Origin of the sequence: Streptomyces sp. NPDC006872 (assembly GCF_040635845.1) — a bacterium.
Lineage (GTDB): Bacteria > Actinomycetota > Actinomycetes > Streptomycetales > Streptomycetaceae > Streptomyces.
This window is the reverse complement of the sequence record NZ_JBEYIL010000010.1, coordinates 345,292-401,435: the sequence shown is the minus strand read 5'-3', so window position 1 is coordinate 401,435 and position 56,144 is coordinate 345,292. Positions and strand designations below refer to the sequence as shown.

Annotated in this window: 53 protein-coding genes and 8 pseudogenes (1 of these 61 running past the window's edge); 32 read left to right on the top strand and 29 right to left on the bottom strand. The window is 69.3% G+C overall.

Annotated elements, in window-relative coordinates; all coding sequences use genetic code 11:
- Both ABZ725_RS29580 and ABZ725_RS29575 read right to left on the bottom strand, forming a co-directional pair.
- A protein-coding gene (locus tag ABZ725_RS29580; protein ID WP_143614845.1) for a peptidase E crosses the window boundary here: on the bottom strand, positions 1-307 show its 5' end (the start). 362 nt of this gene lie to the left of the window's left edge; only the first 307 of its 669 coding nucleotides appear in the window; it begins with the start codon at positions 305-307; the stop codon falls past the left edge of the window.
- 716 nt (positions 308-1,023) lie between these two features.
- Positions 1,024-1,392: a hypothetical protein gene (locus ABZ725_RS29575; protein ID WP_358805570.1), complete on the bottom strand. Its 369-nt coding sequence runs from the start codon at positions 1,390-1,392 to the stop codon at positions 1,024-1,026.
- Positions 1,393-1,712: 320 nt separating this feature from the next.
- Between ABZ725_RS29575 and ABZ725_RS29570 the strand changes: the two genes are divergently transcribed.
- The 3 genes from ABZ725_RS29570 to ABZ725_RS29560 all read left to right on the top strand — a co-directional run bounded on the left by ABZ725_RS29570 (position 1,713) and on the right by ABZ725_RS29560 (position 4,652).
- Positions 1,713-2,546 (top strand): PIG-L family deacetylase, encoded by an 834-nt coding sequence (locus ABZ725_RS29570; protein WP_358805569.1) that lies wholly within the window; start codon positions 1,713-1,715, stop codon positions 2,544-2,546.
- Between the two features lie 739 nt (positions 2,547-3,285).
- On the top strand, positions 3,286-3,852 hold the full coding sequence (locus ABZ725_RS29565) for a hypothetical protein (protein WP_358805568.1): 567 nt from the start codon (positions 3,286-3,288) through the stop codon (positions 3,850-3,852).
- A gap of 212 nt (positions 3,853-4,064) precedes the next feature.
- Entirely contained in the window at positions 4,065-4,652 is a 588-nt protein-coding gene (locus tag ABZ725_RS29560; RefSeq protein WP_358805567.1) for a hypothetical protein, read from the top strand.
- Positions 4,653-5,561: 909 nt separating this feature from the next.
- On the opposite strand, the gene ABZ725_RS29555 is transcribed toward ABZ725_RS29560, so the two are convergent.
- A complete protein-coding gene (locus tag ABZ725_RS29555) occupies positions 5,562-6,182 on the bottom strand; it encodes a TetR family transcriptional regulator (RefSeq protein ID WP_358805566.1) in 621 nt (206 codons plus the stop codon).
- 102 nt (positions 6,183-6,284) lie between these two features.
- Between ABZ725_RS29555 and ABZ725_RS29550 the strand changes: the two genes are divergently transcribed.
- Genes ABZ725_RS29550 through ABZ725_RS29540 form a run of 3 tightly spaced genes read left to right on the top strand, consistent with a single transcriptional unit; the run spans position 6,285 to position 7,401 of the window.
- A complete protein-coding gene (locus tag ABZ725_RS29550; RefSeq protein ID WP_358805565.1) occupies positions 6,285-6,521 on the top strand; it encodes a hypothetical protein in 237 nt (78 codons plus the stop codon).
- On the top strand, positions 6,491-6,718 hold the full coding sequence (locus tag ABZ725_RS29545) for a hypothetical protein (RefSeq protein ID WP_358805564.1): 228 nt from the start codon (positions 6,491-6,493) through the stop codon (positions 6,716-6,718). Before ABZ725_RS29550 ends, ABZ725_RS29545 begins: the two co-directional genes overlap by 31 nt.
- Positions 6,715-7,401 carry an SDR family oxidoreductase gene (locus ABZ725_RS29540; RefSeq protein WP_358805563.1) on the top strand — a complete coding sequence of 229 codons (687 nt, stop codon included), beginning with the start codon at positions 6,715-6,717 and terminating at the stop codon, positions 7,399-7,401. The genes ABZ725_RS29545 and ABZ725_RS29540 overlap by 4 nt, the downstream gene beginning before the upstream one ends.
- A 30-nt stretch (positions 7,402-7,431) precedes the next feature.
- Here the strand turns inward: ABZ725_RS29540 and ABZ725_RS29535 are convergent, their stop codons facing one another.
- Positions 7,432-7,623 carry a hypothetical protein gene (locus tag ABZ725_RS29535; protein WP_358805562.1) on the bottom strand — a complete coding sequence of 64 codons (192 nt, stop codon included), beginning with the start codon at positions 7,621-7,623 and terminating at the stop codon, positions 7,432-7,434.
- An 87-nt stretch (positions 7,624-7,710) separates the two neighbouring features.
- Between ABZ725_RS29535 and ABZ725_RS29530 the strand changes: the two are divergent.
- Together ABZ725_RS29530 and ABZ725_RS29525 are read left to right on the top strand one after the other, a co-directional pair.
- A pseudogene (locus ABZ725_RS29530) lies at positions 7,711-7,908 on the top strand (IS256 family transposase); the annotation flags it as partial.
- 333 nt (positions 7,909-8,241) lie between these two features.
- Positions 8,242-10,650 carry a pentapeptide repeat-containing protein gene (locus ABZ725_RS29525; RefSeq protein ID WP_358805561.1) on the top strand — a complete coding sequence of 803 codons (2,409 nt, stop codon included), beginning with the start codon at positions 8,242-8,244 and terminating at the stop codon, positions 10,648-10,650.
- 592 nt (positions 10,651-11,242) lie between these two features.
- Here the strand turns inward: ABZ725_RS29525 and ABZ725_RS29520 are convergent.
- Positions 11,243-11,722 carry a hypothetical protein gene (locus ABZ725_RS29520; RefSeq protein ID WP_358805560.1) on the bottom strand — a complete coding sequence of 160 codons (480 nt, stop codon included), beginning with the start codon at positions 11,720-11,722 and terminating at the stop codon, positions 11,243-11,245.
- The gene (locus ABZ725_RS29515) at positions 11,716-12,309 is read right to left on the bottom strand and encodes a TIGR03086 family metal-binding protein (RefSeq protein WP_358805559.1); all 594 of its coding nucleotides are present in this window, start codon (positions 12,307-12,309) and stop codon (positions 11,716-11,718) included. The genes ABZ725_RS29520 and ABZ725_RS29515 overlap by 7 nt, the downstream gene beginning before the upstream one ends.
- A gap of 115 nt (positions 12,310-12,424) precedes the next feature.
- On the opposite strand from ABZ725_RS29515, the gene ABZ725_RS29510 reads away from it, so the two are divergent.
- Positions 12,425-13,876, top strand: coding sequence for a PLP-dependent aminotransferase family protein (locus ABZ725_RS29510; RefSeq protein ID WP_358805558.1), 1,452 nt, complete (start codon positions 12,425-12,427; stop codon positions 13,874-13,876).
- Between the two features lie 106 nt (positions 13,877-13,982).
- Here ABZ725_RS29510 and ABZ725_RS29505 read toward each other — a convergent pair whose 3' ends face one another.
- The 3 genes and pseudogenes from ABZ725_RS29505 to ABZ725_RS29495 all read right to left on the bottom strand — a co-directional run bounded on the left by ABZ725_RS29505 (position 13,983) and on the right by ABZ725_RS29495 (position 15,894).
- Entirely contained in the window at positions 13,983-14,606 is a 624-nt protein-coding gene (locus ABZ725_RS29505; RefSeq protein WP_358805557.1) for a histidine phosphatase family protein, read from the bottom strand.
- A gap of 214 nt (positions 14,607-14,820) precedes the next feature.
- Positions 14,821-14,973 (bottom strand): annotated as a pseudogene (locus ABZ725_RS29500) (IS5/IS1182 family transposase); the annotation flags it as partial.
- A gap of 69 nt (positions 14,974-15,042) precedes the next feature.
- Positions 15,043-15,894 carry a class I SAM-dependent methyltransferase gene (locus ABZ725_RS29495; protein WP_358805556.1) on the bottom strand — a complete coding sequence of 284 codons (852 nt, stop codon included), beginning with the start codon at positions 15,892-15,894 and terminating at the stop codon, positions 15,043-15,045.
- Between the two features lie 334 nt (positions 15,895-16,228).
- Here ABZ725_RS29495 and ABZ725_RS29490 point away from each other — a divergent pair, with 334 nt between their 5' ends.
- A complete protein-coding gene (locus ABZ725_RS29490) occupies positions 16,229-17,590 on the top strand; it encodes a hypothetical protein (protein WP_358805555.1) in 1,362 nt (453 codons plus the stop codon).
- Here the strand turns inward: ABZ725_RS29490 and ABZ725_RS29485 are convergent.
- The 7 genes from ABZ725_RS29485 to ABZ725_RS29455 all read right to left on the bottom strand — a co-directional run bounded on the left by ABZ725_RS29485 (position 17,568) and on the right by ABZ725_RS29455 (position 24,711).
- The gene (locus tag ABZ725_RS29485; RefSeq protein WP_358805554.1) at positions 17,568-17,969 is read right to left on the bottom strand and encodes a hypothetical protein; all 402 of its coding nucleotides are present in this window, start codon (positions 17,967-17,969) and stop codon (positions 17,568-17,570) included. The genes ABZ725_RS29490 and ABZ725_RS29485 overlap by 23 nt on opposite strands.
- Before the next feature lie 34 nt (positions 17,970-18,003).
- Positions 18,004-18,351 (bottom strand): hypothetical protein, encoded by a 348-nt coding sequence (locus ABZ725_RS29480; protein ID WP_358805553.1) that lies wholly within the window; start codon positions 18,349-18,351, stop codon positions 18,004-18,006.
- 305 nt (positions 18,352-18,656) lie between these two features.
- Positions 18,657-20,159, bottom strand: coding sequence for an NAD(P)/FAD-dependent oxidoreductase (locus ABZ725_RS29475; protein WP_358805552.1), 1,503 nt, complete (start codon positions 20,157-20,159; stop codon positions 18,657-18,659).
- Positions 20,160-20,744: 585 nt separating this feature from the next.
- Positions 20,745-22,418, bottom strand: coding sequence for a hypothetical protein (locus ABZ725_RS29470; protein ID WP_358805551.1), 1,674 nt, complete (start codon positions 22,416-22,418; stop codon positions 20,745-20,747).
- A 684-nt stretch (positions 22,419-23,102) separates the two neighbouring features.
- Positions 23,103-23,474 carry a fic family toxin-antitoxin system, toxin component gene (locus ABZ725_RS29465; protein WP_351918693.1) on the bottom strand — a complete coding sequence of 124 codons (372 nt, stop codon included), beginning with the start codon at positions 23,472-23,474 and terminating at the stop codon, positions 23,103-23,105.
- The gene (locus ABZ725_RS29460; RefSeq protein ID WP_358805550.1) at positions 23,471-23,728 is read right to left on the bottom strand and encodes a hypothetical protein; all 258 of its coding nucleotides are present in this window, start codon (positions 23,726-23,728) and stop codon (positions 23,471-23,473) included. Before ABZ725_RS29460 ends, ABZ725_RS29465 begins: the two co-directional genes overlap by 4 nt.
- A 350-nt stretch (positions 23,729-24,078) precedes the next feature.
- Positions 24,079-24,711, bottom strand: coding sequence for a TetR/AcrR family transcriptional regulator (locus tag ABZ725_RS29455; protein ID WP_358805549.1), 633 nt, complete (start codon positions 24,709-24,711; stop codon positions 24,079-24,081).
- A gap of 76 nt (positions 24,712-24,787) precedes the next feature.
- Between ABZ725_RS29455 and ABZ725_RS29450 the strand changes: the two genes are divergently transcribed.
- The 8 genes and pseudogenes from ABZ725_RS29450 to ABZ725_RS29415 form a co-directional block, all read left to right on the top strand.
- Entirely contained in the window at positions 24,788-25,483 is a 696-nt protein-coding gene (locus ABZ725_RS29450; RefSeq protein ID WP_358805548.1) for an alpha/beta hydrolase, read from the top strand.
- Between the two features lie 269 nt (positions 25,484-25,752).
- Positions 25,753-26,037, top strand: a complete 285-nt coding sequence (locus ABZ725_RS29445) for a hypothetical protein (protein ID WP_358805547.1) — start codon at positions 25,753-25,755, stop codon at positions 26,035-26,037.
- Between the two features lie 94 nt (positions 26,038-26,131).
- Positions 26,132-26,395: a hypothetical protein gene (locus ABZ725_RS29440; RefSeq protein WP_358805643.1), complete on the top strand. Its 264-nt coding sequence runs from the start codon at positions 26,132-26,134 to the stop codon at positions 26,393-26,395.
- A pseudogene (locus tag ABZ725_RS29435) lies at positions 26,334-26,549 on the top strand (hypothetical protein); the annotation flags it as partial. The gene ABZ725_RS29440 and the pseudogene ABZ725_RS29435, both read left to right, overlap by 62 nt.
- Positions 26,470-26,664, top strand: coding sequence for a hypothetical protein (locus ABZ725_RS29430; RefSeq protein WP_358805639.1), 195 nt, complete (start codon positions 26,470-26,472; stop codon positions 26,662-26,664). The pseudogene ABZ725_RS29435 and the gene ABZ725_RS29430, both read left to right, overlap by 80 nt.
- 46 nt (positions 26,665-26,710) lie before the next feature.
- The gene (locus tag ABZ725_RS29425) at positions 26,711-27,382 is read left to right on the top strand and encodes a LysR family substrate-binding domain-containing protein (protein ID WP_358805546.1); all 672 of its coding nucleotides are present in this window, start codon (positions 26,711-26,713) and stop codon (positions 27,380-27,382) included.
- Between the two features lie 378 nt (positions 27,383-27,760).
- The gene (locus tag ABZ725_RS29420) at positions 27,761-27,982 is read left to right on the top strand and encodes an MBL fold metallo-hydrolase (RefSeq protein WP_358805545.1); all 222 of its coding nucleotides are present in this window, start codon (positions 27,761-27,763) and stop codon (positions 27,980-27,982) included.
- Positions 27,900-28,422: pseudogene (locus ABZ725_RS29415) on the top strand (RNA-guided endonuclease TnpB family protein); the annotation flags it as partial. The gene ABZ725_RS29420 and the pseudogene ABZ725_RS29415, both read left to right, overlap by 83 nt.
- A gap of 396 nt (positions 28,423-28,818) precedes the next feature.
- Here the strand turns inward: ABZ725_RS29415 and ABZ725_RS29410 are convergent.
- Positions 28,819-29,586 (bottom strand): alpha/beta fold hydrolase, encoded by a 768-nt coding sequence (locus ABZ725_RS29410; protein ID WP_358805544.1) that lies wholly within the window; start codon positions 29,584-29,586, stop codon positions 28,819-28,821.
- Positions 29,587-29,650: 64 nt separating this feature from the next.
- Between ABZ725_RS29410 and ABZ725_RS29405 the strand changes: the two genes are divergently transcribed.
- Complete coding sequence (locus ABZ725_RS29405; RefSeq protein WP_358805543.1) at positions 29,651-30,082, top strand: MarR family winged helix-turn-helix transcriptional regulator; 432 nt, start codon at positions 29,651-29,653, stop codon at positions 30,080-30,082.
- Between the two features lie 254 nt (positions 30,083-30,336).
- Here the strand turns inward: ABZ725_RS29405 and ABZ725_RS29400 are convergent.
- Positions 30,337-30,440, bottom strand: a pseudogene (locus ABZ725_RS29400) (IS5/IS1182 family transposase); the annotation flags it as partial.
- A gap of 121 nt (positions 30,441-30,561) precedes the next feature.
- A complete protein-coding gene (locus tag ABZ725_RS29395; RefSeq protein ID WP_358805542.1) occupies positions 30,562-32,103 on the bottom strand; it encodes a protein kinase in 1,542 nt (513 codons plus the stop codon).
- Positions 32,104-32,756: 653 nt separating this feature from the next.
- On the opposite strand from ABZ725_RS29395, the pseudogene ABZ725_RS29390 reads away from it, so the two are divergent.
- The 5 genes and pseudogenes from ABZ725_RS29390 to ABZ725_RS29370 all read left to right on the top strand — a co-directional run.
- Positions 32,757-33,133, top strand: a pseudogene (locus tag ABZ725_RS29390) (phosphotransferase); the annotation flags it as partial.
- Positions 33,134-33,616: 483 nt separating this feature from the next.
- Entirely contained in the window at positions 33,617-33,967 is a 351-nt protein-coding gene (locus ABZ725_RS29385; protein WP_358805541.1) for a hypothetical protein, read from the top strand.
- 491 nt (positions 33,968-34,458) lie between these two features.
- Positions 34,459-35,103, top strand: a complete 645-nt coding sequence (locus ABZ725_RS29380) for a GAP family protein (protein ID WP_358805540.1) — start codon at positions 34,459-34,461, stop codon at positions 35,101-35,103.
- 338 nt (positions 35,104-35,441) lie between these two features.
- Positions 35,442-36,812 (top strand): Fic family protein, encoded by a 1,371-nt coding sequence (locus ABZ725_RS29375; protein ID WP_358805539.1) that lies wholly within the window; start codon positions 35,442-35,444, stop codon positions 36,810-36,812.
- Position 36,813: 1 nt separating this feature from the next.
- Positions 36,814-36,948: pseudogene (locus tag ABZ725_RS29370) on the top strand (phosphotyrosine protein phosphatase); the annotation flags it as partial.
- A 306-nt stretch (positions 36,949-37,254) separates the two neighbouring features.
- Here ABZ725_RS29370 and ABZ725_RS29365 read toward each other — a convergent pair.
- The 4 genes from ABZ725_RS29365 to ABZ725_RS29350 all read right to left on the bottom strand — a co-directional run bounded on the left by ABZ725_RS29365 (position 37,255) and on the right by ABZ725_RS29350 (position 43,776).
- Positions 37,255-38,619 carry a glutamate decarboxylase gene (locus tag ABZ725_RS29365; protein WP_358805538.1) on the bottom strand — a complete coding sequence of 455 codons (1,365 nt, stop codon included), beginning with the start codon at positions 38,617-38,619 and terminating at the stop codon, positions 37,255-37,257.
- A 170-nt stretch (positions 38,620-38,789) separates the two neighbouring features.
- A complete protein-coding gene (locus tag ABZ725_RS29360; protein ID WP_358805537.1) occupies positions 38,790-39,182 on the bottom strand; it encodes a hypothetical protein in 393 nt (130 codons plus the stop codon).
- Between the two features lie 552 nt (positions 39,183-39,734).
- A complete protein-coding gene (locus tag ABZ725_RS29355; RefSeq protein ID WP_358805536.1) occupies positions 39,735-41,747 on the bottom strand; it encodes a M36 family metallopeptidase in 2,013 nt (670 codons plus the stop codon).
- 52 nt (positions 41,748-41,799) lie between these two features.
- Positions 41,800-43,776 carry a M20/M25/M40 family metallo-hydrolase gene (locus tag ABZ725_RS29350; RefSeq protein ID WP_358805535.1) on the bottom strand — a complete coding sequence of 659 codons (1,977 nt, stop codon included), beginning with the start codon at positions 43,774-43,776 and terminating at the stop codon, positions 41,800-41,802.
- Positions 43,777-44,314: 538 nt separating this feature from the next.
- On the opposite strand from ABZ725_RS29350, the gene ABZ725_RS29345 reads away from it, so the two are divergent.
- From ABZ725_RS29345 to ABZ725_RS29330, 4 genes are read left to right on the top strand one after another with little or no spacing between them, the layout of a single operon-like run.
- Entirely contained in the window at positions 44,315-45,472 is a 1,158-nt protein-coding gene (locus ABZ725_RS29345; RefSeq protein ID WP_358805534.1) for a tyrosine-type recombinase/integrase, read from the top strand.
- Positions 45,469-47,544, top strand: a complete 2,076-nt coding sequence (locus ABZ725_RS29340) for a hypothetical protein (protein ID WP_358805533.1) — start codon at positions 45,469-45,471, stop codon at positions 47,542-47,544. Before ABZ725_RS29345 ends, ABZ725_RS29340 begins: the two co-directional genes overlap by 4 nt.
- Positions 47,545-47,548: 4 nt before the next feature.
- Complete coding sequence (locus ABZ725_RS29335; RefSeq protein ID WP_358805532.1) at positions 47,549-47,878, top strand: transposase; 330 nt, start codon at positions 47,549-47,551, stop codon at positions 47,876-47,878.
- Between the two features lie 8 nt (positions 47,879-47,886).
- On the top strand, positions 47,887-48,411 hold the full coding sequence (locus ABZ725_RS29330) for a DUF6262 family protein (protein WP_358805531.1): 525 nt from the start codon (positions 47,887-47,889) through the stop codon (positions 48,409-48,411).
- A gap of 90 nt (positions 48,412-48,501) precedes the next feature.
- On the opposite strand, the gene ABZ725_RS29325 is transcribed toward ABZ725_RS29330, so the two are convergent.
- Positions 48,502-48,948, bottom strand: coding sequence for an Lrp/AsnC family transcriptional regulator (locus ABZ725_RS29325; RefSeq protein WP_358805530.1), 447 nt, complete (start codon positions 48,946-48,948; stop codon positions 48,502-48,504).
- A 250-nt stretch (positions 48,949-49,198) separates the two neighbouring features.
- Between ABZ725_RS29325 and ABZ725_RS29320 the strand changes: the two genes are divergently transcribed.
- The 4 genes from ABZ725_RS29320 to ABZ725_RS29305 all read left to right on the top strand — a co-directional run bounded on the left by ABZ725_RS29320 (position 49,199) and on the right by ABZ725_RS29305 (position 51,920).
- Positions 49,199-49,588 (top strand): Rid family hydrolase, encoded by a 390-nt coding sequence (locus tag ABZ725_RS29320; protein WP_358805529.1) that lies wholly within the window; start codon positions 49,199-49,201, stop codon positions 49,586-49,588.
- Between the two features lie 44 nt (positions 49,589-49,632).
- Positions 49,633-50,379, top strand: coding sequence for an AzlC family ABC transporter permease (locus ABZ725_RS29315; RefSeq protein WP_358805528.1), 747 nt, complete (start codon positions 49,633-49,635; stop codon positions 50,377-50,379).
- Entirely contained in the window at positions 50,372-50,704 is a 333-nt protein-coding gene (locus tag ABZ725_RS29310; RefSeq protein ID WP_358805527.1) for an AzlD domain-containing protein, read from the top strand. Before ABZ725_RS29315 ends, ABZ725_RS29310 begins: the two co-directional genes overlap by 8 nt.
- A gap of 235 nt (positions 50,705-50,939) precedes the next feature.
- Complete coding sequence (locus ABZ725_RS29305) at positions 50,940-51,920, top strand: NADPH:quinone reductase (protein WP_358805526.1); 981 nt, start codon at positions 50,940-50,942, stop codon at positions 51,918-51,920.
- A 251-nt stretch (positions 51,921-52,171) separates the two neighbouring features.
- Here the strand turns inward: ABZ725_RS29305 and ABZ725_RS29300 are convergent, their stop codons facing one another.
- From ABZ725_RS29300 to ABZ725_RS29280, 5 genes and pseudogenes are all read right to left on the bottom strand, one after another.
- A complete protein-coding gene (locus tag ABZ725_RS29300; protein ID WP_358805525.1) occupies positions 52,172-52,501 on the bottom strand; it encodes a hypothetical protein in 330 nt (109 codons plus the stop codon).
- A 132-nt stretch (positions 52,502-52,633) separates the two neighbouring features.
- Entirely contained in the window at positions 52,634-53,269 is a 636-nt protein-coding gene (locus ABZ725_RS29295; RefSeq protein ID WP_358805524.1) for a peptidoglycan-binding protein, read from the bottom strand.
- Positions 53,270-53,290: 21 nt separating this feature from the next.
- Positions 53,291-53,983 (bottom strand): transglycosylase SLT domain-containing protein, encoded by a 693-nt coding sequence (locus tag ABZ725_RS29290; RefSeq protein ID WP_358805523.1) that lies wholly within the window; start codon positions 53,981-53,983, stop codon positions 53,291-53,293.
- 189 nt (positions 53,984-54,172) lie between these two features.
- A complete protein-coding gene (locus tag ABZ725_RS29285; RefSeq protein WP_358805522.1) occupies positions 54,173-55,042 on the bottom strand; it encodes a peptidoglycan-binding protein in 870 nt (289 codons plus the stop codon).
- 720 nt (positions 55,043-55,762) lie between these two features.
- Positions 55,763-56,144: pseudogene (locus ABZ725_RS29280) on the bottom strand (hypothetical protein); the annotation flags it as partial.

Genomic DNA, 56,144 nt, shown 5'->3' with positions numbered 1-56,144 from the left:
CGGTGATGCTGCGCGCGAGGTGGTAGTGGCTGCCGCCCTCGACATAGATGACGTCGGCGTGGAGCAGCCGGTCGAGCACCATCTGCCGGGGCAGGCCGTTCAGCTCCAGGACGTCGAACTCCCGCCAGCCGAGGCCGTGCAGTCGGTTCATGTCCGCGACGAACCACCCGTGGTCCCCGGGCTCGGCGACTGACGCCGTGGGAACGAACACGACGTTCGCCGATCCGAACGGCTTTCCCAGCATGTCCCGCAGCGCATCCCGCAGCGTCTCGTTGCGCAGGCCACTCGCCGTCAACAGAAAGTTCATCGGGCGAGCCAAGCACGGCTGACGGGCGCGCGCAACGACCCAAGGATCCCACCAATACCGTCATGGCACGGCCACATCAGGAACAGGCGCCAAAGGGCTTCGTCTCCTCCCCGCCGGCTACGCGGGCCGCGAAGGGCCCGAACAGGACGCAGCAGGCCTTCCAGCGCGGCCTGGGCGGCCCTCGTACGTTGAGTGGAACGAGGAGGCGCCCACGGGCCGGTACGTGCAGTCACGCTGAAGAGATCGCGGTCGACGGCGAGGCAGAGCCCGTGGAGGGGCGTCCCGGATGCGGTCCTCGCGGCGGGCGCGGTGGCGGTGCCGCAGTTCCGGGGCTGTGATCGCCTGGCCTCGCTTTTCACGGTTCCTGTTCCGGGGTGCCCGTCGGCTCAGTCTCTTCGGCCTGGCCTTGCTGTCCAACCTCCGCCGACCCGACGCGCTGGCCGAACACCCCGAGTGGGACGCCGCGTTGAAAGGGATCGATCCGGAGCCGACGTCACGGTGGTCGTGGACGACGAGGAGGAGCCGGACGACTTGGGGGCGCCGCTCTGACCCTCGTCGGAGTCGAACAGGTCGGCGCGGAACAACAGGAGCACGGCGTCCACGCCGAGCAACAGCCCGAGGAGAGCGAGGAGGCCGCTGAAACAGCCTCCCGGGGTCTCGCTCTTCATGGCCGGACCGGGTACCGAGTCCACCCGGGCCACGGCGGCCGCTGTCACTCACAGGCGTCTCAGGGTGAAAGAGGTTTCGGAGGGGTCCACGACTGCCGAGAAGCGGGCCCCGACCTGGAAGCGCTCCTCGTAATCGCCCCTGTATGCCGCTTCGAAGGACGGGACGTCCGCGCCGCTGATCCGCAGAGTCCGCACGAAGCTGTCCGCCGAGCCGTCCGCGGGATCGATCCGTTCCGCAACGATGATCTCCGTCACCCCAGGCCGCCCCGACTGACGTAGTCGTGTGGTGTGCTCTTTCGCCTGAGGGGCGGCGGACCACATGAGGAAACCGAAAAGGCCAAGGAGCAGGGAGAAGAACGAGAAGGCCCAGTGGAGATCGCCGAAGACCGCCTGGACAGGCAGGTACAGGGCGGACACCCAGCACATCACACCGCCGACACGGTTCCCTGTCCGCGAGACGGCGCCGCCTCTGGTCGCCAGTCGGGCTGTCCCGGCATCACTGAGACTGGACAACCTCTACTTCGTTCGCGTTGAAACGCCGACGCCTGGAAGGCCAAGCGGCCGGCCGGGAACAGCCGACCCGGCCCGCACGGTTGCATCGACCGAGGGACCGGCGCCGCACGGGCGGGGAACACGGAGGCCGCAGGTCGTCCGCCCCACCAGGATCCGGGCCCCGGGATCGTGGTACGCCTGCCGCGCATTCGGACCAAGACGTATTTCTGCAGGAGGACTGTTTCATGACTGACCGGCCCTTGACGCTCATGGCAGTACACGCCCACCCCGACGACGAGGCCACCGGAACCGGAGGGGTCCTCGCGCGGTACGCGGCGGAAGGCATCCGCACGGTGCTCGTCACATGTACCGACGGCGGTTGCGGTGACGGACCGGGGGGTGTCAAGCCGGGCGATCCCGGGCACGATCCGGCGGCGGTCACCCTGATGCGCCGTCAAGAACTTGAGGCGAGCTGTGACGTCCTGAAGGTCAGCGATCTGGAGATGCTGGACTATGCCGACTCCGGGATGATGGGCTGGCCGAGCAACGACGCCCCCGGATCCTTCTGGCAGACCCCCGTGCACGAAGGCGCGGCCCGCCTCGCGGAACTCATGCGGCACTACCGACCTGATGTGGTCGTCACCTACGACGAGAACGGCTTCTACGGCCACCCCGACCACATCCAGGCCCACCGCATCACGATGGCGGCGCTGGAGATGACCGCGCTGACACCGAAGGTGTACTGGACCACCATGCCCCGCTCGGCGATGCAGCGGTTCGGCGAGATCATGCGCGAGTTCGGCGAGGACATGCCGGAGCCGGATCCTGCCGAGGCCGCCGCGATGGCGAAGATCGGCCTCCCCGACAATGAGATCACCACGTGGGTGGACACCACCGCGTTCAGCGGTCAGAAGTTCGACGCGTTGGCCGCGCACGCCAGTCAGGGCGAGAACATCTTCTTCCTCAAGATGGGCGAGGAGAGGTTCGGCGAGTTGATGGGCGTGGAGACCTTCGTACGTGTCCAGGACGCCACCGGCGCAGCCGTACCCGAGAACGATCTCTTCGCCGGACTGCGCTGATCCGCCCGTCCGACCGGCCGGGAAAGCGCATCGACCGCACGGAGCGATCCCGCGCGTCACACACCCGGAAGCTTGTCCGCGCGAGTCCCGCTCCGGCAGCCCGCGTCCAGTCCCCGCACAGGTGGGAGAACTGCGGGCTGCCGGCTCGCAAGGTGCGCGACAGCCCAGGTCACTAGCGCGGCGGTCTGCTCCGATCAAGACAGACCGCCGAGCAAGCGGCACGAAGCCGAGGCTCCGAGGTCCGACACGCCGTGAGGCAACGGAAGAAGCAGCAGGTCACGGGGGCGGTCTCCGACGCCAACCGCAAGACCCTGCAACCTCTTGGCCGCAGCTGCGTGTCATTTTCCCGTCGCGATTGCATCTGATGGCATTCATAGCCCCGCCCACCCCGTCATGTCGGCGAGGTGGCAGGCGCTCTCGACGGCTGTCTCGCAGTAGTGCTCCATTCCGGGTACGACTCTCGAGGACGGCTTCATGCCCCGGTCAACGATGTGGTGGCACGCCGCATGAGCGGTGGGAGCCTTCGCCCCCGAGTTCGCCGGGCACCTGAACCTCGGCTACACCACCTGGGAGCGGCCGCGTGCGGCGGTGAGCTGTCGGGCGTCGGCCTGGACCGGGGCGCGCGACTCCCCGCGATGCGCCGCCTACGGAACGCGCGCTCCGTCCTAGCAATGTTCTCTCGGCACGTCGGTTGCGCAGAACTGCTTTCCCACGGGACGGTTCCCTCTAGCCTCGGACCATGGATTGGTTCTTGGCGGCGGTGGTTGGAGCGGCCGGCGGCGCCTCCATGGAGGCCGTCGATATCATCAAGGCCATCAAGTGGCACCGTCAGATGCCGTGGAACGTTCAGTCGGACACGATCGATCCGCCCCAGCGCAGAGCTGACGTACGGCCCGGCGAGGAGTGCCTGCCCGCACCCGGCTGGAAGGCGTACTGGTTCGCCGGGGTGCTGCGGCTGTTCGTCAGCGGATCCCTGACCGGTGTCGTGGCAGCCAGCTATCCGCAGAGCACGAATCCGTTGGTGGCCTTTCTGATCGGGCTGGGCGCACTGTCCGCTGTCCAGCAGGTGACCACGCTGGTGCCACTGATGGTCAAGAACGCAGGTCGCGCTGCTCTGGGCGGCGTGGTGGAGGAGGCGCAGCAACAAGCGCAGGCCCTCCAACAGAACGGGCAGCCGACTGGTCCTGGGCAGTCGAATGGTGCTCTGGCGGGGCCCGGAACGGCTAGTCCTTCGTCGGGGAATCCACAGCCGCACACGGGCGTTGCCGCACAACCGGACCCGACGGGCGGAGGAGGTGCGGCGTGACGATTCCTGCCGAGTCCTTCGCGGGCCGTGTCCTGGCCGTGCTCTCGCGTCGTTCTCCTGGCCTCCGACCTCCCAGGAAACCTTCTGGCCTGCTGGAGACTCCTCAGACCGCTCCGCCCCAGGACGACATGACGGTCCTGAGTCTGGCCGATGTGACGACTCGCTGGAAGTCCGTGTCTCCACAGGAGCGGCTCCGACGTCGCAAAGGCCTTGTGGAAGTCGCAGAACTTCTGGAGGCCGCTGCCGCATACGACGCCCTCGACCGCGCCCCCGCTCTCACTCTCGCCGTCCACCGCGCCCTCGGCCTGGCCGTCGATCTCGCCGTCGATCTCGACCTCGATCCCGCCCGCGACCTCGCCCACGCCCTCAACCTTGCGCACACCCTTGAACGCGCTCTCGCCGTCGATCTCGACCGTGCTCTCGACCGCGCTTTCGCCCTCGCTCTCGCCCGCGACCTCGCCCACGATCTCGATCTCGCCCTCGCCCTCGCTCTCGATCTCGCCCGTGTCCTCACCCTCGCTCTCACCCTCACCCATGACCTCGACGTCATCGAAGCTCGTGACAATCTGATGGACGCGGCAAGCAACTTCGCCGGCACCGACCTCACCACCGTGAGCCTTGCTGCGATCGACCTCGCGGGGATCAGCTGGGACAACGGCACACGGTGGCCCACCCCTGAGTGGGCGGCTCGCATGCGCAGCGCATCTGTGGAAGACCCTCCTGGATCCGGGGTCTTCATCGTCCTTCCCGAAGAGGGTCGCGACTTTGCCGATCGCGGTTCCCTGGCACCAGTCTCATGAGCCGGCACACCTGGCGGAGGCCGGCCCGTCCGAGACGGCGCGGGCGGCGGCCAGACACGGCGCGCTGGACGCGCGCACCGCTGTGGGCGAAGCCCTTGATCTCGCCCGGGCCGCGCACAACGCCTTCCTCGGCACCGCCCCGTTCGTACGGGCCTGTGACCCCTCTGCTGGTGGCTCTGGGGCCGGTCGCGGGGTGGTGAGAGCGGCTGTCCGGCCGGCCGCAGCGGGTCGAGGCGGCGGTGAGGGCGGAGCCGTCCCGCCGGCGGGCACTCTGATGCGACTGGGGACGGCACGGCAGCTGCTGGCCGACCGGTTCACCGACCGGGTGGCGGAGACCGACGGCAAGGCCTTCGTCGACCGCCCGTACCCGTGGCTGATCCGAGTGGGACTGGTGCAGCGTCAGGAGTGCTCGGATCCGCGGTGCGACGACGGGATCCGGCTGGACACCGGCGGCGAGTGCCGGACTTGCGGCAATGTGGTCCAGATCCGGCGTGCCCGGCGAGCGGAGATCGCGGCGGAGGTCGACCGGGGGCTGCCCGGCCTGACCGACTGCGAGCGCCGCCAGGCCCTCGAGGAACGGCTGCACGAGCAGGCGGCCATCGAGGCGGAGACTTTGTGCGGCGGCGTGGCATGCTCTGCGGGATGCGGCCTGTGTGGCTGCCCGGGAGCGGGCGGAGCGCGAGCGCCAGACCGCGGGCCGCACCCGCGCCACCATCCTGGAACAGCTCACCCGACTACGCACCACCACCGACCTCGCCCGCCAACTCGCCCTGGCAAAGTCCTCCGTGTCCGAACACACCAAGGCCCTCCGCGCCGCCCACTCACCACCGCCCACCGCGACGGCAAGACCGTCTGGCACTCCTGCACCCCATGTGCGGTCAGGCGCCGGTGGCGCCGTCATTGCGACGGTCAGCCGAAGAGGATCTGCCGCAGTATCCGGGTGAGGTGTTCGGCGAGTTGGTCGGGCGGCATCGAGGCGAGGGGTTCGGTCCGCGCGATGTACCGGCTGAACGCCACCCCGATCATCTGCGCCCCTACCAGCGCCACGCGCGCGTCCAGGTCGTCGTCGGGCGTCGTGGGTGCACCGGTTGCACCGGGTGCGAGGACGGACCGGTATACGGCGGCGCTGTGCTCCTGCATCGCGACCAGGAGGTGGGCGGCGGCGCGTTCGTCGGATGCGGCACTGCGCATGAGGATGATCAGCGGGTCGTTGACGGCGTCGGTCTCCAATCGCCGTACGAAAGCGTGGGCGATCCGGTCGGGCAGCGTCTTCGGGTCGCCGGCCGCGACGCGTTCGAGGTCGCGATTGCCCGGCACCGCCGCGAGGAAGAGCCTTTCCTTGGACGCGAAGTGACGCGTGATCAGGCCATGCGTGACACCGGCCCGGCGCGCGATCTCACGCAACGTCGTACGAGCGTAGCCGCGCTCGGCGAAGGTGTGGCGGGCCGCCTCGATGATGGCCGCCCGGTGTCCCTCGGGATCCCGACGGCGCCTGCGCGGCGGCTCGTCAGCCGGCTCTGCGTCGTTCACGGCACCTCCTTCATGTGATCACCCTACGGCCCGGCAGCGCGGTGCCGACCGCCGCTGCTACGTTAGTATCCATGTGGATATTAACTAGCGATGGAGCCTGTAGTGAGCGTTGATACGCCCGAAGGCGCGGCGGTCGTCGAGACCCGGCTCCTGCACAAGATGCACAGGGCTGCGACGTCCCTGCTGACGGAAGCCGCGCAGAGCAGTGCCGCCCCCGCTGCCGCGCTGGAGGAGTTGCGTGACTTCCTCGTCGCGGCGCCGAGGCACTGGCACGAGAGCGAAGACGATGTGCTCTGGCCGCAGTTCCTGTGCGGGACGTCGACGATCGGGCGGTACTGATCGCCTCGGCCCCGCCTGTCGGCGCACACCTCAACATCGGCTTCTTCGAGCAGGTCGGCACCCCCGCCGAACTCGCGGCCGTCACGGCGAACTTGCCGCATGCCGCCCTCCACCTCGCCCTGGCCATGCGCGAGCAGGCCCGAGCCACTCTCAGCAGCCTGAAGGCCACCGAGCACCGAAGGACGGTCACTGCATGACCAGCACACTCATCATCGGCGGCAGCGGCGGGCTGGGCAGCGTCATCGCCGAGCACTTTGCGAGCCGCGGCGACGACGTCATCGTCACCAGCAGGGACAAGGCACGAGCCGAGACCGTAGCCGCGCGGATCGGCGGCCGCACCCGAGGGCTGGCCCTCGACCTCGCCCGACCCGAGACGATCAGCGCCTCGCTTGCGGACATGACCCAAGTCGACCACCTCGTGATCACCGCGGTCGGCCAAGCGGCCAACACCTTGGCGCAGTTCAGCATCACGGACGCCGTCTCCGCCGTGACCATGAAACTCGTCGGCTACGCGGAAACCGTCCGCGTGCTGCACGACCGGTTCACCCCGGATGCCTCCGTCGTCCTGTTCGGCGGACTCGCCAAGGAGCGCCCCTACCCCGGCTCGACCATCGTCTCCACGTTCAACGCCGGCATCACCGGCCTGGTCAGGACGCTCGCGGTGGAAATCGCCCCGCACCGCGTCAACGCCCTGCACCCAGGCCTGATCGGCGACAGCCCCAAATGGCGCGACGTCCCCAACCCACCCCACTCCGCCCAGACACCGATCGGACGGCTGGTCAGCATGGCCGAAATCGCCGACGCCACCGACTTCCTGCTCCGCAACACCGGCATCAACGCCCACGACCTCCACATCGACGGCGGCCTCCTCGCCACCTGACCTCACCACACGACAGCCACCGTCCGGCCGTCATGTGGTGGCACACGTCCAGGTCCAGTCGGCCAAGGCGTTCTCGTCGAAGCCTTCGGCGGCCTTGGCCTGGGCGGAGTGGTCCTGCAGGACCGGGGCGACCATACGGATGCCCTGTTCCGGGGCGGTGGTGATCAGGTCGGCGGAGGGGTAGCCGGAGTCGAGGCACCGGTGCCGCCAGTCCGACGCCACGCGCGAGGCCGCCCTGCGCCGGGCCCGGCAGGAACGCCCGCGCCGCACCGAGGTGCCGGCGGTTGGTCAGCAGGCCGAGACCTAGGCGTCGTCCAGGCCTTCCCCAACCCCGCAGCCCTCGACCGGCTCGCCGCCGCGGTCCTGGCCGAATTCCATGACGAATGGCAGGTCTTCGACCACCGCCACCTCTCCGAAGCCTCCATGGCCGAACTCCTCATCGTCGAACCGAACGAGGACGACCACCAGCTTCCACCACAGCCGAAACCGAATCAGCTCGGCCAGTGACTACACCACCCGGCAATACACCATCGGGATTGCCGGCACGGCGTTTTCGTGAACATCCGGCGAGGGCTTGCTGCGCAGTGGCAGAGTGTCGTTGGTGACGGCTGAGCAAGTGGGAATGAATTGCCAGGAGCAACCAGCGGGGACACAGCCAGCAGTGTGGTGGCTGGAGCCCACAGAGCGGGAATGCGTCTGGGGATTGTTCGGAATTCCTAGGCCGTGAGCACTCCACCGGTTCCCGCGCTATCAGCGCCTCCGTGGCCGTACTGCGCTCAGGGTGCAAATCCGACCACCGACCCCATCGGCTGCACCGGCATCCACGTCCCGGGCCACACCGTGTGTCTCGCCCACCTGGGCGACGCCGACCGCGACGCCTACCTCGCCGGCTTGGCCCCCGGCGCCGACGTCGACCACCGAGGCACCCGCTTCAACGCGCGTCTTTTCAACGCCCTCCGCCGAGCCCTCCGGGACCCCGCCTCCAGAAGAATCCAATTCGGCACCGCCCGGTTCCAGGATGCGCGGTTCTCCGGACCCGCCCGATTTGGCGAGGCGAAGTTCTCCGGACCCGCCCGGTTCGATAGGGCGCAGTTCGCTGCCGAGGCCCGGTTCGACAAAGCAGAGTTCGCTGCCGAAGCCCGGTTCGACAAAGCACAGTTCACCCGTCCCGCCTGGTTCGCCGAGGCGCAGTTCTCCAGCACCGCCCAATTCGTCGAGGCACAGTTCTCCAGCGATGCCAGGTACGACAGGGTGCAGTTCTCCACCAACGTCTGGTTCAGCTTGGCGCAGTTCTCGGCCGGCGCCCGGTTCGGCGAGGCCCAGTTCTCCGGCGAGGCCGGATTCGACAAGGCGCGCTTCTCCGCCGACGCCTGGTTCAGGGGGGCACGCTTCTCCGGCACCGCCTGGTTCAGGGAGGTGCAGTTCGCTGGCACCGCCTGGTTCAGGGGGGCGCAGTTCTCCGGCGACGCCCAGTTCAGCTTGGCCCAATTCTCCGGAGACGCCCGGTTCGAAGCCCAGTTCTCCGGCGTCGCCGGATTCGACAGGGCGCAGTTCTCCGGCGACACCCGGTTCGACAGAGCGCAGTTCTCGAGCGCCACTTGGTTTGGCTTGGCACAGTTTTCGGCCGACGTCCGGTTCGTGGATGCGCAGTTCTCCGACGACACCCAGTTCAGCCAGGCTCTGTTCTCCGGCAATGTCCGGTTCGACAGTGCACAGTTCTCCCACACCGCTTGGTTCATCCATGCGCAATTCGACGGCCACGCCGGATTCACCGGGGCACAGTTCGCCGGCGACACGGACTTCGGCGCGGCGCAGTTCAGCGAGGCACAGTTCTCCCACGGCGCCGGATTCGGCGGGGCGCAGTTCTCCGGAAACGCCCACTTCAACAGGGCACAGTTCTCCGCCGACGTCCGGTTCAGCAGTGCACACTTCTCCCGCACCGCCTGGTTCATGGAGGCGCAGTTCTCCAGCACTGCTGAGTTCCACCTAACGCGGTTCTCCGGTCCCGCTCGGTTCCAGCGGGCGCAGTTCTCCGGTACCGCCCGGTTCGACGAGGCGCGGTTCTCCGGCGACGCCCAGTTCAATCAAGCGCGGTTTGCGGTGCCGTCGTGGTTCGGGCCAATGGTGGGTGCGGGGTTGGTTGATCTATCCGGTGCGGTGTTCGAGACGCCTGTGACGCTGGAGATCGCGGCGCGTACCGTGCGCTGTGAGAGGACCCGGTGGGAGTCGACGGCGACCGTGCGCCTGCGCTACGCCACCACGGACCTCGATCACGCGGTGCTGTCCTTTCCCGTGGCGGTCACCACCCATCCGGGCCCCTTCACCACCACGGCCAACGGGGCGCTGGACGAAAGCCTGCTTGCAGACTCTGACAGCAGGGTGCGGGTGGTCTCGGTACGCGGAGTGGATGCCGTGCACCTGGTCCTGGCCGACATCGACCTGAGCGACTGTCTGTTCTCTGGTGCCTTTCATCTTGACCAACTCCGCCTCGCAGGCAAATGCACCTTCGCCCCCACCCCAACCGGCCTCCACCACCGCCGCTCCGTATGGCCGTACTGGTGGACCCGTCGGCGTACCTTGGCCGAGGAACACCACTGGCGCGCACTGGCAGCCGGTCCACCCGCCACTCCTTCTGAGGAACGTTCACCCCGCGATTGGCGCAGGGGACAGCACCATCCCAATCGCCGCCTGACACCGGCCCCTGAGGAAGTGGCCACGCTTTACCGGCAGCTGCGCAAGGCCTACGAAGACGGCAAGAACGAACCCGGTGCTGCGGACTTCTACTACGGCGAGATGGAAATGCGCCGCCACGACCGCACCGGCACCCCGTCAAGCGAGCGAGGCCTGCTGTGGGCGTACTGGCTGCTCTCCGGCTACGGGCTACGCGCCTCACGCGCTATGGGTTGGCTGCTGGTCGCCGTGGCGGCCACCATCCTGCTCATGTTGGGGCTCGGCCTGCCCGATTCTTCTCCCCGGCAGATAGCCACCGGTACCGTCCCGGCCGGCGGCGGGCGAGTGGCTTTGACCGTGGACAAGCAAGACCCCCAGCTGACACTGCCCGCCGACGACCGGTTCACCGCAGAACGCTTCGACCAGTCACTGCAAGTGGTGCTGAACTCGGTCGTATTCCGTTCCAGCGGCCAAGACCTCACCACCTGGGGCACCTACACGGAGATGGGCAGTCGCTTCACCGAACCCGTCCTGCTCGCGCTGGCCATCCTCGCCATGCGCAGCCGCATCAAACGATGATGCCTACAACCGCCCCCGCCCATTCGGTCAGCAGACCGAATGCCGTACAGGTGTCTCCTGTGTGCCGCGCTCCCAGAGAGCACTGATCACGCAGCCTTGACAGCGGCCGCAGGCCGTGGGGGCGCGGCGTTGGGCGGACAGGTCGGCGGGTGAGCCGACGGGTCATGAGCGTGACGGCCGCGAGTGGGACACTCGCGGCCGAAACGACCCTCGCTCACTTCGCTGGCCTGGGAGTTCACGAAACTGCGGGCAGAGCCGGTCAAGGTCTGGCACCGGCTCGGTGACGGCCACCCCGACATCGCCACCGCCGGGCGGGCCGTGATCGCCCGCCACCGCCGGGCGCAGGCCCGGTGTCGCCTGCCGGGGCATGGACGCCAGTCCCAACTCCTCACACACCTCGGTCGTCATCGAGAGCGTGTCAGGTGCCCCGGCCGCCATGACGCGCCGGTGAAGGCGGACAGTATCCAGGGTTGCAGGTTCGCGTTTCTGCTGGCCTCCATCGGTGGCCTGACCTTGGACCTTAGGTTCGTCTCACTCGTGGACCAGTCAGACTCTGCCTCATGATCCTGGCCCTTGAGCTGAGCAGGCGTTGTCAGCCGCTCTGCCGTGGCGCCCCCCGCGCGGCACGGCAGCGATCGTCCGACATCAGCCATGCCTCCGCGTCCCGCCGGATCCGCGCCGCGTCGAAGTTCTCGTACTCCAGGATCACCGACCTGGTCGTGCCTCGCTCGCGGTACTCGTCCATGATCGCAACATGCTCCGGCAGGCGTACGAACTCCGCCAGGGCCCGCCGCCCGGTCCACACCGAGACCGCTCCGCAGCGCCGGGCCGAGGGCATGACCCACAGCCACATGCCGACCGCCCCGTCGAGATGCGGCCAGCGGCGCCGCAGCGCGAAGCCTCGACGCGCGATGCCGGGGAGGGCGCGGTATACGTCGCTGGTGAAGTCGGTGACGCTGACGATCAGCGGCCCGCTCCGGCGACCGCGCACGCCGCTGTCGACGCCATTCACCGCGGCGCGGTCGCCAAGGGAGTCCCCGGCCGTGCCCTGGCACCAGCGGCTCCTCAGCATGGCGCCGGCGTCCAGGACGGGTCGCGGCCGAGCAGGGCGAGCAACCGGTCGCCCGGCGGGGCGTCGTCGGGGACGGCGGTCCGTGGGCGGAACGCAGCACCGGGCCCGCGGCCCTCGTCCGGGACCAGGGCGGCGACGCGCAGGGCGGCGGCGGTGAGTTCGGCGGCGGGCTCCCACGGGGCGCCGATCGTCACCGCGACGTCCCAAGCGTGCGCCACGTAGTCGAGCAGGTGGAAGCCGATCGCGATCCGCCCGGGGACAGCGAAGCCCTCCCCCACCTCCGGCAGCGCGAACCGCCGCTCCAGCACTTCGTCGTCCGCGAACGCCGCGGTGACCTCGCCCGCCGACGCCTCGTACGCTCCGGCCGGGTCGTCGCCGAGGTCGCCGTCGCGCCATACGGCCCACGGCTCACCCGCGCCGCGGGCGGAGGCGGCGAACCCCTCGTTCTGGCTGACCAGATGGCGAAGCAGGCCGTACAGGGTCCAGTCCGCGCACGGTGTCGCCAACCTCAAGTGGTCGGTCTTCACCCGGGAGACCACCTCCCCGGTCAGCAACAGCGCCTGGCTGTCCAGTCGTCGTATGTCCATGGCCGGAGCGTAAAACCGCACTTCGGTCCAACTCCAGAGCCAATAAGCTGCTGATCGATTGAGCCAATTGCCGGGCCGAAGCCGACAACAGCCGAGCCGGAAACGGAAAACCGAGATGGACGTGCACGTCAGGCTCGACGGTCAGCGCGACCTGTCCGGCCAGATCTACCGCCAGCTGCGCACCGCGATCCACGACGGGCTGTTACGGCCCGGCGATCCGCTGCCCCCGACCCGGGAGTTGAGCCGCCGACTCGCGGTGGCCCGCAACACCGTCGGCGTCGCCTACGAACGGCTCGTCGCCGAGGGCTACGCGGACAGCAGGGTCGGCTCCGGGACCTATGTGCGTACGACGGGCCTGCCCACGGGCGAGGCCGCGCCCGCCACCGACACCACCGGCCCGGGACTGCGCCCCCGCGCCCTGTGGGCGCGCTTGTCCCCATGGGCGGCCCCGGAGACCACGGGACCGACCACGGCGGACCACGACTTCCGGGTCGGTCTGCCGGACGCCCGGCTCTTCCCGTACGAGGCCTGGCGTCCCCTGATCGCCCGGGAACTGCGCCTCTCGGCGGCCGGGGCGGTCGGATACGGCGATCCGGCCGGCCACGCCGGGCTCCGGGCCGCACTTGCCCGGCACATCGGACTCTCCCGCGGCGTGCGGACCGGCCCGGACGACGTGCTGGTGACCACCAGCACGCAGCAGGCCCTGGACCTCATCGGGCGGGTGCTGCTCGAACCGGGCGACCGGGTGGCCGTCGAAGAGCCCGGTTACCCACCGGCCCGGCTGCCGTTCCTGGCGCAGGGCGCCGAAGTCACGGGCGTACCGGTGGACGCCGAGGGCCTGCTGGTGGACGCCATCCCGCCGAACACCCGCGCCGTGTACGTCACCCCCGCCCACCAGTTCCCGCTCGGCATGCCGATGTCGCTGCGGCGCAGAACGGCGCTGCTGCGGTGGGCTCGGCGGCACGGTGCGGCGGTGATCGAGGACGACTACGACAGCGAATTCCGGTTCGGCGGGCGGCCGGTCGAGACGCTGAAGAGTCTGGACCGGGACGGACACGTCATCTATGTGGGGTCGTTCTCCAAGGTGATGCTGCCCTCCCTGCGCGTCGGCTTCCTGGTGGCGCCCGCCCCGCTGCGCACAGCACTGCGCACCGCCAAGTACACCGCAGACTGGCACACGGCGGTCCCCACGCAGGCGGCGCTCGCCCGCTTCGTCGACGACGGGTTGCTCGCCCGGCACATCCGCCGGATGCAGCACACCTACGCGACCCGGCACCTGGCCATCGCCCGCGTGCTCACCGACCACTTCGCGGACCTGGCCGAGCTGGTGCCGTCCGCCGCGGGCCTGCACGTGACCGCATTCACCCGAGGCCACCTCGCCGACCCCGACGCCCTCGCGGACCGAGCCAGCCGGGCCAGGTCATCCGGCGTGGCGGTCTACACGCTGGCGGAGGTCGCCGCGAATCGCTCCGCGCGCCCAGGCTTCGTCTTCGGGTACGGCTCGATCAGCGCCCCGCACATCGAGCCGGGCCTGCATCGCGTACTCGGCCGGCCCGAGGACCACTGAACGCGGTAGGAAGCGCCCGTACACGGCTCGCCCAATTCAGCACCAGCACGACGATCTCCTGTCCGAAGCAGGTCCGCAAGGTGATCCGGGGGAAGCGGTCCGAGCCTCAGACGTGGAGCTCCTGAGGGAAGCCGGTCCAGCGGAGCTCGGCGGGGAGGTGGCCGGTGTCGTTGAAGAGGAGCACCGCCGGGGGGCGACCGGGCGCGTAGCGGATGACAGTCAGTGCCGCGTTGGCGTGGTTGATGCCCATCCAGCGCCACTTGGGGGCGTCGAGGGCGGCTCGGACGAGCCAGCCGACAAGAAAGTTGTGGGTGATGACGAGTTCGTGGCAGGGCTCGTCGCCGACGACGGGTCCGGTGAACTCCGCGAGCGCCGCTGCCGCGAGCCCGGGCCCCTGCTCGCGTTCCTCGGCCGGAAACTGGCCCAGGAACCCGAGCATGGCGTCGGCCGTCTCCGGCGGCAGCTCCTCTCGCGGCGGCAGGTACGGAATGTAGTCGCCGGCCGCGTCGGATCGCCGCAGGGGGATGCCGTCGAGCCGTTCGCCGACCAGCCGGGCAGTCTCTTCGGCGCGGGCCAACGGTCCGTGATGGATCGCCGTCAGCGGAACCCCACGGAGCCGTTCCCCGAGCAGGGCGGCCTGGTGGCGGCCTGCGTCCGTCAGCCGACTCTCGTCCGACGACGCCTCGCCGTGCCGGGTGAGGTAGAGGTAGCGGGCGGCTGTGCCGGTCATGGGCAGGTCCTCCATGGGAGTCGATCTTGCTGGCTCCTGGAGGACGGCGACCGGCGCGGACCGGTTCCACGAAGGGCTGGGATCTGCCTTCAGGCGGATCGGCGCGTCGCGCGCCCCAAAACTCGGAGGGCAGGTCCTTGACGGGCCTGTCAGCCGTCGGCCGGCGCTGGTTGCCTCGGCCGGCTGGAGGTGGCGCCTCCCGGGCGAGGCGTCAGGTCATGAGGGAGGTGGCAGCCCAGGTGATCAGGGTCTCGGAGCGCTGGATGAGACGTCCGTAGTCCCTTGCGTGGCCGCATGCGTGCATCATCCGCGCAAGTCTGCGTTCGACAACCCACCGGCGGGGCGGTACGACGAAGCGGAAGGTGTCCGGACGCCCGAAAATCGCCCGGCCGAAACGCGCCCTTGGAATCGATCATCCAGGGAACCGGAACGCGCTCTACCGGCGGACCGCCGAGATCAGTCCGCCGGGCCGGTCCTCGCGCTGCGGCGGAGTGCTGATCGGGCGGCCGTAGGCGGCAGCGCGCTCGCGCAGGGTGTGGCTGTCGGCCTCCCAGCCGTGCCCGGCCAGCCAGCCCACCGGGTCGTCGGGCATCTCCGAGACCCACATGGACGCCGCCGATCCCGGCGCGGCGTCCGCGCCGAAGCGCTCGATCACGCCGCGCGAGCCCAACGTCAGCCCCATCCGACTGCCTGCCGCCGACTGCGCGCTGATCCGGGCCAGCAGCAGCTCCACCGCATCCTCGGGCAGATAGATCAGCAGCCCTTCGGCGATCCACGCGGTCGACACGGCCGGGTCGTGCCCTGCGGCGGCCAGCGCGCCTGGCCAGTCCTCACGCAGATCCACCGCGACGGTGATCCGCTCGCAGCGTGCGACGGCCCGTTCCTGGCGCAGCACCGAAGCCTTGAAGTCCAGTGGCGCGGCGGTGTCGACCTCGAACAGCCGGGTGCCCTCGGGCCAGTCCATCCGGAAGGCCCGACTGTCCATGCCGGCGCCGAGCAGCACGATCTGCCGGACCCCGGACGCGGAGGCCTGCTGCAACAGGTCGTCGAGGAACTTCGTCCTGATGACGATGGAGAACGACACGGCCAGCCGACGGCGTCGTGCGGCCTCGTCATCGGGCAGCGGCGGCGAGGAGGGCCACAGGCCGCCGGCGGTGGCGAAGGCCTGTGCCAGTGGGTCGCGGAACAGCGCGTTCTCCCGCTCGGTCTCCAGCGCCCGCACCCTGGCCACCCCCACCGCCGTGGCCCACACTCCCGACGGCTGCACCCACTCCTGCTCATCAGTCACCGCGCCAGCCTAGAAGGTCGATTCCAAGGGGCTGATGAGGGGAGCCGACTTCATGCGCGGCCAGCCGGTCATGCGCGCGCTGACCGCCTACGACCACTAGAACCACCATTAGGCGAAGATCAACAGTCACCCTGAGCACGCGACCACACGAAGTGCACCAGAGCCTGAAGACGGAGAGCAGGTGTCGGCGCGTTCCGGCATCAGCTCTTGATCGAGATGCCGGCAGATGTCGGCGAGAGCCGAGGGCATCCGCAGACCGCATGGGATCGTCGGGAGCCGACGGCGTAGGGCAGCCGGGCGAGGGCGGCTGGTGCAACTCGGCTAGCGTGGGCGCATGGTGCATCTCAAGCAGCCGCAGTTGTCCGGGCTCGGGCGGAACCCGGCTGCCCCAGCGGGGGTCCTGATGCGCCTGGCCGCGCACGATGCGGGCCGTCACGGGCTGTTGATGCGCAAGGGGCAGTTGCCGGACTCGGTCGCCGAGGCCCTGCTGACCCACGGCGGCAGCGATTCGGCGGCGCAATTGCACGGGCGCCGGGTCTCCCCGGCGATGCGCAGCCGGATCGCCGGACATCCCGACCCCGCGATCCGCGACGCGCGTGCGGACCTCGTTCGCACCTTGGTGGAGTGCGGGTCCGGGCTGGGCATCGAATCCCTGGTCGAGGCATACGGCCGACCGCCGGCGGAACTCGCAGCCGACCCCGACCCCAGGGTGCGCGCGGCGATCGCGCAGGACTGGCACGACCGGCCTGCCGCCGTGCAGTCGGCGCTGCTCACCGATCCGGATCCCGAGGTGCGGGCCGCAGCAACGCGAGCCGAACACCCGGGCGTCCCGCCGGAACTCCGCGAGCGCTGCCTCGCCGATCCGGCCGTCCGCTCCAACCTCGCGCGCCATCTCCCACTGACGCCCGCGCAGTTCGAGCGGCTGCTGGCGGCATGGGACAAGTCGGTGCTGCGCGCCGTGGCCGGCAACCCGTGCCTGACCGCCGGCATGGTGGCCCGCTTGCAGGACAGCGAGGACCCGTCCGTGCGCGTCGCGGTGGCCTACAGCCGCCACGTCCCACCCGAGATCCGGGACCGCCTGCTCTCGCTGGTGGAGGCCGAGGAGGCGACCGGCAGCATCGACGCCAAGGTCGCCCTCCGCTGGTCGTCCTACCGGCCCGACTGGCTGCGGGAAGCGCCGCTCGCCGAGCGGCTGACCTACCTGGACTGCCCGCACGCGGTGTTCCGGCGAAGCCTGGCAGAGAGCACGGACCTTCCCGACGAGGCATGGCAGCGACTGGACGAAGACCCCGACGTCTCGGTCCGCTACGCCGCCGCCCTCCGATCTGACGTTCCGTCAGAGACTCTGCTGCGACTGGTCCGGGCCCACGGTGATCCCTCCGCCTTCCGGCCCTTGCTGGTGGAGCACCCCAACTTCCCGCGCCCGGAACTGCGCGGCTTGGTGGACGAGCCGGACCCGAGGGTGCGCCTCCTCGCCCTGGAGGACCCCGAGTTGCCCGTCGCGGAGCTGCGCCGGTTGGGGGCCTGCGAGGAGTCGATCCTGCGCGCGGGAGTGGCCAGGCATCCCAACGTCGGCGCGGACCTCCTGGAACGACTGCTGGCCGACCCGGATCCCAAGGTCGCCGACCACGCTGCGGCCAACCCCGTGCTGCCACGGGCGTCGATGGACCGCATCATCGCCCAGGCCGGCCTCTGAACGCGGCGGGCTCCGGCAACACCGGATCTCCGAGGGCCACGCCGAAGAGCCCGCCCCCCGGCCGATTGGACAGCGTTGACAGCTGGATGGTCTGAATTGCCTCGAGCACAGTCGTATCGATGACCGTGAGGCTCTGCGACAGCCGGTTTGCGACGTAGAGCCGCGTGCCGGATGGATTCAGCGCAGTGTCGACGGGATTGCGACCCACTTCGATGGTCGCAACGGTGCCCAAGGTCCGCGTGTCGATCGCGGATACCGTCGCATCGTTGTTGCAGACGTACACGCGATCACCGGACGGTCTCGTCACCAGAGACCTCGGTCGCCCACCGGTCCGGACCGTGTCCAGCACTCGCCGCGCATCGGTGTCGACCACCGACATGGTGTCGTCATGCGCGTTCGCGACGTACAGACGATCACCGCTGCACGCCAGCGCCGATGGTTGCTTGCCGACCTTGACGCGAGGTCTCGGCAGCCGCGCGCACGTCAACGATCGACACGTCGTCGGAACGGGAGTTCGCCACGTAGATCCGCTCACCGTTGGGGTCGACGGCGATACCCGACGGATTCCTGCCGACCAGGATGCGCGCGACTTCCGAGCGCGCGTGCGGGTCGACGACCGTCACAGTGCCGCGGGGCCTACGAAGACTCCGCAATGATCCGACGATGCCCGGACTGGCCAGGTAGACGCGGTCCCCGGAGGGGCTCACCGCGATGGCGCCAGGAGCCTCCTTCAGCATCATCGGCTGCGAGTCGATCCGCACCGGCACCCCCTGACGGCACGAGTCCGGGCCCGAATCCTTCCGTCGCCGCTTCGGTAGTGCCGGCACCCGGGCGCGGGCAGTCGGGTGGATGGTACGCGCTTCAGGCGCTCGCAGCGTGACCGTCAATTGGGGAGGGCGGCGAGGACGGCTGCGCGGTCGCGCCGGATGCCGGCGGCCTGGGTGCGGAGTTCTCCACGCGTCGCCATTGACAACGCGCGGGAGAAGAACGAAAGCGAACGGGCCGGCGCCGGGACGCAAGCGGTCAAGGATCTCCCAGTCGTCAATGTGCGGTTTCAGGCGCTGTGTCATGACTCCTTGGCGGCTGCCGTGCGGTCCTCGTGCTGTGGCCTTGCCTGGGCGGGCAGGGGCCGGGCCGGTGCGTCAAAGGTGTAGGCGTCGGCATCGAATCGGCTCAGCCGGCGCACGAGCCGCCCGGTGGACCACGGCCAGGCGAAGACATTGCGCCCGCTGGGAGTGAAGTAGTAGCTGGTGCAGCCGCCTGTGTTGTAGACCGTGGTGGCGAGCGCCTCCTGGACGGCTGTGTTGTGCGCGGCCTGGGAGGCCGGCCGGACGTCCAAGGCGCGGTGACCACCCTGCTCGAGGTGGGTGAGGGCGGCCATGACGTATGTCAGCTGGGCTTCCAGAACGGTGATCGCGGAAGTGGAGCCGCCGAGCAGGTTGGGCCCCAGGAGCAGGAAGAGGTTGGGGAAGCCGCTCACGGCGGTGCCCAGGTACGCCTGCGGTACACCGCCCCAGGCTTCGTCGAGTGTCTGGCCGCCGGTGCCGTACAGGGTCGTGGCCAGCGGCACCTCGCCGACGCGGAAGCCCATGGCCTCGATGAGCACGTCGGTGTGGACGGTGGTGCCGTCGGCACCGACGACCTCGTTGCCGCGTACGGCGGTCACGGCGGTGGGATGCAGGCGCACGTGCGGCTGGGACAGGGCCTGGTAGAAGGTGCTCGACGTCAGTAGGCGCTTGCAGCCCAGCCGGTAATCCGGTGTCAGTTGCCGACGTAACTGTCCGTCGCGGACCGCGAGGCGCAGGTGTGCGCGGGCGCCGGCCTCGACGAGCCGGACGGCGTGAGGGTGGCGGAAGGCGTAGCCGAAGCCCTCCTGCAGGGCGTACTGGCCGGCTCGCAGGGCATTGCGCGCGCCGGGTAAGCAGTCCACGAGCCGGTTGAGCGCTGTGGGTACCGGCAGGTCGGGCTTGGGCAGCACCCATTGGGGTGTGCGCTGGAAGAGGTTGACGGTCGCGGCCTGTGCTTCGATGGCCGGGACGATCTGGACGGCAGAGGCACCGCCGCCCACCACGGTCACCCGTCGCCCGGTCAGGTCGACGCTGTGGTCCCACCGGGCGGTGTGGAAGACGGGGCCGTCGAAGTCCTCGATGCCGGGAACCTCCAGGCGGCGCGGGACATGCCACGCTCCGGTGGCCAGGACCAGTACCGCCGCGCTGTACGGTCCATCGCTGGTCTCCAGCAGCCAGCGGCCGGCTGCCCCGTCCCACCGAGCGCCCAGCACCTGCACACCGCAACGCAGCACGTCTCCGAGCCGGTAGCTCTCGGCCGTCGCCCGAAGATAGGCGAGGATCTCCTGCTGCCCGGCGAAGACCCTGCTCCATGCAGCATCCGGGGTGAAGGAGTAGCTGTAGAGCGTCGAGGGCACATCACAGGCGCAGCCGGGGTAGGTGTTCTCCCTCCAGGTGCCGCCCAGGTGCGTCGCTTTCTCCAGGACGAGGACGTCGTCGAACCCTGCCTCCCGAAGCCGGACGGCGGCGCCGATCCCGGAGAACCCCGCTCCGACGACCACGGTATGTACGTCCCTGCCGGTCCGCGCCCTCTGCGCTGGGATCACAGCGACGCTCCAGGCAGGCGGCCGGCGCACAGGCAGCGGCCCGTGCGCAGCTGTCGCGGAGCCGTTGGGCGGGCAGTCCCTGGCAGCTGGGGCCGTGGTGCGGCGGCCTGGGCGGCAGCGTGGGGCAGCAAGGCGATCGGAGTCAGGCCCCGCTTGAGTGGTGTGATCACATACTGCCAACGACCATGACTCTGCAGCGTCACCCCACCCGATCAGACGGTTCAACACCCTCCGCAAAAAGCGGCCCGGTAAGTGCTGCAGGGCGGGACGGGACACCAGGGCGGACCCCATGGTCCGTGCCGATACCAGGCACGAACCAGCTCGTTGAAACTGGACCCGCACACCTCACGCCGGCGCCGCACCAGGCCGTTGCGGGCCGGCGCGCCGCCGTCTCATCTGCGTGGGCGGGTGGCGTGCTCAGCCGCCCGCCTCGCCAGACGGTGCTCGGTTACCTCGACCTGATCCACGTCGAGGCGAGCACTGCCGACCCCAAGCCGATTCTCGGCTACAGCGACCCACGTGGTGTGGTGCCGTCCCGCCTCACAGACCGCGTTCGTCCATCAGGCGCATCAGGTTCCGCTTGCGTTTCTGGGTGGTGCGCAGCGCGGTCACGTAGGCGGTGAACTCATCAGGTCTGCCGAGGCTCCGATGGCAGTCGCGGATGCTCAGCAGCAGGCTGACGAGTTGTTCGTAGACCGTGTTGCCGGTCTGCTTGGTGAGCGGCTCGACGAAGCGCTGATAGACGCCGAGCGCGTCGGCGGGACGGTTGGCACGGGCCTGGTCGGCGAGGGTGAGCCACTGACGGTCGTCGGCGCCGCTGCCGGCGGCGGCTTGCCAGGCGGCTTCGACGTCCTTGTCGTCGAGCAGGGCGTCGACCAGGACAGGGCCGTTGTACCGGCCCTGTTGCCGCCGTACCGCGTCGGCGCGCAGCAGGGCCAGTGCTCCCTCGCGCTCCGCCGGCCAGCGGTCGGCGGCGCGCGCGGCGGCGCGCAGTCGCTGGTACGCGAGCAGGGAGCGGCGAGCGCCGAAGTGGTCACGCCGCAGGACAACGGCGTCGGCCAACCGGTCCGCTTGCACGTAGCGTTCGCAGAGGTGGTCGACGAGGGCGGTGTCGACGGCGGCGAGGTCCTGGGCTTCCCGCATACCGCGTTCCGCCCAGCGCAGGGCCTCGTCGTGGCGCCCGGCGGTGTCCAGCTCGCGGGCGATGACAAGGTGGGTGTGGCCGTTCGCAGCGAGGTCCGCGGCGTGGACGGCGACCACTGCGTCGACGTCGCCTCCCGCCTTGGCCAAGTGCTCCATCAGATGCTTCTCGGCCCAGCCGGTGCGCCTCCCCCGCCACGCTTCGGTCGCCGACTCGCGCAGAACGGTCATCCCGCGCTCACCGAGGACGTCCTCGTAGTCGAGCGGATCGATGTCGATGATGCCGTCGAAATTGCCGAGCACCTGCCCGACCAGCCAGCGCGCGAGCCCCTCCGGGTCGGGTCGCGCAGCACAGCACGCGTCGAGATGGGCGTCGGCGAGACCGGCGCCGACCTGCCCGAGCCGGCCGTCGGAGTCGTCGACGCTCTCCACCGCCTCGGCCAGCAGCCGCATCGCCTCCCGAGCCAAAGTGATCGCTTCGGTGGCCCGGCCCGAGCCGATGAGCGCCCCGATCGTCGACACCGCCTGCCCGGCCTGGTCGGCGAAGGCGCGGACATCGGCGTACTCGACGTACCCGTACCGCGTGAACGGGCCGATGTCGAGCAGCTCACCCACGCGCGCCCGGACCTCGGCGAAATCCCCCCGGGCACTGGCGGCCCGCAGCTCCAGGCGGCGCCGCAACTGCCTGTCCTCACGGACCAGTTCCCCTACCAAGGCGAGCAACTCGCCGTGGGAGAGGGCGGACAGCCAGGCGTCGACATCCCGCGCCCGGCTCCGGGCCGCCTCGCGCTGCCGCGGCAGGCTCCCCCGCTGGGCGAGCACGGTCAGGCCGAGGGCGACCAGGTGCTTGCAGAAGTTGCCTTCCAGGCCGTACGGGCAGTCGCACACGCCGGTCGGCCCTCCGGGCCCGTCCAGCGTCAACTCCACCTTGTACCGCTCCGTGCCGTGGACGGTCGCGGTGACCCAGCCGTCACCGACCTCGACCCCGGACACCGCGTCCAGGTAACCGAGCCCACGCTCGAAGGAGCGGGGGCCCGCCAGCGCTTTGAGGTTCGCCTCGGTGAGGCCGCCCATGGGTTTCCGCCCTGTCCCTGGTATCTGTTGTGCCGCCCGTCAGCTTATGGCGGTGGGTCAGCCCCGTCCGGCAGTCTGTCGAGAGGCGGGCCTGATCGGTGATCCATGCCGCACGCGGCGCACCGGGTAGGCGGCGGTCCGCGGCCCGCACGAGGGCGGGGCGGTACTCCCGGCCTCTCGGCTGTCGCGCAGTATGACAAGTGCTCCTGGAAGGGAACCGAGGGCTCCGAAGTGGTCGAGGTCGCCGCGGATCCCCCGCGGCGCGTTCGGCAGCGGCGAGCGGCAGGGTGAGCACGTCGGGCAACCGGTGCGCCGTGCAGTCGACGGTGGCGAGCAGTACGCCGGCCGGGGCGATCAGCGGCCGGGTCACCGGTTCGGGGCGGGCCCCGCTGACGGCCGCCAGCAGAACGCAGACCACGGCCGTGGCGACGGCGACCGCGAGAGTGCTCGGCCCGAAGGAGTGCCCGCCGGCGCAGCGAGTACGCCCCAGCCAGCCGCCGCCCGTTCCGGTGAGGGGATGACCGACCGGGCACGCCGACCGCCACGGTTCCTCGGGCGGCACGGAGAACCCGTACGCGGGAGGGGGGATACGGACACGCCCGCGCGCAGCCCCACAGGGCTGCGGCCGAGATGATCGGCAACGTCTGCACCGGACGGAGCTCAAGGGCCTCCGCCCGACCGGGGTCAGGGTTTCCAGGTGCGCAGGAAAGAGGCGATCCGGGGGGCGGTGCAGCGCGGGTTGTTCAGCTCATGGGCGAGCGCGGTGAGCTGTTCTCGCGTGGGGCTGACCGGGATGTTGCTGGCCTCGAGATACATGACGGCGACCGCGCAGGCCACGGTCAGGTTGGATCGCTCCAGCCAGCGACAGCGGCCCAGAGTGTGTACCAGGGCAGCGGCACGGGCGTAGGCGCCGTCGTAGACGGGTGTGTCGAGGAGTTCGCCGCGGTGGCGGGCGACTGCTGCGATGGGGACGCCGTAATCGTCGGCGGCCGGGTCGCGATGGCCCGCCCGTTCTGCCACTTCGAGGATCCAGGAGTCGTCGACGTGCAGGATCACGCGGCCGCGCCCGGATGAGGCTCGGCGTACGGAGCGTCGAGTTGCCGCTCCAGGTCATCGAGGAAGGCGCCGTGCTCATCGATGAGCCGCTGCGCGGCGGTCATGCCGGCGGCGCGGGCACCGGTCGTGTCCTCGATGATGAGCCGCTCCACGTACTTGTTGAAGTCCAGCCGTCGGGCGGCCGCGGCGGCCTTGCCGGCCGCGAGCACGTCCTCTTCCAGCCGGACCTGTGTCTGCTTCTTCGTGGAAGTCACATCCCACATGGTAGCAAGGTGGTAGCAGATCTGGGTGTGGAAACAGTGCGACCCCACCAGTCTCGCGATGGGCTCAGCCCCGAGTCCTGGCGTGCGCCGGGCGGAGCCCCCGCGATGTCGAAGGCGCGGCCCCCGGGGCCGCGTCCTCTGGACAAGGGTGGTACGCAAAGTCGAGCGCAGCGCGTGGTCCTCGACCCCGGCAGCCCCTGGTCGACTGATCGACGCAGACGCCCCACCCCAGTCGGCGCACCCCCACTCCGCAAGGCGATCCCGCTGCGGGAACGCCCTGCTCCTCGACTGCGAGCCAAGCGTCGAGCCTGTGACCTTCGGCGATAGGCGGCGACGCAGCACTATGCGCCCGACGACGTGTCGGTACCGGTCGTGCTGCTGCTAGCGCCCTCCTGGGAGCGGTCAGCGCTTGAGCGGTAGCCGCTGGACAGGTGCTCGACTGCGCCGAGGAAGTCGCGGAAGGCCCGGTCGGTGCGGGTGGTGTCGCCGGTGGCGTCGAGGTCCATGAGGAGACCGCGGATGACAGCGAGGACGAGCGTCGCGAGATCCGGCCGGCCGATGCTGCGCAGGCCGTCCTCGAGCGGCCCGAGCCAGTCGGTCGTCGCGGTGCGCCGGAAGTTGGGCCACAACCGTTGCTCCGCACTCTCGCGCAGTTGACCGAACATCCGCAGGTACGGCTGCCCGTCCGGGCCGGTGATCGAGGTCCAGGCGCGACCCAGGGTGGCCGTGTACGGCTCGTCGGGTCGCGCCCGCAGGAGGTCGCCGAATGTGTCGAGCTGACGTTGCCGCGCGTGCCCGAGGACGGCCCGCAACAGGGCGTCGCGGGTGCCGAAGTGATAGATCAGCATTCGGGCCGAGGTTCCGGTGGCGGTGGCCAGCGGCTCGAGCCGGTCGGGGAGGCCGTGCGCGAGGGCGTGATCAGCGCAGGCGTCAAGCAGCCTCTCCTTGATGTGCGGTTGCGGTCGTCTGCCCACCGCCCAACTTTTTCACGTAACAGCTACTACGTCTACCGTTGATCGAAAGGCGGTCGAGGCAGACGTGGAGGTAGCGATGAGGGTCGTGTTCGTACATGGGGCGTGCGTGCGGGACGGGTCGTGGTGGTGGCACCGCACCGCCGAGCTGCTACAGGAGCGAGGCGTGCCGAGCCTGGCCCCGGCGCTGCCGAGCTGCGGCGAGGCGGGCCCGCCCGCAGGAGCCGGCGGTCCGGGGCTGCCCGAGGACGTCGCGGCGGTGCGGCAGGCGCTGCTGAACAGCGACGAGCCGACCGTTGTGGTCGCCCACAGCTACGGCGGCATCATCACCGCGGAAGCCGCCGCGGGCGTCGGGTCGGTACGCCACCTGCTGCTGATCTCCAGCTACCTGCCCGAGGTCGGGCAGAGCCTGTCGGAGTTCGCAGACGGCAGCCCCGCCCCGTTCCTCGACGTCGACCCCGCCGCCGGCACCTTCGGGGTTCGCCCCGAACTGCTCGTGGACACATTCCTGCAGGACTGCGACCCCGAGGTCCAAGCACAGGCGGCGGACCACCTCGCCCGACAGAGCGTGCAGGTGACCGGGCAGCCCGTCGGGGCGGCCGCATGGCAGCAGGCGCCATCGACATACCTCGTCTGCACCCAGGACCGGGGCACCCCGCCGCGGCTGCAGCACGAGTTCGCCCGCCGGGCCGGCAGTGTCGTCGAACTCGACGCCGGACACCACCCGTTCCTGTCCCGGCCCGCCGCAGTCCGGGACCTCCTGCTCAGCCTGTGACGGCGGCCGCGGACGAGCCGGGCCCGCGATCCGAAGGCCAGGAGACCGTCGTCAGTGCCGAGGAAGAACTACTGTCGACGGCCTACGCAACGCGCAGTGAATCAGGCTCAGCAGACGCCGGCGGCAGCTGACATCCCGCGACTCCCATCAGCGCCGGCTCCAGGACCAGCCGCGGCGGCTGCTGGATCACCAGGGCAGTCGTGCCGCACCGCTGCCAGGGATCACTCTCCGCCTACTGCGGCGAGCTCCACATCCCGCGCATGCGCGGGATGCCCTTGACAAGGCGGCGCCGTGGGGGCGCCCCGGGGGCGGACGGCTTCCGCAACCGGCCGCAGCGCGACGAGCCGTCCGACAGCTGGAACGACCTGGTCAGGTACGCCGAGGACAGCAACCGCTACCTGGACCGGTCGGGATCGCAGTTCGCCCTGGTCGACACCGGCTTCAAGCGCAGCGTCCAGGAGATGCTCAACGCCGCCTGCCCCCGGTACCACCCACCCCGGGGGAGCTGCCCCTGCCAGTGTCCTGCACAGGTGATGCTCGCTGCAGTTGTGTGACTTCTCCTGCTGGCGTGTGCGGGGCCGGAGGCGCCATCGATCGTCGCGGTCGCCCGGGATCTGCGGGTGACCGCGGACACCGTCCGCAACACCGATGCTGCTCGACCTCGTCCACGCCGATGTCGACCGCCGCCGCATCCCCGTGCACGTTCTGCTCGACATCGTGCATGTCGGCGAGTACCTGTGGACCGCGTCGCAGGCCTTCCACCCGTCCGGCACCTCCGACGCCGAAGCCTGGGTCGCCGGCCGCCCGGTTCTGGACCGCCGCGCTCGGCTCCGTCGCCGAGGGCGAGGCCGTGAAAGGCGAGGCCGCGGGGAAGACGAGCGGCGGCATGTACCGGAGGCTGCGCCCGCATGACGGGCAGGGCATCGGGATCCTCCTGCAGCGCACCGCCGACATGAAAGGTCGCGGAGAACCGTCTTCACCTGGACTTGCATACCCGGGACCTGACCGCCGAGGTCCGCCGGGTCACCGACTTGGGAGCGGCCGCGCTCACGGGCGTCCGGTCCGCGAGAACGGCAGGACATGGCACATCCTGGCGGATCCGGACGGCAACGAGTTCTGCGTTATCCCGCTCCGCGAGATCGCCGAGGCCATCGGCAGCCGTCTGGGCCTGCCCGCCGTGAGCGTTCCCGGCTCGCCTCCGCCCACGCGGTCCGCCGCCGGGTGTCCGTGGCCGCCCGCGGCAGCCGGCGGATAATGGTCGGCTTCCGGGCAGGCATCGCGGTTGCCCCAGCGGTACGGCTGTTCGCCGACCGGCACCCAGACGTTCTGGTGGACGTGCAGCGGATCGAATGGGACGACCAGGCACCGATGCTGCTCGACGGCCGCATCGACGTCGGCTATGTACGGCTGCCCATCGACGAGGCCGGCCTGCGCGTCGCCCCGCTGTACACCGAGCCGCGGGTGGCGGTGCTGCCCGCCGGCCACCGGTTGGCCGGCAAGGAGGAGGTCACCGAGACCGACCTGGCCGGCGAACCGCTGGTCTGGCATGCCGACCCGAGCACGCAGCCCACCAGGCGCCCGCACCCTAACGCCGGGTACCTGGTGCGCGGGGTGGACGAGACGCTCGAGCATGTCGCGGCCGGCCGGGGCATCTCGTTCCTGGCCCGTTCGGCGACCGTGTTCTACTCACATCCGGACGTCATCTATGTGCCCGTCCCGGAGCTGGCGCCCGACCAGGTGTGCCTCGCGGTGGCGGCATCGCGCACCTCGCCAGTGGTCGATGACTTCTTCACCGCGGCTCAGGCGGCGGCCGAGATCACGGCAGAATGTGGGAACTATGAAATGTGGCAGCTTGGAGGCGATGCCGTTTCAAACGGAGGCGATGTTGGCGCACAGTGAGAATCGACATCGTCGCGCGGCCGCTTCCAGGATGATGAAAATCATGATCTCGTTGAAGTCGTCAAAGGCATTCTCGATCAATTCCGGAGACACTTCCACTCCTCGATCTCAATCTCAATCTCACCGAGCATGCGAAGAATCCGCGCGGATGGTGTGATCTGCACCTTGGCCGACTCCCTCGGACGTGACGGCTACGGCGTGACTCCGATCAGGTGGCTGATCGTAGCGACGAGGCCCGACATGATGAGCCACCCGTCGCGCTGGCGTCGACGATGCGAGCGGCTGCGGGGTGGACATGCAGGTGCGGTTCGTGGGTAGCGGGGTGCTTTCGGCAGTGGCGGGCTGTTCCAGGCATACGTGCAGGTGCGTGGCGCCGGCATGACGCTGCTGGTGGACTGCGGGGCGACGAGCCTGGTCGCCATGCGACAGCAGGGCCTGGACCCGGCCGAGGTGGACGCGGTGGTGGCGTCCCATCTTCACGGCGACCACTTCTGTGGCATCCCGTTCCTGATCCTGCAAGCAGAAAGGCTCGAAGAACCGCGAAAGGGCCCGGCTCAAGGTCGCTCGCGCCCACGTCGAGGTCACCGATGCCCGCCATGAGTTCCACCACCAGCTCTCCACACAGCTGATCTCCGAGAACCAAGGGATCGCCGTGGAGGACCTGTCCGTGACGGGACTGGCACGCACCCGGCCGGCCAAGTCCGTCCATGACGCCGGCTGGGCCTCATTCGTGAACATGCTGGAGTACAAAGCACAACGGTACGGACGGACTCTGATCAAGATCGGCCGGTTCGAGCCGACGAGTCAGGTCTGCTCCACCTGCGGCGTCAAAGACGGGCCCAAACCCCTCGATGTAGGGAATGGACCTGCGCCGCCTGCGGCACCGTCCACGACCGGGACATCAACGCTGCGATCAACGTGAAGACGGCCGCCGGACTGGCGGTATCGGCCTGCGGAGCGCCGGTAAGACCAGAACTCGTTCTGGCACAGCGCGAGGAACAGGAAGCCATGGATTCCCGACCGAACCCCGTGCCGCGTAGCGGCACAGCAACGATCGAGAAGGCCGGAATCCTCGGGCTTCAGCCCGAGGTGCAAGTCAAACCCAACTCAGTTGGCACCACGCACGACGGGCCGAACTGCGGACCGGCCGGTCGAGGCCTGATGCCGGTGCCGCTACCGGCAGCCCGGCCGAATGCGCCCAACAGATCAAGGACTTCATACCGCACCGTCCACCCGCCACCGCGTTCGAAGAGCTGAGCGCGAACCCCCATCCGATCAACCACCGATCGGTTGACCCTCCGGGAATCAGCGGGCGAGGAAGGCGGATGTCAGTCGGGGCGGGGCGGCGGCGCGGGCGCTCCGGGTGGGCGAAGCGGGCCGGCGCGAGTGCCCGGTGCGGCCGGCTTCGGCTTGGCTCGTGAGCCGCCCGACGCTTCTCAGCGGCACCTGGTCTCCGCGGCGAAGCCGTCGAGCAGGGAGAAGGTGCGCGCAGGCTGTTCGAGGTGGGGCAAGTGGCCCGCTTCCGGCACGACTTCGAAGCAGGAATTTCCGAACGACGCGGCGTACTCCTTGCCGTATGCCGGGGTCGCGATGCGGTCGCTCTCGCCCCACAGGACGAGGGTGGGGGCGGTGACGGCCGCCAGGCGGGGGCGGAGGGTGGGGTCGCTCATGGCGGGGCCGCCGGAGAAGACGCGCAGGGCTGCCATGTTTGCCTGGAGGACGGCAAGTCGCTCGGCCGGGAGGGTCGCCGGGTCGACGTAGAAGCGGGCGGAGTCGTGGTACGCGTACTCGGCGACGCCTCGCGCGTCGAGGGTGAAGAAGTCTCGGATCGGTTCGCCGTCGACCTCGATGCCGACCGAGTTCATCAGAACGATCCCGCTGATCAGGCCCTGCGTGTCGGCCGCGGCCAGCTCGGCGGCGATCCAGCCTCCGAGCGAGGAGCCGATGACCAGGACGTCGGACAGTCGACGGTCTCGGAGGAGCCGGAGGTAGGCGGCGGCGAGGTCGGCCACGGTGGTGAGGCTGTCGGGTCGGGGGGTGCCGTTCCAGCCCGGGTGGGTGGGCAGCAGAGCATGGGCGGTGGCGGCGAAGTGCTCGGCGATCGGGGCGACGGTGGCGGGACCACCGCCGCCGTGCAGGACGAGGACGGGGCGGCCGGCGGCGGGGCCGGATTCGGTGAGCGTCAGTTCCGGAGTCGAAGTCATGACCAGGACAGTAACTAAAGATGTTTATATAAGCAAGCTTAGTCAGAGTGCTAGCCTGATCGGCATGGTCGTTCAACTGCAGATCCTCGGAAGGGCCGTGAAGGCCGTCCAGTACCGCCAGCACCGAGCACTCGACAGCCGCCTCGCGTCCGTCGGCAGCACGCTCGCGCAGTGGGACGCGCTACGGGCGATCGGCCGCACGCCCGGCGTCAGCGCACGGGAGTTGGCGGCGGCGACGTTCCAGAGCGAGCAGGCGTTCGGCACGCTCGCCGGACGACTGCTGGCGCAGGGACTGGTGGACCGGCGCCCCGGGCGCGGCCGGCGGCTCGAACATCACCTCACCCCCGAGGGGGAGCGGGTGCTGAAGGCCGGCAACGAGGTGGCGAACTCGGTGCTCGCGGAGTGCTTCGAGAATCTGGCGGAGACGGAGCGAGAGGCACTGCTGGGACTGCTACGGAAGCTCGAGGGGCGGCCCGAGGACGAAAGCAGCCCCTGAGCCGAGAACGGTCACTCCGCGTCGGCAATAGCCATGCAGTTTGCGCCTGACCGCAGACGCCGCCCCCCGGGTGATCGCGGGCCGTGATCGCCCGCAGACCGCGCACCCGCTACACCGCAGGCAGGGACGCCGCCCCGATCATGTGCCTGGGCCCGATCCTGTCCGACCGCGTGCTCGATCGCATCCTCGCCGCCAACCTGCGCCGCCGCTACCCGAAGGGAGCCACACGGCCTCGCCCACCGAGACCTCCACCTCGCGTCGTCTTCGACCTGGGCACGTTCCACCACCTGCTTCGCCGAGGCCGCGTCGGCCTTCCAGAGGGCGAAGCGTTCGTAGACGGTTGCCACGGGCCATACCGCCGCCCGGACAGGCCTGCGCGGAACGGCAGGTCGGCGGCGTTTCGGTCGATGTGCGGCGGGCCCCGGCCGGGAGGAATTCCGAGCGGACAGGCGCACGTCAGGACTTCGGCACCGGAGCGCTCAGCCCTCTGTTCCCGCCGCCCAGAGCACGGTGTCGCCGGACTTGATCACAACATTTCCGTCCGCCTGGAACACGAGGACCGCTCCTTGGTGGCCATTGGTCTGTGAGGCCCACAAGGGCTGCCCGCCGCTGTTGTAGACGACCAGGTTGCCGTCCGCCTGGAAGCGGGCGGAGTTGCCCTCGCCACCGGTCATCGCAGCCCAGCGCGCCTTGTGGTCCTGGTCGTAGACCACAAGGTTGCCGTCCTCCTGCATGATCAGACTCCGAGCGCTGGTCCCCACGGACTCTCCGGTGGCCAGCTCGAACGTGGCCTGTACGACCTTGAGCGCCGCGTCGGGCTCCTGACTCTGCTGGGGCTCCTGAGTCTCCTGGGCCGAGGCGGACGGCGTCTTCCCGGCGGTCGCCGAGCCGGACGGCCGTTCCTTCGCGGAGGGGGCGGACTCGGCCGAGGAGCGCTGCGTTCCGAAGTGCACGGCGGCCACCACGGCCACCACGACCGCGACCGCCGCACCGGCCGTGGTCAGCAGCCAGGCGAGCCGACGGCGTCGGCCGGACTCGGCCGGGGCGGCGTCGGACCTCGTCGTCTGCGTGGCCGATCCCGGACCGGCGGCGGCCGCGGTGGAGTGCTGGGCGAGGTCGACCAGGGTGCGCGTCGCCTGCTCGGCCTCGGTCAGTTGTCCGGAGAGGTCTCCGGGGCATTCCTCGGGCCAGCGCCCGGTCCGGCCGCCCCTCTCCTCCAGCCATCCGCTCAGCCGGGCCGCCGTCGGGCGCGCGGCCGGGTCCTTTGCCAGACACGCGGTGAGCAGCGGCGTCAACTCCGGGGGGACGCCGGTGAGGTCGGGTTCCTCGTGGACCACCCGGTACAGCAGGGTGGCCGCGGGGACCTGTTCCCCGGCGCGGGAGAAGGGGCCGCGTCCGGTTGCCGCGTACACCAGCACGGCGGCCAGCGAGAACACGTCGGCGGGTTCGGCGGCGACAGCGCCGACGGCCTGGTCCGGTGCGAGAAAGCCGGGGGAGCCCACGGAGACGCCGAGACGGGTGTGCCGGCTGTCGTCGGCGGCCCGTGCCACACCGAAGTCGATCAGCCGTGGCCGGTCGCGTGCCAGCAGGACGTTCCCGGGCTTGACGTCCCGGTGCGCGAGACCGGCCTGGTGCACGGCCTGCACGGCGGCGCACAGTTCGGCGGCGAGCGAGAGCAGCGCGGTCCGCAGCAGCGGGCCATGGGCCGTGACCCATTCGGCAAGCGAGGGCGCGGGCACGTATTCGGTGGCCAGCCACTGCGGGGACTGGCCCGGCGCACTGTAGTCCACGACCGTCACGGTCCACGGCGAACGGACGCGGTCGCTGTTGCGTATCTCGCGGGCGAACCGCTCCTCGAACCCCGGCTCGGAGCTGAGATCGTCGCGGATCGTCTTCAGCGCGAGCAGCCGGCCCGAACCCGTACGGGACAGGAACACCTGCCCCATGCCGCCCGCGCCGAGTCGGCCGAGCAACGGATAACCGCCTATGGACGCCGGGTCCGACGGCTGAAGGTTTTTCATGACGACTGTTCCCCGGGGTGTGCGTCAGCGCACGAATCACGCGCTGAGTCTTGGCTTGCGTGCTCCTGGGCACGGTGGTCCGCGCCCGCAAGTATGCGGGACGGGTTGTCCCTTCGCGTTGCTTCCCAACTCATCGACATCGAACGGAAGTTGTGCCGAACGGGGAATTCCCGGCACCGCCAGGCCTGGCCGCGAAAACCCGTCAGACATTGCGAAACCGGCAGATACCCGCGCGGCAACGGGAGAACGGCGGACAGCCACCGCCCTGTTCCGGGCACCGGATTCCGGGTGACGCCGGCTCGGCAGAACGCGTGCGCGCCACCCGCACCCCGCCCGGCACTCGCCCTTGTGCCCCAGAGCTTCCCTGTTCCTGCCCTTCCCGACCCGAACCTCATGTCCCAGGCTTCCCCGAAGTCTCCCCTTCACTGTACGGAGTTCGGCGTTCCAAGGTCAGCAGTGACGCTCCCCCGGTCGTCGGCGCCGACCATCGACCACCGCCCTGCGGGCGGCCGGATGCAGCGCTCGCGCTCCTCCTCTGCCGCCTCCACGCGCCCCGCCCCGGCGCAGGCCGACCCGATCGGCGCCCTGCTCACCGCGGGACGCGAACACCACCGCGCCGGTGTGGACTCCTCGCTTCTGCCACCTTCGGCAGGCGCACCATGCTCAGGCTCAAGCACGACGACGAGGGATTGGAGACGCGCGTCCTCTGCCGGCCCGTCAACTCGTGGCGATCGACGTGATCCGCAAGCCCGCGCCGCCCCATGAAGGGTGATTCCTGCACCGGGACTTCCACCCCGGCAACGTGCCGTTCGACGTGCCGCCCCCAAGGTCGGCAGGCGCCCGGATCGCCGGCGTCGTCCACTGGGCGGCTGTCTCCTGCGGCCCGACGGATCTCGATGTGGCGCACTGCTCCACCAATCTCGCGCTGCTGCACGGCCCGGTGTGGGGTCTGCGGTTCGCCGAGGCGTATGAGAAGGCCGGCGGGGTGCTGGCCGCGGCCGCGAGCGAGCGGCTGTGCTGGCGGGTGCGGGGTGGGAGCGGTCAGTGCAGGGGGGAGGATGCAACTCGCAGGGCGGTGACGGGAGCCGGTGCATGAGCGTTCGGATTCGTACCCCGTATCCGTACCTCGCCGGCCTGACGGTTCCCGTGGGCGCTGCCGCCGGGCTGACCGTGGCGCTGACGTCCGCATACCGCGGCTCCGATGAGTGGGTGATGTGGAGCTGTGCTGCTGTTGCATTGACCGCCGCCAGCGGAGCTGCCCTCGTTCATGGACTCCGGCGATGGACAGAGCTTGCTGCGCTCGGCGGCGTGCCGCTGTCGGCGGTGGTCTGGCCGCTGGCGGTGCTGTACGTGACCAGTGGTGCGGTGCTGGCCGTGGCACTACGCGGGAACCTCGCCGGCGCCTGGCGGGCACTGGTACTGATCTTGCTGGCGGGTCTCTCCCATTCCACTCGGCCTTCAGTTCGCAGCCTTGGTCACAGCCCGCCGATTGCTGCAGGCTCTGCTGACCGTCATGGGTGGAATCATCGCCCTGTTGGTCATTGCCGAGGCTACTAGCCAGCGCATGACCGGACACACCGACATCGAGACCACCTTGGTCTTCGGAGCCGGCAGTTCCGCACTCGTCGCAATCGTGTACGCCCCGGTGGCGGCGAAACTGCGCCAGCGCGGACGCGAGCTGGTCGACCTGTGCCACCCGTTGGGGAAGCCGGCTCCCGATGAGCTGGCGGAAGCGTTGGTAAAACGGTCCCGCCTTGAGACGGCTCTGGGCGTGGATCGGACTGCCTTCAGCGACTTCCAGACCAACGTGGTCGTCGTCGGCCCGCTCTTGGCAGGTGCAGCCTCTGCCTTCCTGTCTCGGTAGTGCTGTGACGCATTTGAGCGTCGTGAGGTCATGGCTGGGTGAGGACGCGGGTCCGGAGGAGTTCGAACGAGGCCCGGCCATATATGGCTCGCCTGTGCGTTTTCACCCGGCGCCCGTCGGAGCCAGATGGTGCCTTCGCTGCGAACGCAGACCCGGGCTCAGCCAACGCAGACCCTGCCCACCCATCGCCCCACGACCCACGGAATCTGACACGCCCTTGAAGGCAGGAGGCACAAGCCGCCGAGTCCCTGTCGGGTCGGGGACCCGGCGGCACCGCGACGCGTCAACCTCGAAGCAGAAGCCCAGGCCACGCTCGTCCGGGAGCCTGCCGGACAGTCGGTGCCGCCATGCGGGCGTGGCCTGCTTGACCAGCCGGGCCGTCACTTGCAGAGTCGGGATGCGGCACCGCAGCAGCGCCGCCTCACTCTGCCGATCGGTCCACCCGTCCGCCAGGCGGCCCGACGGTCCTGACACCCAGGAGCGGCTGATCGATGGTCCTCGACCTGGTTGTGATCGGTACGGCCATCACTCTGGGGCCTTTGCACAACAGCGCCTTCGTCCTGCTGCTCTCCTCGCGGCGCGGCGTTCGCCAGGGCCTGGCGTTCCTGTTGTCGTGGCTGGCCAACCTGCTTGCGGTGATCGCCTGTGTGGTGCTGCTGACCGGCGGTCAGCCTCCGGCCCGTCACAGCGTGCCCTCGACTGCCGTGATCGATGCGAAACTCGCCATCGGCCTGGCACTGGTGCTGTACAGCGCACACCGGTACCGCCGACCGCCCCGCCCGCACGGCCCGCCACGCTGGACCGCCCGGATCGACAACGCCTCTCCGGCCACGGCAGCCGGTCTGGCTTGGCTGCTGCAGCCCTGGGCACTGGTCGGTGCCGGCGCCGCGACCGCTGTCGAGGCGAACCTCTCCGACCTTGCCGGCTGGCTCGCGCTGACCGGCTACTGTCTGCTGGCCACGCTCAGCCTTGTCGTCATGGAGATGTACGTGGTGTGGGCGCCCGCTGTCGCGAACGCCCGGCTGAACGCCATGCGGAGCTCGCTGGAGCAGCATCAGGAGCAGCTGATCGTCACGCTCTCCCTGCTGCTCGGCCTGTGGCTGGCGGCCCGGAGCATCGCCGAACTGGTCGCCTGACAGGAACGGCTCCGGCGGCGGCGTCCTACACGCGTCTTTGGTAGTGGTCTGACATCCCGGAGTATCTCCTGGATGCGCTTCGGTCGGCCGACCGTTTTGGCCGTCAGGGTGACGGCAGCGGCGGCGCGTCACGCCGCAGGTTGGTCCTGTCCATGAGCCGGCACGGGCTCCCGGTGTGCATCACCTTCGACCACCGGACCATGCCCGAGTGTGGTCGGGTAGCGCTTCGTTTGGCGGATGAGCGCTTGAGTTGGCGGGGATGTGCGTCAGGGTTGGCAGGCCCAGCGCCCGCGGTAATCCACTTGAACTGGTGTCGGGTAGGCATGCAGGCTGTGGCGGTGATTCCCGAGTTGGCCCCTGGCTATCTGAGCTGGGACGAGGCGGACCCCGACCGTCATCCCTTCGACAAGGCGTCTGCAACGCAGGTGGTGCACTCGCTCGGGCCGGCCCGGCGAGTGCCACGCCGCCCCGATGTCCCTTTGGCCGACCCGGCGATGAGTGCCTGGAGCTGGGGCGAGGGCAAGCTCTGGGCCGACGCCATGTCGCATGCCCTCGTCCAACGCTACGGCCGCTGGGCCGTGGGCTGGCGCTGGGCGCACGATGAAGGGGACTTCGACGGAGGGCCGGTCGGAAACTGGTGTTGCCCGCGGGACTCGATCACCGCCCCGGACGAGACCCTCGCCCGTGTCGTCGCGGCGCTGTGCGAGTGGCGCGGGTGGCTGGAGACTCTGGCCGGATGGTTCGAGGCGTACCCGCTGGAGCTGGCGGCCGTCGAGGATCAGCGGATCTTGTGGGAGCGCGCCGCCCGGAACCTGATCCTGCAGGTGATCGACCGCACCGGGTGCGGCAGCGGCTGGCACGGGCACTGCCATCAAGTGCTCACCTGGTTCCTCAGCCGCTGGCACATCGCACCCGACGTCGCGGAGGAGCTGGTCGGCGAGGCGATCGGCGGGCGGTTCCTGAGCTGGACCAGCCCCGGCACAGTGCTGGTCGACAACGTCGCGGAGCGGCTCGCGCTGTCGCTGCGGCCGGACAGCGGCACACGGTCCGCCGAGCCCGTAGCGGACCATCTGGAGCGCTGGCTCGCGGTGCGCGAGGCCGTGCCGTGGCAGGAGGGCCCGGACGGCAGCGCGGACGGGCCGGTGACCCCCTCGCGCGACGGCGCGGCGGAGGACATCCGCTTGTTCGACGGTGCCGTAAATCCCGCCCGCGCGGAGGGACTGCTCGCTGCCTTGAAGCTGCTGCGGGCCGACGCGGAGCGCGGCGCCCGGCTCGATTTCGAACTGCTCCGCAGCTGGCACCAGCACGTCCTTCACACACCGCAGCCGCCGGCGTTCCGCAGCTTGCCCGCCTTCGCCAAGAGGGGCCGGGAACGTTACGGCATCGGCCCAAACACCCGCGCCCGCCTCGATGCCTGCCTGGCCGAAAGCGCAACGGACGGAGGGCGGACCCTCCCCCTGACCGCCCGTGCCGCACGCGCCTATCTCGACGTCTGCTTCTTCCATCCCTTCGACGACGGCAACGCCCGGTCCGCCTTCCTCACCCTCCTCTTCGTCCTCGCCCGCGAGGGCGTCGCGCTCAACGGGGTCGGTCTGCTCCGTCGCATCACCTTCCAGGCCAGCGACCCCCAGGACGCGCTGATCCTCGCCCGGTACGTCGACACCCACCTTGCGGAGACCCGACGCAGCGCCGCCTCCCTCGGCTCCTAGGACTTGTCCGGACTTCCCCGGGAAGCCCTACCTGGACTGGACGCTCGACGACCCCGCCGGCCAGGGCATCGACACCGTACGCCCGGTCCGCGACAAGCTCGTGCGCCGGGTCCGTGGCCTGCTCGCCGAGCTCGGATTTTCCAGTGTCCTGATCGCGGTACCCGGCCCGACCGGGCTACGGGCGACAGATGGCGCGACTCGCGCGAAGGCGCTGCTTGAGCAACGTAGGTCCAGTGGGAGTGGACCCACGCCGAGCTGAGCAGCTCAGTTGGCGAGCGCCGCCAACTCTGGCGCTCAGTCACACCGAGCGCTCTGCGTCGAGTCCTGCGTCACGAGGACGGCGGTGCGGGCAGGGCCGATCCACATGTGCGCCGCGAGGCGCTGGAGCCGGCTGGGGGCGCCGGTGCGCGGCCACCCGAAACTGCTGCTGCGTGAGAGTGCGTCAGTAGCCGGTGCCGCGCTTGACCTGGGACCGCTCGATCCCGTGGGTGGCGCCCTTGTCGTCCAAGGTGCGACACGCGTCGGCGATGTCTTGACTGAGGCGATCGATCTGTTCGCGGCTCAGAGTCTCCTTGACCAAGGCGCGCAGGATCTTCACCCGCTCCGCGTTGGGCGGGAGCGTGTATGCCGGCACCATCCAGCCCCGCTCCGCAGAGAGCTGCCAGGCGATGTCGGACTCGTCGTAGGCGTGCTTGCCGGCGAGACGGAAGGCGACCAGCGGCAGCTGCTCGAGGTCGCTCCCGATTACTTCGAAGCGGCCGCTGCTGCGCAGGTTGTCCGCCAATGCGCGGGCGTTCTCCTGCATCATTTTCATGACGTAGGTGTAGCCCTGGCGACCGAGCCTCACGAAGTTGTAGTACTGCGCGAGCACCATCGACGCACCGGTGGAGAAGTTCAGCGTGAAGGTCGCGTCGGTCTTGCCCAGGTAGTTCTCGTAGAACACGAGGTCCTTGGCCAGGTCGGACTCCTCACGGAAGACCAGCCATCCGATGCCGGGGTAGACCAGGCCGTATTTGTGTCCCGAGACGTTGATCGAACGGACCTGCTCGAGCCGGAAGTCCCATTTCGAGTCCGGGTACAGGAAGGGCCACACGAATGCGCCGCTGGCGCCGTCGACGTGGATCGGGATGTCGAGGTCCCGCTCTTTGCGGACGTCCCGCAGGAGCTTGTCGATCCCGCCGACATCGTCCTTGTGGCCGGTGAACGTGGTGCCGAGGACGGCGACGACGCCGATCGTGTTCTCATCGAGGTGGGTCTCCACGTCATTCGGGCCGATCGTGTACTTGCCCTCGGCAAGCGGAACGATCCGCGGCTCGACGTCGAAGTAGCGGCAGAACTTCTCCCACACGACGTGGACGTCTCCGCCGAAAATCAAGTTGGGCCGGTCGACCGACAGACCGGCTGCCTGGCGGCGCTCGCGCCACTTCCACTTCAGCGACAGCCCGCCGAGCATGATCGCCTCGGACGAGCCCTGGGTCCGGCATCCGGTCGTCCTGCCCGGCGCGTGGAAGAGGTCGGCGAGCATACGCACGCAACGCTGCTCGATCTCCGCGGAAATGGGGTATTCCGCATGGTCGATGAAATTGCGGTGGAGATTCTCGGCGATCAGCCGTTGCGCCTCCGGCTCCATCCAAGTGGTGACAAACGTGGCGAGGTTGCGCTGCGGGTCGCCCTCCATGGCGAGATCCACATCGACGAGCCTCATTGCGTCCGTCGCGGCCATGCCTTCCTCGGGAAAGGTCTCCGAAGGAGCAGCCACAGTCAAGAACCGGTTACCAAAAAGAGCCGCATCATCACGCTTGGTCATGCAGCGATTCAAACAGCACCAGAGCCTGCCGCGAGCGAGGGACACACCAAGACGAAACAGCGCTCGGTTTCCTGTTCGGCGCGCTCGATGGCGTCCTCGGTCTCCCCCGCCGGTTGCTCCCCTGCCTCCGGGCCGCCGTCGCCGGAGTCTCGGAGGATCTTCCACGTCTCCTACACGCGCGCCCCGTGCACATGCCGCGGCTCGGCCAGGAGTCCGTAGAGGACCAGCACGGACAGCAGCATGGTGGCCAGAGACCAGAACGGGTAGACCGGAAGGAAGATCATCTGCCCGACCAGGCAGAATGCCGCCAGGCAGATGCCCGTCAGTCGTGCCCCCCGGGAGCCCACGAGCACGCCGATGCCCGCCAGGGCCATCACGATGCCGATGGCAACCCAGATCCAGCCCCAGGCCGTGTAGTTGAGGATGAGCAGCCGGTTGCCCTGGGAGTAGACGGTCGAGTAGTAGCCATGATTGAAGATCGCCACGAATCCGTTGAGCAGATTGAAGAGAGCACTGACGAACAGCAGGATTCCCGCGAAGGCCACCCAGTGCGAGCGCTCCATCGGAGGAATGGCATCGTCTGACGGAGAGACACGTTGCTGCATGGGATCCATGAGACGCAGCATCACGGCAGCTCGCAATCGGTAAGGCCCATTCGTGTCGGCACCGCCGCCTCTGCTCCCCGGCGGCCGGTTCGTGGGTGCTGCGGGCCGTCCGCCACTGCCGATGGGCCTGCCCGCGGCTCCGAGAGAGCGCCCGAATGCGGCCTGTCGGATAGTGGACCCCGTCGAGACCCTTTGGGGGTCCCAGCCGAACCCATCGGCCCCAACCGCCCTGCTGACCCAGGCCTTACGGGCCATCCGTTCCTGGCTCACCCCCGCCATCACCCTCAACCGCTGGTGGCAGGCCTGGACGGACACGGACCCGCCCTCCGAGTTCCAGGCCCTGATCGACGCTGCGTCGAGAACGTACGGGCGACGGCGAGGCCCCTCGCCCGTACGAGGCTCATGCGGAGGCGCTCAAGGCGTTCGACGACAATCCTGGCTCCGAGGACAAGCACTTCCTTCTCGACCTGCCGTTGTGCATGGTGGAGCGAGCGGGACAGGTGAACCGCTTCAGTCCTCGTGTCCGGCCGGGGGCAGCTTGCTGCCGGCCCGGCAGCCGGTGAAGGACGCGTTCGGGCAGAAGGCGTCGAAGCCCATGCCGTAGCGGGCGAAGGATCCCCAGGCCGCCTTACGGACCTGGGGGTACTCGGCCTCGGTGAACGCCGTGCCCTTGAGATCCCTCAGGGCTCGCAGGATCGCGCCGCGGGCGGTGAGGAACGAGGGGTTCTTCGGGGTGAGTTTCAGCCCGTCGACGACGGCCTGCCAGGCGACCCGGTAGCCGCGCTCCTTGCTGCCGAGTTCCGCGCTGATCCTGCGGGTCATCTCCAGGAGCGCGGCGCACCAGATCTCGCCGACGTTGTGGATCTTCGTGTAGTCGAGTCCGCCCGTGGCCTTCCCGATGTCCCCGAAGTCACCGGGGTAACTGTCGTCGTACGGCCGCTGGCGGAAGCCACCCGGCCGGTCGACCACCCAGTCGCCGACAACGGTGTGCTCCCGCTCCCGGAAGAAGTTGCGGATGGTGAGTGCGAAGTAGTCCGACCAGCCCTCGCCCATCGCCTCGGACTGCTCTTCGCGCAGACCGTTGGCATCGTGCAGGCCGCCGACGAGCCGGTTGGTCACACCGTGTGTGAACTCGTGGCGGAGGACGTCCACGTCCATGGCCGTGTGCCTGTTGGTTCTGGCGACCAGACCCATGTTCATCTCCGCTGCCAGACCGTCGGCGCGCGTGAGCATATTGGCCGTGCCGAAGACGGGCCTGGGGTGGGCGAGTGCGACGACGGGGTCGGCCCCTCTGCCCAGGCCCGAGAAATTGACGGTCTGGAAGTTGCCGTGCTCCTCCGTGAAGTCGAGCATCATGAAGAAGTCGTGCATGTAGTTGCACACGAAGAAGATGTTGGTGACGCGTTGTTCCGCCGTGTCGGGGTTCGGGGCGAACACCCCGTTGCCCGCCGCATCGACGTCGACCTGGAAGCTCTTGCCGGTGTCCGCGTCGACGGCCCGCACATTGTTCCCGACGGTCGCCACGTGCCCGTTGCGCTGCGTGGCCCAGGGTCCGGGGAACCCGGGCAACGGCGCCGGCGGAAGTTTGACCGGATAGTCGGTCAGCGGCAGCGGGAAGGAGGCCAGGGCGGGCTCGGTCTCGGCCGGGTTCTGCCGGACCACCAGCCCTCCGACGACGTGATTGGTCAGGTCCTGGAGATACAGAACCTGGGGTGCCGCCGCGTCCGCCGTCCTCTCGTCGGCCTCTACGAGCGCGTGGTACTGCACGGCGCCGTTCGCGCGAGAGAACCTGAACGACCAGGCGAGACGAACGTCGTCGCCCATGTAGAAGTACACCAGCCGCCCGGGGATCGCCGCGTCGAAGGCCCCTGCCTCGAACGTCATCGGCTGGTCGTTGCGCGCCTGCGAACTGAGCCGCCCAAAGCCGTCCGAGATGTCCAGGGCCGGCAGCTCGTCGGTGCCGAACGGGCCTTCGGTCCTGATCGGTTCGGCGGCCTTCGCGGCGCCGGCGGCCAGGGCCGTCTCGACCGGCACCGCCGGCATCGTGGGCACGTTGCTCGGCACGCTCGCCGTGTCGCCGACGACCCTGTCGACCGTGCCGTCCTCGTGCAGCCACACCTTGGGGGCCATGCCCCACACGTCGATGCCGTTGAGTGTCTGCTGGAGACTGACCACGTGCATGCCGCCGCTCGTGGTCGTCACCTTCGGATCGGCCTCGAACTCGACGGGCTCTCCGGCGGCGAAGCCGATCGCCCCCGAGACCGACGAGAGGTATTCCTTGGCGCGGGCGATGTAGTCGCCGTCGGTGGCGGCACCCGCCCGGTCGGCGAGGCCGGCCGGTGCGCCGTCCACCCGCAGCTCGGTCAGATGCCCGGTGAAGCGATTCACCTTGCTGTCGTCGGCGATGAGGGTGTGACGCACCGACTCCGCCACGCGATCGGTCTCGGCGAGGAACGCCTCGGCGCCCTGGACCCGGGCGAGCCGGTCGTACTCCAGATCCCGCTTGTCGATCAGCTGTGTCATGACGGTTGCTCCTGTCACCAGACGCGAGGCCCGGCTTCGGCTGTCTTGTCGGTTACAGGCCCGCGAGGGTGAGGGCGCTCGCCGTGACCGAGCGGGCGATCGTGGCCGCGAACTCCGGACTGTGATCCTGGTCGGTGAGGGTGTCTCCAGGGGTGTGGTACTGCCTGGTGCCCGTGCCGGGCCCACCGTCCAGAGCGAAAATGTCCTCGGAGACGGCGATGGCCGCCCACCCCCGCTCGTGGAAGCTGGCGTGGTCGCTCCGGCCGATCGCCGGATCGGAAGGGCCCGTGAGCTGTTGGACCGTCACCGCGGGGTCGACGGCGGGAACGGTGTCCGCCACGAGAGCGCCCAGCGCGTCGGATGCGCCGACGACCGGACCCGTCACCGCGGAACCGGCGTGGATCTCGACGGTGGGTGGGCTGCCCTGTTGGCGACCCGCGATCATGTCCATCTGGAAGACAGCGGCGATGCGGTCTTCCGCCGCTGCGGCGGCCCGCGCATAGAACTTGCTGCCGACCAGACCCTGTTCCTCAGCGTTGAAGAGCACGAAGCGCACGTTCCGGGTCGGTGTCCTGCCCTCGTCGAGCAAGTCGTGCAGGCATTCTGCCGCGGCCATGACGGCGGCCGTTCCGCTGCCGTCGTCGTCGGCGCCCGGTGCGGGGTCCACGGCAGGATCGTAGGGGCGCGGGTCACCGTTCTCGTCGACGAATTCACCGCTGGAGGCAGTGGAGTCCAGATGAGCGGTGATGAGGACCGTGGAGTCCGCCCCGGCTACCTGGTGCTCGGCCTCCACGTTGAACAACCGGCGTCCGCGCCACCGGAACCGGTGCAGTCGTACCCTCAGGCCGAGGTCCTGGAAGCGGTCCGCGAGCGCTTCGACGACTCGGGGGTTGTCCGCGGCGGAGGCGTCACGGCTGCTCACCAGCAGCGCCTCGCCGTCTCTGAGCGGTGCGACACCAGAGATGCGCGCGACATGGCCGCGGAGTACCTCGGGGGTCACGGCCGCGCGTACCGCGGCGATCGTCTCCGCGGAGGGGCGGCCGTCTCCGGCTGCCGACGCGGGCGGGCCCGGCGCCGCCGGGCCTCCCGCAAGGCCTGCGGCGAGTCCTTGTGCCCATGCCTCGCCGGGGCGGGACAGGAGTGCCGGGTCCGGAAGCAGTCGCTCGGTGTGGCCGGGCTTCGCGCCCGGCAGGTGGACGTCCTCGATCGGAGCGCCGGCGGGTGCGGCGACGTAGACACCGCCCGGTGCGGGACCCAGCGGGAGGAGCGGCGGGGCCGTGAGGCCGGCGAGTTCGTCTGCGACGACGCCGAAAGCGGACGTGGCGCGTGTGATCGCCCTGTCCGGGCCGTCCGCGACGCCGTCGGCAGGGGTGTGGGTGCGGTCGTCGCGGATCAGGAAGGCCGCTGTGTCCTCCACCGGTCCCCGCAGGTCGACCGTGAAACCGGCCTGTTCGAGTGCCGCGGCGCCGCGCATGCTCGCCATGGCCAGCACGAGCCGCGCGGAGGCGATGTGCACGGGAACGACCTCGGTCTGGTTCGCGACCGTCTCCAGTGCAGGCAGCCCCCGGTCCTCGGGCAGCTCGATCCGCGCCCAAAAGACAGGACGGTTCTCCAGAGCGGCGCCGGTGAACACAGGGTGGGCCGCCGTACGCAGCCCGGCTTGTCCGGCGAATGCGCGCTCCTCGTGGTCCTCGCCCACGAAGACGCACTCGCCGGCTGCGGCGGCCGGGATCCCCTCGCTCCCCGTGCCGGCGACCGCCTCGTCGAAGATCTGACGGCTGTTCTTGGGGCCCCAATGGATGAGCGTGTCGTCCGTGAACCGGCCGGGGAACGCCGCCCGCAGGGCCGACGCGAGCCGCTCCGCGGCGCCTTCGCTCGGGCCCGGGTTGGAGATGACGCCCTTGCGCACGTCGAGGAAGGCGTCAAGAACTGCGAGGACGCGCGGTCGGGGCAGCAGCGTCAGCGAACCGTCCGCCTCCTCCCGGGCATCCGCAAGGGTCGCTCCTATGTCGAAGAAGAGCACGGGCATGTCGGTGCCTCCACGAAGTGAACCGGTCCGGAATCGGCACGTGACCGGTTGTACGTCCCGGGCGGCAACAGCCGTTCGAGGAGCGAGAGAAACCGCGAGAGCGGTGGGCGCGGCGCGAGAGGGTATTCGTGGTATTCGTGGTATTCGCGAGACGGCTCGCGCCGGCCGACCACTCCACACATTCCACTCCGGGAATGGGCTCCCCACCCATCCCATCGTCCGCCTTCGGTTGCGTGCTCGCATCCCGGAATGTAGGCGAATGCCGTTCAACTTTGGACAGTTGAAGGAGTTATGGAGCGCGAGTGACCTTGCGATCGACGACGGCCAGGCTGGTGCTGCCTCCGACGGCTGGACCGGGGCGGTAGCCCGCGTCGCCGACAAGCGTCACCCTCCCCCACGACCATGTGTTTTCTAGGGCGAGCGCACCTGTGGTGTGACGTGGCGTGGACGGGCCTCGTTGATCTTCTGAGGCTCGTTCTCGGGGGGTGTGGCTCTGTGGCGGGTTGATGTATGGACCGTCACGACGAAGGAGTTGCACGTGCGGGCGTTTCCCGTGGATCTGCCGTCCGGTGCGCGGTACTGGACAGTGATCGATGAAGATCTGTGTGTGGTGCCGGTCTCCGATCAGTGGCTTCGGTTCCTGCGGTTCGGGCGTAGCCGGACGGAGCTGACGACGCGGTCGTACGCCGGCGGGGCCGTCTTCTACTTCCGCTGGTGCCGGGCGACGGGGCGGCGGTGGGAAGAGGCGGCGCGGGACCTGGGCTTGTTCATGGTGTGGCTGCGCTATTCGCCGGCCCGGTTGGACGCCGAGACCTCGACGGTCGTGTGGGGTCCGGGTACTCGGCCCTTGCGGGGCGAGCGGCGGGTGAACGGGGTGCTGGCCGCGGTGCGCGGCCTGCTGTCGTACGCCGTGTCGGTGGGCGCGGTGCACCGGTCGGTGTTGGGGCAGCTGTATGAGCTGGCTGACAGCCGGGATCTTCCGGAGGAGGCGAAGGGGGAGGAGACGGGCCTGTATTACCGGTTGCGGGCGCGGCACCGGCTGCAGGAGCCGAAGGCAAACGTCGACCGGGCCCGGGACGACGAGCTTGTGGCGATGTTTCTGGCGTGCCGTAGTGCCCGGGACCGGCTGATCGTGTTGCTGCACGGCCGGGTGGGTCTGCCGCGGGGCCAGGTTGCGGGGCTGCGCCGCAATGACTGCCATCTGCTGCCCGATTCCCGTGCTCTGGACTGCGACGAGGAGGGCGCGCACGTGCATGTGCGGCGCCGCGCGAACTCGAATCGGGCGTGGTCGAAGTCGAAGACGGCGTGGGTGCAGCCGCTGGACTTCCTCGTGGTGCAGGCGTTCGACCAGTACGTCGACGAGCGGCTGGGTGCGGGTGGCAGCGACTCTCTGCTGGTGAACCTCTCACGCAAGCCGCTGGGCGCGCCGATGTCCCCGGCGGCGATGGGCGAGCTGTTCGAGCGGCTGTCGGCGCGTGCGAAGCTGGGGCGCAAGGTCGGCCCGCCAATGGCCCGGCGTGCGTTCGGCAGCAACGTCGCGAATGCCGGGGGCAGTTGGGACGAAGTGCAGATGCTGCTGGGGCAGGAGCATCCCGAATCGGTCGCACCGTACGTGATCCCGGACCGCAGCCGGGTGCGCGAGGCTGTCGAGCGGGTTCCCTCGCCGCGGGAACTGTCCGGGCGAGGTGAGCGATGACGGCGCCGCAGCCGGTCACGGTCGGGCCGTTCCTCGGTGAGGACGATCCGCGGACCCGGCAGATCGTGGAGGCCCTGGACCCGGACTTTCTGCGGATCGTGCGGTGGGACTGGGTGCTGCGGGTGATCTTCTACCCCGTAGATCATCCCGTGCTGGGCATGCCGGACTGCTGCGTGAACGGGTGCAGCAGGGGGGTGAGGTTCGACCGGAAGATGTGTACGGGCTGCGAGCGGGCCTGGAAGGAGTCGGGGCTGTCTCTGGAGGACTTCGCCAATAGGGCCAAGCCCCGGATGCTGGGCATGCGGCAGGAGATGTGCCGGGTGCAGCGCTGCGGCAGGCCGGCCAAGTCTGCGCGGAGCGCACTGTGCGACCCGCACCACCGACAGCGGGCGGATACCCTGAAGCTGCCGATGGAGGACTTCCTGCACCACCCCGCGGTCACTCCTCGCGCAAGCACCGGGCAGTGCGAGGTGGAGGTCTGCTACCGGCTTCGCGACTACGAGAACTCCCGTTACTGCAAGGCACACTCGCCGCGGCTGAAGTACGCCGACAGGCGCGGCGAGGTGACGGACGAGGAGACGTGGCGGCGCATGGCGCCGGCCGTCCACGCCGACCGGGAACTGTGTCTGCGGGGCCTGCCGGATCGGGTCGTCGCAGAGGTTCTTTACGGTCTGCAGGCCCGTACTGAGTCGGGCGTCAAGACGTGGGATCACTTCCTGCGGCCGTTGTGTGACCGGCTCAGGGAGATGCAGGCGCCGACCCTGGAGGTCATGAACGATCCGGAGGTCTTCGAGACGCTCGCGCACGTGAAGTCGACGCGCGGCGTGGTCCGGATGATGCTGACGTGGCTGGGACGGCTCGGAGCGACGGCGGAGTCGGAGCGCCGCAAGGACGTGTGGGACCTGAAGATCTTCACAGGGCAGAACGGCACTCTGGACTTCACCCGGATTTCGCAGCCGGCCCTGCGGGAAGCGGTGAAACATTGGGCCTACGACGACTTGCCGCGCCGGCGGGGCCAGCGGCCTGGGGGCTCGGTGCAGCCGTACGTGACGGCCATGAACCTGCTGTCGGAGAGCCTGCGCCTGCAGCGCGAGGACGGCGGCATGCATCCTGCCGAGCTGCGCCGCGGGGACATCGTCGCCTTCTGCAACCGGCTGGCGTTCCTGACCGAGACGGGTCGGATCTCCGCTCGCACCCGCAGCCACACCGTCCGCAACACAGCGCTCGTGTTGACCCGTATCCGCACTCTGGGGCTGACGCATCCGGGAGGGCCGATGGCGGGCCTGCCCACCGGCTTCCGGCTCCAGCGCGAAGACACCCCCGACGAACCCGAGGACACCGAGGCCGGCAAGAACCTTCCCGACGCGGTCATGCGACAGTTGTGCGAGCACCTCGACGAGCTGGAGCAACTGATCAGCCGGGAGGTCCGCGTGGGGACCGAACTGCTGATGGACACCGGTCGGCGCCCCGAGGAGATCCGCGAGCTGCCCCACGACTGCCTCGGGCAGGACCCCGACGGCTCCCTCGTCCTGGTCTACGACAACTACAAGTCCTACCGCATGGGACGGCGGCTGCCGATCGGCGAGGCCACCGCTGCCGTGATCACCACCCAGCAGCAGCGCGTGCGCGACCTCTTCCCCGGCACCCCGCTCGGCGAGCTGAAATTGCTGCCGAGCACGCGGGCCAACCCGCACGGCACCAAGGCGATCCACTCCATCGGCGAAGGGCACCGCACCTGGGTGGACGCGCTGCCCGATGTCCTGGTCCCCACCACCGTGGAGGAGAACGGGCAGCCCGTCACCCGCATGCTGCCGTTCGACAAGACCAGGATCTTCCCCTACGCCTACCGGCACAGCTACGCCCCGGGTCGGCCAGGAGAGGCGGCGGGAGGCCGTGGACCGGGTGATCGCCTTGCAGTTCGACCGCAACGGCACCCGCATCTGGCACAAAGCCCAGTCGCTGGACTCCGAGCACGTCCGGCGGGCCATCGGAGAGGTCAGCGTCCCCTACGGGGTCTGCCAGGAGCCCTCGAACGTGGCGGCCGGCGGCCAGAGCTGCCCCATCCGGTTTAGGTGCGTGGGCTGCGACCACTTCCGCACGGACGTCTCCTACCTGCCCGACCTGCAGGCATACCTGGCCGACCTGCTGCGCAGCCGGGAGAGGCTGATGTCGGCGTTCGCCGCAGACGACTGGGCGCGCAGCGAGGCGATGCCCTCGCAGGAGGAGATCCGCCGGGTGCGTCGGCTGATCGACCGCGTCAAGGCCGATCTCGGCGACCTCACGCCGGAGGCGCAGGCACAGATCAGCGAAGCCGTCGCCGTCGTCCGGCGCAGCCGGACAACGATGCTCGGCATGCCGCGCATCAGGCCGCCCATGTCCGACGCCCACAGCTCGGAGTCCGTATGAGCACACACATGGCCGACGGCCACCGCGCCGACAGCGAGCGCCGCCGCCAGCGGGTAAAGGCCGCCCTTCAGAAGGCTGTTGCCAGCGGGAGCACGGTCAGCGTGAGCGGCATCGCCCGGCAAGCCGGCGTCGACCGCACCTTCCTCTACCGCCACCGCGACCTGCTCGCGCTGATCCACGCGGCCGAACGAGAGCCGCACGGATTTCCGTCCTCGGCCAGCCCGCCTGTCAGCCTGGCCTCGCTTCAAACCGATCTCGCCAACTCCCACGCCCGCAACACCCGGCTCGTCACACAGATCCGGCGCCTGGAGCGGCGCCTGTCGGAGCTCATGGGGAAGCAGGCGTGGCGTGAATCGGGGCTGGGTGCACCCGCCGATCATGAAGAACTACAGCGTCAGGTCACGCGCCTGGAACAGATGAACACCGACCTGACCGCCCAACTGGAGGAGAGAGACGCGGAGCTGGAGGCGGCTCGCGCTGCCAACCGGGAACTGACCCGGGCCCTCAACCAGCGCGAATCCGTCGGCCGGTAGCTCAGACGGGGTATTGAGTAAACCGCTGGGCCCCCAGCAGGAACCTGACTGAGTTCATGCCTGCCGCGACCAGCCTTTTCGCGCTGCGCGTCACGTACTGCGCGTCCAGGAGCCGAGCACCATCAACGTTTTGGTGCCGGTGACGCCCCTCTCCCGACGGAGCCCGTCGATGACCTTCTGCAAGTGCGCGATGTCCCGCACCCGTACATGGACGAGAGCGTCAGGGTCTCCGGCGGTCGTGAAGGCCGCCTGCACCTCGGGCACTTTGTGGGTGGTTCCCAGGATCTCGCCGACGGCCGTGTTGCCGGTGTAACTGAGCTCGACGAAGGCTTCGATTCCCCAGCCGAGTTTCGTGTGATCGATCTGCACGGTGAAGCCGGTGATGACACCGATGTCCCGGAGCCTGTCCACGCGGCGTTTGACCGCAGCCACGGACAGCCCGACTTCCGGGGCCATCTCGGAAAAGGAACGGCGGCCGTCCTCCCGCAGCAGGTCGAGCAGCTTGCGATCGACGTCGTCGATCTCATTCAGCGGCATCTCTTGGTCTCCTTCTCAACGCAATAAAACAGATGCTATCGGGCTCTGTGTGCAAAAAGTTTGCACGTACAAGGTTGAGTGTCGCAACAACTTGCGTCAACGGGTGCGCTCTGTTGTGCTGGTCTCCAGCCCGGCTGAGGGTTGGCCGTCTGCGAGGCCCGCCCCGGCTGCGGGCACGCGACGGCGTTCCGAGGCCCTGCGGGTGACTGCAAACCGCCTGCGGCCGAATCTGAGAAAGGGCACGTGCACCATGCCTAAGAAGATCATCGACACCGGATCGTCTCTCGGTCCGTACTCGTCCGCCGTGGTGGCCGGCAACCACCTCTACGTGGCGGGTCACTGTGGATTCCTTCCCGGCACGCCCGACATCGCGGAGGGCGGGCTGGAGGCGGAGTTCCGGCAGACCCTGAAGAACCTCGAAGCGACGATCCTCCAGGCCGGCTTCCGCCTCGAAGACGTCGTCTCGACCACCTGCTACCTGCGCGACATGGACCACTGGCCGCTCCTCAACGAGATCTACAGCGGCTACTTCGCCAAGGACGTGCCCGCTCGCGCCGCGGTCGCCGTTGTGGGCCTGCCCCTCGGCGCGAACCTTGAGATCACCTGCGTGGCCTGGCGCGACGACACCGGCACAAACTGAGCAGCGCCGCCGAAGACCTCTCCACCGCTACCAAGAATCTCTCTATGCACACCCCATCGCCTGCCGTGTCCGTCGACTCTCCCGAGCACGCACCCCAGCCTGCGTCCAAGTCCTCGTCCGAGGCCGCGGCGGCGCTGAAGGACTCCGGGGCCGTCGGCCTGGGCATGTTCCCTCTGGGCGTGGCTTTCGGGGTGCTGGTCGTCCACTCCGGGCTGAGCTGGTGGTGGGCACCGGTCATCTCCGGTCTCGTCTACGCCGGCTCGCTGGAGTTCCTGCTCGTGGGGATGATCGTCGCGCTCGCTCCGCTGGCGCAGATCGCCCTGTCGGCCTTCCTGATCAACTTCCGGCATGTGTTCTACGCACTGTCCTTCCCTTTGCACCGGGTCGAAAGCCCGGCCGGGAAGGCGTACGCCGTCTTCGGGATGACCGACGAGGCATACGCGCTGACCTCCGGCGGCGCGGCCCGGTCCTGGTCCGGCCGGCGCATCCTGTGGCTGCAGGCATTCCTGCAGACCTACTGGGTGTCGGGAGCGACCGCGGGCGCCCTGCTCGGGGCGGTGATCCCCCCGCAAGTGGTGGGTCTGGACTTCGCCCTGACCGCCTTGTTCGCGGTACTGACCGTCGACGCCGTACGGGCGCGGCGCGAGCTGCCCACGCCGGTACTGGCCCTGATCTGCGCGCTCGTCGCACGGTTCGCCTTCCCCAGCCAGATGCTCCTCGCCGCCTTCGCCCTGTTCACCACCGCCCTCCTGGCCCGCTACACCCTGACCAAGAAGGCCGCCCGTGCCTGACAGGCCCTACGTCGTCGCCGCCGTCGCCGTGTGCGTCGCCATCACCTTCGCCCTGCGGGCTCTGCCCTTCGCCGTCCTGACGCCGCTGCGCACCAGCGCAGTGGTGCACTACCTCAACGCCCGCATGCCGGTCGGCGTGATGCTGATCCTCACCGTGTACACGCTGCGCGGCCTTTCCCTGACCGCCCCGCGCCAGCTGGTGGCGCCCGCGATCGCCCTGGCCGCCACCCTCGGCCTGCACCACTGGCGGCACAACGCCGTGCTGAGCATCTTCGGCGGCACCGCCGTCCATGTGGCCCTCGCCAGCACCCTCACCCCCCACTGACCTCACCAGGCCGGCCGCGAATGCCGCCACCCCGGGCGTCCGTCGCGGCATCCAGCGCCGCGGCCCTCCATCGGGCGAGGCCGACACGCGGGCAGATCGTCGCCACCGTAGGCGGCGAACCCGGGAAAGCGACGATGAAGGCCGGCCAGCAGCTGCCCAACTGCCCGGCACAAGACGGGGCGCCCCGGGCAAGCAGCCTCTTGGCCAGGCCCACGACCGAAGCAGGGAGAGATCCATGTACGGCATCCAGGTTTCGCAGTTCGGCACCGAGGACGTCCTGACGTACACCGAGCTGCCCGCCCCCGAGCCGGGTCCCGGGCAGGTCCGCGTGCGGATGCACGCCGTCGGCGTCAATCCCGCCGACACCTACATCCGCTCTGGCACCTATGCGTTCTACACCCCGCAGCTGCCCTACACCCCGGGCTTCGACGGTGCCGGCATCGTCGACGGGGTCGGCCCCGGCGTCGACACGGCTCTGACGGGCGAGAGGGTCTTCGTGGCGGCGCTCGGCACGGCGGGATGCTCTGGAACCTACGCCGAACTGGCGGTCGTCGACGCCCGCGCGGTCCACCCGCTGCCGGCCGCCCTGTCCTTCGGCCAGGGCGCGGCGGTCGGCGTCCCTTGTCTGACCGCCTGGCGCGCCCTGTTCCAAAAGGCCCGGCTGAAGGCCGGTGAGACGGTTCTCATCCACGGCGCGAGCGGCGGGGTCGGCATCCACGCCACGCAGCTGGCCCACGATGCCGGAGCCATCGTCATCGGCACCGCGGGCTCCAGCACGGGAGCAGATCTCGTCCGTGCCGCAGGAGCCCAGCATGTCCTCGACCACAGCACCCCCGGCTACCTCGACGAACTGGCGCAGATCACCGACGGACACGGCGTCTCGGTGATCATCGAGATGCAGGCCGACATCAACCTGGAGCACGACCTCCAAGCCCTCGCCACCTACGGCCGGGTGGTCATCGTCGGCAGCCGCGGCAGCCTGGACTTCACCCCCCGGCTCGCCATGCTCAAAGAAGCCACCATCCAGGGCACCGCACTCTGGTACGCCACCGCACAGGAAGCCGCCGACGCCCTCACGGCCGTGGCGGCGGGACTCGACAACGGAGTCATCCAACCGGTCGTCGGAGACGAATTGCCCCTACGTGAAGCGGCAGCAGCCCACCGCAAGATCCTCGAATCCGGAACACGAGGCAAGCTCATCCTGACCACCGACTGACCCCAGGGGAGCATGTCGCGCGCGTACGCCCCAGAGAGTTGGGCGCAGCGCCTGCTGCGATCGCCTCTGCCGAGGCGAGGCAGCCACCTTTCTGCTGCGGCTGATCTGGCAGCAGCGAGCCCTGGCGGCGGAACTGCCGACGGGGCTTCATCTGAACCGGCGATACCGCCACACCTGTTGCGCCTGCTGGCGTCGGCCAAACCGGCACTCAGCTGCACAAGCCAAACCGACCCACTTTCGCGCCACAGCCTCTACCCGAGAGAAGTCCTGTCCATGCGGAGCTGGGTGATCGAGTCGAAGTAGAACGCCGGAGTGCGGTCGAGCTCGTACACCCAGCGGTGCGCGTGGGCGTGCATGCCGGCGAACGCACCGCGCAGGAGCTCCTTCTGCCGGGGCACGCCATGGTGGTGGTAGCCGAGCTCGCTCCGGAACAGGAACAGGGCCCGCGCGTCGCCGGGGTGCCGCGCGCGCCATATGCCGACGGTGCGACCGACTCCGACGTGGATGAGGAGTTCGCCGTCGAGGTCGGAGACGTTCGGCAGGGTCAGCACCCCGAGGTAGGCGCCGATGAAGGCGTCCAAGCGGGACTCCTCGTCAAAGACGAGACAGCACACGTTGGAGTGCAGCCCGTCCGCGCCGACGACGAGGTCGAAACGGCGCGGCGCGGCGTTTTCTCCTCGTATGCATCCAGAACGGGGCGACTCGTCCGACGGCTACCAGGTGGGTGTCACGTCGGATCCGAAGCCGCCATGGGCCGGGCGCTTCTCGAAGTGGAGGTGAGGGCCGGTGGAATTCCCGGTCGAGCCGACTTCCCCGATCTTCTGGCCGGCCTTGACCGAACCCCCTTTGACGGTCTGTTCGGAGAGATGGCAGTACCAGTAGTCGAATCCGTTGGCGCGCAGCACGAGGAAGTCGCCGAAGCTGCGGTCGAATCCTTCGCGGACGATGGAGCCGCTGAGCACCGCGACACAGGGTGTGCCTTTCGGAGCCGCGTAGTCCGCGCCTGTGTGGCGGCCCAGGCTCCAGTGAGGCCCCTTCACTCCGTGGGCGGTCGTGACGCCGTGTCGCGGTACAGGAGATGCGACGCGGCCACCAGGAACAGGTGACGCCGTCGGGACCTGGAGCCGGTCCCAGGAAGTCTTGCCCGGCAGGCCGTTGGCTTCGGCCCCCTTGAATCCGATCTTGCGTTGCCAGGCGGCGTACGACTGTTGGTCCACGTCCGTCCACTCGGGTCCGGGACCCGTCCGGTACTTGCCGCACCCTTCCGTCACCAGGCGTTTGCCCATCGCGGCGATCAGCGGACTGCGTTGCCCCTTGTGGAAGAAGGTCGATCCTGGGAATGGCGCCAAAGCAGGCATGTCCTTATCCCTTCAGTAAGGAGCCGGATCACGATGCGGATTGGCCTGTTGAACGCGCGAGATGTCGCCGTACCGCCGCCAGATGTAGTTGATCGCTGCCGCGATGTTCGCCACCGGGTCGTAGATCCGGTGGGACGTACCCGCCTGGTGGTTCTCGGCGAACGTCCCGGGAATCACCTGCGCGTAGCCGCGTGAGCAGTTGAGCTTTGCACCGTCCGACTGGACTGCGCCTGTCGCGTTCACGTCAGCCGGGTTCACCGCGTTCGGCTTGAAGGACGACTCGCGGAACATGAGGGTCAGCAGGTTCGCTCCGTTGCCGACCCCCGTGGCCCAACTCCTCGGTGCGCCGGTCAGGTCGCATGCCTGCTCGGCGAACGCGCGGGCCGTGGGCTCGTCGACGGCCACACCCGAGTTCTTCGAGAACTGTACGGAACTCTTGGTGATGGCACCGGGATGGCGGCAGTCCACAACGAATCCGGCTCTGGCTCCGAGTTTGGCCAGTGAGGAGCATCCGGGAAATCCATCGGCAGCCGAGCCGGTGAATCCCAGCATGCGCTGCCATTCCGCGTAGGCCGTTCTCGTCTGCTCACCGAAGAACCCGGTGGCGCCGGCGGGGATGCTTATTCCCACTGCGATGAGCGCCGCCTGAGTGGCCTTGACCTCATCGTTGACCTTGCCGAAGCGCACGTTGGACAGAGCAACCATTGCGCCCCCTCGGGAGAGGATGGAGGCCGCCGGTCAAGGAGTGCGCCTGCCGGTCGGTCAGGGTTGCCTTATTTCCAGAATGCGACCGATGTGAGTCGCACGCAAACCCGGAAGGGTGCCGGCAAGCGAGTTCTCTGACGATCAGGTCATCAAAGCCCCAGAAAATCCGCCGGCCTTGCTCGGAAAACCTCAGACGTTGGGGACCTCGAGCCTGTCCCAGCTGAACCGGCCGGGGACGCCGTCGGCAGCGCTTCCCTCGAAACCCAGCTTCTCCTGCCAGGCGGTGTACGACCTCACATCGCCCGCTCCCCACACGTCGAGAGCGGCGCTGAATGTGTAGCGGTCGCAGTCTTCGGCGACGAGCCGACCGTGCATTCCCTCGATGACGGGCGACTTGCGCCCCGCCTGGAAGAACGACGCACCGGGGAACGGCTCGAACCGGGGCTCAGCAGGGATCGGTCCAGTCGGCTGGGACACCAGCGCCGGCCAGGAACCGGGGTCGACGTGGTCGTTCTCCGGGACATGCGCATGGGCGTACCAGCCGCCTTGCGCCCTCCACTTGTCGGCCGGACACGTATTGCGGGACAGGGAGGTCGGGCGGCCCATGGGCCAGACGTCCGGTATGCCCCACGAGCTGATCCATGCGTGGAGATCGCCCCAACCCTTGCACGGAGTGTCGACCAGCCTTGCGAACACCTCGCCGTTGACGCGGCAGTGCGGGAAGAACAGGGACTCGATCTGGATGACGACTTCGCCGGCCCGGTTGGTGCGAGTGCCACCGGCCGTGTCGAACAGGGCTTTGCTGCGGGAAGTGGCGGGGAAGAACTGGGCGAACGCTCCGGTGAAGGGATCCCAGAGGATGTGCGGAGCCTGGCCTTTGCCGCTGCCGGTGAAGAAGCCCTGGAGGTTCACGAACGGGACCAGATCCAGGGGGGTTTCGGCGGTGGCTTCCCTGTCCCCCGTGATGTGCGCTATCGCCCTTGCCGGGAATTCGGGGTCACACGGCGCATGGTCACCGATGTCCGCCTTGAGGGCTTGGGGCATCCATGGATTGGGCATGCGGAATTCCTTCCCTCTTCGCACCCGCGCATGATCGCGGGTGCGGCGGGGTGAGACGGGGTGAGACGGGGAGGGGCCGCCGGACGAACAACGGACCGTGCAGCAGATCACGGCTCGCCATAGCGAACTGGACGCGCTGGCGAACTGGACGCGCTGACCGACGAGTTGACTGAGCAGCAGCCCGGGAACCCGCCGCCGATCAGGCAGCGGGTCCGGGCGCGGCCACGACACGTGGGCCGATGCCGTATCAACTCTTTGCTGCGCGAGGCTCCATCACACCCTGCGGCATCCCGTGCTCCCCGACACTCGCCGCACCTGCTGCACCTGCTGCACCTGCTGCACCTGCGGCCCGAGGCTCCATCGCACCCTGCGGGGCGCGAGGCTCCATACCGCCCAGCGGCATCCCGTGCTCCCCGACACTCGCCGCACCTGCTGCACCTGCGGCCCGAGGCTCCATCGCACCCTGCGGCATGCCGTGCTGCTGCACAGTCGCCGCGCTCGCGGCGCGAGGCTCCATACCGCCCAGCGGCATCCCGTGCTCCCCGACACTCGCCGCACCTGCTGCACCTGCTGCACCTGCGGCCCGAGGCTCCATCGCACCCTGCGGCATGCCGTGCTGCTGCGCACTCGCCGCGCCGTCGGTCGTGGAATAGCTTCCGTTCGCTCTTGTCATATCAGACACCCGTTCCCGCCGTGTGGTCTGTCCTGACTGCCGGTCAACTACGCCTGGGTCCGCCACTGGTGCCAGACCGCGTTGTCGGTGCCGCGGGCGAAGAACTCCATCCGCCCGTCCGAGTTCACGTTCACCGCGATGTTGCTGGTGATGACACCACCCAGGGACTCCCAGCCCGACCAGCCATTACTCGGAGCCGTCTGCCACTGATGCCACACCGCGCCATCCGTCCCGCGAGCGAAGAACTCCATCCGCCCGTCCCGGTTCCGGCTTACCGCGATGTCGCTGGTGATCACGCCGCCGAGAGACTCCCACCCCGACCAGCCATTACTGGGAGCCGTCTGCCACTGATGCCACACCGCGCCATCCGTCCCGCGAGCGAAGAACTCCATCCGCCCATCGGCATTCACACAGGTCGCGATGTTACTG

Bases quoted from the DNA above. Each gene is read 5' to 3' on its own strand.
- ABZ725_RS29570 (WP_358805569.1), top strand. From the start codon at position 1,713: ATGACTGACCGGCCCTTGACGCTCATGGCAGTACACGCCCACCCCGAC.
- ABZ725_RS29565 (WP_358805568.1), top strand. From the start codon at position 3,286: ATGGATTGGTTCTTGGCGGCGGTGGTTGGAGCGGCCGGCGGCGCCTCC.
- ABZ725_RS29540 (WP_358805563.1), top strand. From the start codon at position 6,715: ATGACCAGCACACTCATCATCGGCGGCAGCGGCGGGCTGGGCAGCGTC.
- ABZ725_RS29520 (WP_358805560.1), bottom strand. From the start codon at position 11,722: ATGCTGAGGAGCCGCTGGTGCCAGGGCACGGCCGGGGACTCCCTTGGC.
- ABZ725_RS29515 (WP_358805559.1), bottom strand. From the start codon at position 12,309: ATGGACATACGACGACTGGACAGCCAGGCGCTGTTGCTGACCGGGGAG.
- ABZ725_RS29510 (WP_358805558.1), top strand. From the start codon at position 12,425: ATGGACGTGCACGTCAGGCTCGACGGTCAGCGCGACCTGTCCGGCCAG.
- ABZ725_RS29505 (WP_358805557.1), bottom strand. From the start codon at position 14,606: ATGACCGGCACAGCCGCCCGCTACCTCTACCTCACCCGGCACGGCGAG.
- ABZ725_RS29490 (WP_358805555.1), top strand. From the start codon at position 16,229: ATGGTGCATCTCAAGCAGCCGCAGTTGTCCGGGCTCGGGCGGAACCCG.
- ABZ725_RS29485 (WP_358805554.1), bottom strand. From the start codon at position 17,969: ATGTCGGTGGTCGACACCGATGCGCGGCGAGTGCTGGACACGGTCCGG.
- ABZ725_RS29470 (WP_358805551.1), bottom strand. From the start codon at position 22,418: ATGGGCGGCCTCACCGAGGCGAACCTCAAAGCGCTGGCGGGCCCCCGC.
- ABZ725_RS29450 (WP_358805548.1), top strand. From the start codon at position 24,788: ATGAGGGTCGTGTTCGTACATGGGGCGTGCGTGCGGGACGGGTCGTGG.
- ABZ725_RS29445 (WP_358805547.1), top strand. From the start codon at position 25,753: ATGCCCTTGACAAGGCGGCGCCGTGGGGGCGCCCCGGGGGCGGACGGC.
- ABZ725_RS29440 (WP_358805643.1), top strand. From the start codon at position 26,132: ATGCTGCTCGACCTCGTCCACGCCGATGTCGACCGCCGCCGCATCCCC.
- ABZ725_RS29420 (WP_358805545.1), top strand. From the start codon at position 27,761: ATGACGCTGCTGGTGGACTGCGGGGCGACGAGCCTGGTCGCCATGCGA.
- ABZ725_RS29410 (WP_358805544.1), bottom strand. From the start codon at position 29,586: ATGACTTCGACTCCGGAACTGACGCTCACCGAATCCGGCCCCGCCGCC.
- ABZ725_RS29405 (WP_358805543.1), top strand. From the start codon at position 29,651: ATGGTCGTTCAACTGCAGATCCTCGGAAGGGCCGTGAAGGCCGTCCAG.
- ABZ725_RS29395 (WP_358805542.1), bottom strand. From the start codon at position 32,103: ATGAAAAACCTTCAGCCGTCGGACCCGGCGTCCATAGGCGGTTATCCG.
- ABZ725_RS29385 (WP_358805541.1), top strand. From the start codon at position 33,617: ATGGGTGGAATCATCGCCCTGTTGGTCATTGCCGAGGCTACTAGCCAG.
- ABZ725_RS29380 (WP_358805540.1), top strand. From the start codon at position 34,459: ATGGTCCTCGACCTGGTTGTGATCGGTACGGCCATCACTCTGGGGCCT.
- ABZ725_RS29365 (WP_358805538.1), bottom strand. From the start codon at position 38,619: ATGACCAAGCGTGATGATGCGGCTCTTTTTGGTAACCGGTTCTTGACT.
- ABZ725_RS29360 (WP_358805537.1), bottom strand. From the start codon at position 39,182: ATGGAGCGCTCGCACTGGGTGGCCTTCGCGGGAATCCTGCTGTTCGTC.
- ABZ725_RS29355 (WP_358805536.1), bottom strand. From the start codon at position 41,747: ATGACACAGCTGATCGACAAGCGGGATCTGGAGTACGACCGGCTCGCC.
- ABZ725_RS29350 (WP_358805535.1), bottom strand. From the start codon at position 43,776: ATGCCCGTGCTCTTCTTCGACATAGGAGCGACCCTTGCGGATGCCCGG.
- ABZ725_RS29340 (WP_358805533.1), top strand. From the start codon at position 45,469: ATGACGGCGCCGCAGCCGGTCACGGTCGGGCCGTTCCTCGGTGAGGAC.
- ABZ725_RS29330 (WP_358805531.1), top strand. From the start codon at position 47,887: ATGGCCGACGGCCACCGCGCCGACAGCGAGCGCCGCCGCCAGCGGGTA.
- ABZ725_RS29325 (WP_358805530.1), bottom strand. From the start codon at position 48,948: ATGCCGCTGAATGAGATCGACGACGTCGATCGCAAGCTGCTCGACCTG.
- ABZ725_RS29320 (WP_358805529.1), top strand. From the start codon at position 49,199: ATGCCTAAGAAGATCATCGACACCGGATCGTCTCTCGGTCCGTACTCG.
- ABZ725_RS29315 (WP_358805528.1), top strand. From the start codon at position 49,633: ATGCACACCCCATCGCCTGCCGTGTCCGTCGACTCTCCCGAGCACGCA.
- ABZ725_RS29305 (WP_358805526.1), top strand. From the start codon at position 50,940: ATGTACGGCATCCAGGTTTCGCAGTTCGGCACCGAGGACGTCCTGACG.
- ABZ725_RS29290 (WP_358805523.1), bottom strand. From the start codon at position 53,983: ATGGTTGCTCTGTCCAACGTGCGCTTCGGCAAGGTCAACGATGAGGTC.
- ABZ725_RS29285 (WP_358805522.1), bottom strand. From the start codon at position 55,042: ATGCCCAATCCATGGATGCCCCAAGCCCTCAAGGCGGACATCGGTGAC.